Consider the following 55,336-nt stretch of genomic DNA (forward strand, 5'->3'; position numbering starts at 1 on the left):
GCGCGTGCTCGGCCGCAACTCCTGGAACGCGCGCCAGACCCGCTGGCTGCGCGCCTACTTCCGCGACGAGATCATGCCGGTGCTGTCGCCGCTGGGGCTGGATCCGGCGCACCCGTTCCCGAAGATCCTCAACAAATCGCTCAACATCGTCGTCGTGCTCAAGGGCAAGGACGCGTTCGGCCGCGCCGGCAACCTGGCCATCGTGCGCGCGCCGCGTTCGCTGCCGCGGATCATCCAGATGCCGGAGAACGTGTCCGGCGGCAAGCACGACTTCGTGTTCTTGTCCTCGGTACTGTCGACCTTCGTCGACGAACTGTTCCCGGGCATGGAGGTCAAGGGCGCCTACCAGTTCCGGGTCACCCGCAACTCCGAACTGCTGGTCGACGAGGAAGAGGTCGACAACATCGCCCTGGCCCTGCGCGACGAGCTGATCGGCCGCGGCTACCTGCGCGCGGTGCGGCTGGAGATCGCAGAGCAGTGCCCCAAGCCGATCGTGCGCACCCTGCTGGAGAACTTCGACCTGCCCGAGAACGCGGTCTACCGCATCAACGGCCCGGTCAACCTCAACCGGGTGATCCAGGTCTACGACCTGGTGCAGCGCCCGGAGCTGAAATTCCCGCCGTACCAGCAGCGCGTGCCGGCGGGCATCGATACCCTCTTCGACACCGTCGCCGACGGCGACCTGCTGCTGCACCATCCCTTCGATTCGTTCGCGCCGGTGCTGGAGCTGATCCGCCAGGCCGCCGAAGACCCGAACGTGCTGGCGATCAAGCAGACCCTGTACCGCGCCGGCAAGGACTCGCCGATCGTCGAGCAGCTGGTGCAGGCGGCGCGCAACGGCAAGGACGTCACCGTGGTGGTCGAGCTGCGCGCGCGCTTCGACGAGGAGGCCAACCTGGGCCTGGCCGACCGGCTGCAGGAAGCCGGCGTGCAGGTGGTGTACGGCGTGGTCGGCTACAAGACCCACGCCAAGATGCTGCTGATCGTGCGCCGCGAGGGCCGCAAGCTCAAACGCTACGTGCACCTGGGCACCGGCAACTACCACAGCGGTACCGCGCGCGCCTACACCGACTTCGGCCTGATCACCGCCGACCCGGACATCGGCAACGACGTGCACCTGATCTTCCAGCAACTGTCCGGCTTGGCGCCGTCGCTGAAGCTCAAGTGCCTGCTGCAATCGCCGTTCACCCTGCACGCCGGGGTGCTCAAGCGGATCGATCGCGAGACCAAGCACGCCCGCGCCGGCAAGCCGGCGCGGATCGTGGCCAAGATGAACGCCTTGAACGAGCCGCAGGTGATCCGCGCCCTGTACCAAGCCTCGCAGGCCGGGGTCCAGATCGACTTGATCGTGCGCGGCGCCTGCACCCTGCGCCCGGGCGTGGAAGGCGTGTCCGACAACATCCGGGTGCGCTCGATCGTCGGCCGCTTCCTCGAACACCACCGGGTCTACTGGTTCGCCAACGACGGCGCCCCGGACCTGTTCTGCTCCAGCGCCGACTGGCTGGAGCGCAATCTGCTGCGCCGGGTCGAGACCGGCTTTCCGATCCTGGATTCGGACCTGCGCGCGCGGGTCTACGAGGAGGCGCTGGCCAATTACTTGAACGACAACCTCAACGCCTGGCAGCTCGGCGCCGACGGGCGCTACCAGCGGGTGACGCCCGAGGACGGCGCGATGCCGCACTCGGCCCAGGCCACCCTGTTGGCCAAACTGTGCGGATAGTCGAAAATTCCGCGCCATGAATAACGTGTTCCCGACCACCCGCCTGCCGCTCCAGGACGGCGACCTGCTCGCCGCCGTCGACCTGGGGTCGAACAGCTTCCACATGGTGGTCGCGCGTTACGTGCTGGGCCAGTTGCGCACCGTCGACCGCCTGCGCGAGACCGTGCGCCTGGCCGAAGGCCTGGACCGCAAGGGCGGCCTGGCGCCGGAAGTGCGCCAGCGCGCGCTGGACTGCCTGTCGCGCTTCGGCCAGCGCATCCGCGACGTGCCGCCGCAGCGGGTGCGCGCGATCGCGACCAATACCGTGCGCCGCCTGGCCGCGCCGCAGGCCTTCCTGATGCCGGCCGAATCGGCCCTGGGCCACGCCATCGAGGTCGTTTCCGGCCGCGAAGAGGCGCGCCTGATCTACCTCGGCGTGGCCCACGCCCAGCCGTCCAAGCCCGGCGAACGCCGGCTGGTGATCGACATCGGCGGCGGCTCCACCGAATGCATCGTCGGCAGCGGCTTCGAGGCGATCGAGCGCGAGAGCCTGCAGGTCGGCTGCGTCGCCAGCACCCGCCGCTTCTTCGAAAACGGCAAGCTGTCGAAGAAGAAATGGCGCGACGCGCTGAACGAAGTCTCGGCCGAGTTCCAGCAGTTCGCCGGCACTTACCGCGCGCTGGGCTGGCACGAGGCGCTGGGCTCGTCCGGCACCAACAAGGCGATCGGCGAGATCTGCGCGGCGATGAAGCTGACCAAGGGCGCGGTCACCGCCGAAGCCCTGCCGCAGTTGCGCGAGCGCCTGCTCCAGGCCGAGCGCATCGAGGCCATCGACCTGCCCGGCCTGTCGGCCGACCGCCGGCCGATCATCGCCGGCGGCATCCTGATCCTGGAGGCCGCGTTCAACGTGCTCGGCCTGCAACGCATGGCGGTCAGCAAGGCGGCTATGCGCGAGGGCGTGCTGTACGACATGCTCGGCCGCGGCGGCGCCGACGATCCGCGCGACGCGGCGGTGGCGGCCCTGGTCAAGCGCTACGGCATCGACGAACAGCAATCCAAGCGGGTCGAGGCGACCCTGATGCGCCTGTTCGACCAGGTCGCCAAGGGCTGGGGACTGGACGCCGACGACCGGCTGATGCTGCAGCGCGCCGCGCGCCTGCACGAGCTCGGCCTGGCCATCGCCCACAGCCAGTACCACGTGCACAGCTCCTACGTGATCGAGAATTCGGACATTTCCGGCTTCTCGCGCCAGCAGCAGCAATTCCTCGCCGCGCTGGTGCGCACCCACCGCCGCGGCATTCCCAAGTCCGCCTTCGAGGCCCTGCCCGACCGCCTGCTCGCCGCGGTCCGGCGCAGCTCGGCCCTGCTGCGCCTGGCGGTGCTGCTGCACCGCGCCCACGAGTCCGATCCGATCCCGCAGCTCGACGCGCACGCCGACGGCGGCACCCTGACCCTGACCGTGTCCAGGCGCTGGCTGGAGTCGCGGCCGCTGATCCGCGCCGACCTGGAAGGCGAACCGCAGGACATGGCCGGGCTGGGGATCGCGTTGAAGCTGCTGGCGGCTTAATCGCCTAACCCGTCCTGTTTCCCGCGCGATGTTCGATGGCGCCGGCGCCATCCACAACATCGACGGATTTTGCCGAATCCGCCTGTTGCCCGTAGCAGGCGAAATCGCGCGAGTTTCCACGCCGCCGGATCAGCGCGTGAGAAAATGCAACGCTATCCTAAGACGATAGCCGGACGCATCCGCGAACACCCGCGTTCGTTCCATAACAGGATTTCTATGCACAGGAGGTGCAGTCCTTTTTTCCCATATCCGCATGCAGCCCGCACGGCTGCGCGGCTCGCTTTGGCCGAAAAACATCCGAACCCTATTTCCCGAGAGCCAATGTCTACCTCAACCCACTCCTTGCGGAACGCGCGGCTGCGTTCGCTTGCAGCTGCGACGCTGCTGGCGGCCAGCGGTTCTGTCTCCGCGCTGGGCGCACAGCCCGAAATCCGACTGGACGCGCCGCAAGATCCACATGGCGGCGACATGATCACCTTGACCGCGACCGCGCGCGGCGATGCGCTGCTGTACTGGACGCAAAACGAAGCGCCCTATTACTCAAGCAAGGGCGACGCAAGCTTGACCATCTACCAGGGCGACCTCGCCATCGCCCGGCACAAGATCGACTCGGAGACGTATCCCAAGCCGGATGTCAGCGTGGTGCGCTACATGCCCTGCCAGACGCCCGGGCAGTGCCCTAACGGCAACGTCAAGACGACCTTCTACTACAAGCGCGACGCCAGCTTCACGATCAATGTCCGCTTGCCGGAGGGACTCGGGCAAACGCCTTTCAAGTCGGCCTACTACGAATACGACAAGTGGACTCCGATCAACAACTCCTCTCCGGTGTTGACGATCGACCACTCCAAGGCTTACGACCTCACGCCGATCACGATGTATCTCCTCAACTGATCCGGCGTTCGTCGCCCCTTGCCGACCATCGAGAACAATCCCATGAAGTTCAAGACTCTGGCCGTCACTACGGCCCTCCTAGCCGCCAGCACTAGCGCCTCGGCGGAGTTCATCGAAACCACCCAACTCACTCAGATCAGCTCCTACGAGCAGGGCACGATGCACTTCGTGTGGATGTCCACCGGCGTGTCCTCCGACTGCGCCGCCAACAGCCCCGGCAACCCGACCATCGGCTTCGACGAAGCGCAGCCCGGCGGCAAGAGCCTGCTAGCCATTCTGACCGCCGCGATGCTGAACAAACGCAACGTCTCGCTGCGCATCACCGGCTGCAAGATCACCGAAGCCTACCTCAAGTAATCCGCGCCCAGACGCAACAACGCACTTAGGACATTCACATGAAGAACATCAAGACCAAGCTCATCGCCGGCTCGCTCGCCCTGCTGGCCGCCAGCACAAGCGCCTCGGCCGAATTCATCGACAACGTTCAGGTCACCCAGTTGGGCGCGTACGAAGCGATGACCCTGCATTACGTCTGGCTGTCCAGCGGCACGTCAGCCGAATGCGCCGCCTCGAGCGGCAACCCGGTGCTGTTCTTCAACGATGCGCAGCCGGGCGGCAAAGGCATGCTGACCATGCTGATCAGCGCGGTGGTCAACAAGCGCAACGTTTCGGTTCGCACCCAGGGCTGCAATATCACCGAGATTTACCTGAAGTAAGCCCTCAGGCGGCACGAGCGCTCAAGCCCGCCGCACGGCGGGCTTTTCGTCTGCCGCCCTTCGATTCCATCGCCGCTGCGGCTGCGTCAATCCAGGCCGGCGCGCCGCGCCAACAGCTCGACCATCCGCTCGCGCATCAGGTACTTCTGCGGCTTGCCGCTGATCGTCATCGGCAAGGCGTCGACGAATTCGACGTAGCGCGGAATCTTGTAGTGGGCGATGCGCCCCTGGCAGAACCCGCGCAGGGCTTCGGCATCGAGCGCGGCGCCTTCGGCCAGACGGACCCAGGCGCAGACTTCCTCGCCGAACTTCTCGTCGGGCACGCCGAACACCTGCACGTCGGCGATCGCCGGATGGGCGTGGAGGAATTCCTCGACCTCGCGCGGATACACGTTCTCGCCGCCGCGGATCAGCATGTCCTTGAGCCGGCCGACGATCCGGCAATAGCCGTCGGCGTCGATCGTGGCCTGGTCGCCGGTGTGCATCCAGCCCTCGCCGTCGACCGCCTCTGCGGTGCGGCGCGGATCGCCCCAATAGCCCTGCATCACCGAATAACCGCGGGTCAGCAGCTCGCCGACCTGGCCGCGCGGCACGGTGGCGCCGCGCTCGTCGACGATGCGCACCTCCACATGCGGGTGGACCCGGCCGACCGAATCCACGCGCCTTGGCAGCGGGTCGTCGGGCACGGTCTGGAAGCTGACCGGGCTGGTCTCGGTCATGCCGTAGGCGATGGTCACCTGCTCCATGTGCATGCGCCCGACCACCTGCTTCATCACCTCGATCGGGCAGTTGGCGCCGGCCATGATGCCGGTGCGCAGGCTGCTCAGGTCGAATTCGGCGAAGCGCGGGTGCTGCAGCTGGGCGATGAACATGGTCGGTACGCCGTGCAGGCCGGTGCAATGCTCGGCGGCGACCGTCTGCAGGGTCGCCAGCGGATCGAAGCCTTCGCCCGGAATCACCATGCAGGCGCCGTGGGTGGCGCAGGCCATATTGCCCAGGACCATGCCGAAGCAGTGGTAGAACGGCACCGGGATGCACAGCCGGTCGCGCTCGCTCAGCCGCATCGCCCGGCCGACGAAGAAGCCGTTGTTGACGATGTTGCGGTGGGTCAGGGTCGCGCCCTTGGGCGCGCCGGTGGTGCCGGAGGTGAACTGGATGTTGATCGGATCGTCCGGCGACAGCCGCTCGCTCACGCGGCGCAGCAACGCGTGCGCGGCCGGGTCGTCGCAGGCGGCGATCGCATCGAAGGCGTGCGCGCCCGGCGGCGGCTCGCCCGCGCCCATCACCAGCACGTGGCGCAAGTCCGGCAGGCGCCGCGCGCGCAGCAGGCCGGGCGGGTCGCGGCCGAGCTCGGGCGCCAGTTCGCGCAGCATGTCCAGGTAGTTCGAGCTCTTGAACGAAGGCACGATCGCCAGCGCGCGGCAGCCGACCAGGTTCAAGGCGTATTCCAGCTCGTGGCTGCGATACGCCGGATTGATGTTGACCAGGATCAGCCCGGCGCGCGCGCTGGCGAACTGCAGCAATACCCATTCGGCGCGGTTGAGCGACCACACCCCGATCCGGTCGCCGGGCGCCAGGCCGAGCCTGAGCAGGCCGGCGGCGAGCCGGGTCGTCGCGGCGTCGAACGCCCGCCAGCTCAGGCGCAGGTGCTGCGGCGGCACCACCAGCGCCTCGCGCTTGGGCCAGGCGGCGGCGATGCGGGCGAGCATCGCGCCGATGGTTTCGTCCAGCAGCGGCGGCGCGGTCGCGCCGACGACGTGGCTCAGCGCGGGATCGGGAGCATCGCGCGTCTGGTCCATGCGCCGAGCATAGCCGCTCGCCCCAGCGCACGAACGCCGCGGACGTCCCCGCCCACGGCCGATCCGTGACTCAGGCCGAGGAACGCCGGGCCGCCTCGATGCGCAACTGCCTCGCCCGCACCAGCACCGGCGGCGGGGCGATTTCCTCCGGGATGCGGAAGATCCCGAGCTTGCGCAGGAACAGCCCCGGCGCGCGGGCAGAAGTGAACGCGACCACCGGGATCGACACGATCAGGCCCAGGATCACCGGCGACATCCACGCCGCCAGCGGCGGCGAAATCACGTAGGCCATCGAGCCGATCAACAGGCCGAGCAGGCTCAGCCCGCCGTAGCTGCGGATCAGCCCCGACAAAGGCAGGCTGCCGTCGTCGCGGCGCTGCGACTCCCAGCCCGAGTCCTTGCCGGCCAGCACTTCGGCCACGCCGCGCGACTGCACGTACATGGTGATCGGCGCCATCAGCGCCGCCAGCAGGGTCTCCAGAATCATGCTGAGGAAGGCGCGGACCGCGCCGCCGCAGCCGCGCCGGGTTTCCGGATCGGTCAGCAGGGCCAGGTAGGCCATGAACTTCGGCGCCAGCAGCACCGCCATGGTCGCCACGAACACCCACAGCACCCGGTCCGGGTCCTGGTCGCGCCAGTAGGCGCTGGGCGAGAAGCCCGGCAGGCGCACGCTGTCCCAGTTGAAGAAACCGGCGTGGTCGAGCGGAATCGCCAGGCCGATCAGCATCAGCATCGCCCACATCGGCGCGGTGAAGTAATGGCCGATGCCGATCAGCAGATGCAGGCGGTTGATCCAGTGCAGGCCGCGCGCCGGCAGCACCGCGGTGTGCTGCAGATTGCCCTGGCACCAGCGCCGGTCGCGCACCAGCATGTCGGTCAGCGACGGCGGACCTTCCTCGTAGCTGCCGACCAGGCCCGGCACCATGTGCAGGGCCCAGCCGCCGCGGCGCATCAGCGCGGCTTCGACGAAATCGTGGCTGAGCACGGTGCCGCCGAACGGACGCCGGCCGCGCAGTTCGGGCAGCCCGGCGTGATCGGCGAAGGCGCGGGTGCGGATGATCGCGTTGTGGCCCCAGTAATTGCTTTCCGCGCCGTGCCACCAGGCGATGCCGTAGGCGATCACCGGGCCGTACACGCGGCCGGCGAACTGCTGCATGCGCGCGAACAGGGTCTGGCCGTTGACGATCATCGGCAGGGTCTGGATCAGGGCCACGTCCGGATGCCGCTCCATCGCCCCGGACAGCTTCACGATGACCTCGCCGGTCATCAGGCTGTCGGCGTCGAGGATCAGCATGTGCGGGTAGGCCGCGCCGAAGCGGCGCACCCACTCGGCGATGTTGCCGGCCTTGCGCTCGGCGTTGTTCTTGCGCCGGCGATAGAAGATCCGCGCCTGGCCGCCGGTGCGCTCGCGCAGCGCCTGGAACGCGCGGATCTCGGCCTGGCGGATCGGTTCCTTGGTGGTGTCGCTGAGGATGAAGAAGTCGAAGCGGTCGAGCTGGCCGGTGGCGGCGACCGACTCGTAGATCGCCTGCAGACCGGCCATCAGCCGCTCGGGGTCCTCGTTGTAGGTCGGCGCCAGCAAGGCGGTGCGTTGGCCCAGCGCGGGCAGTTCGCCGTCCTGCTTCAGGCCCAGCCGCCAACGCCGCCGCGACAGGATCAAGGCGAAACCGGCCAAGGCGCTGGTGAAGGCCAGCGCGATCCAGGCGAACAGGAACACGAACAGCAGCAACAGCACGCCTTCGAGCAGATTCAGTCCGCCGACGTAGAGCACGCGCAGGATCTGATAGGCCGCCACCAGGGTCAGCAGCGCGGCGCCGCCGATCACGTACAGGCGGCGCCAGGCCATCGCCCTGGGCATGGTCGGCAGCGGCGCCCGCGACAGCGCGCCGGCGGACAGCGTCTGCACCGGCATCGCCAACGGCGACTCCGGCGGCAGGGCCTCGAACGGCGCGGAACTGGGACGGTGCAACGCAGAGACGGTGGGATTCATGCGGTCCAACGATAAAGCCAGGTTTCGGAAACAGGACCGCGCTCGTCTTCGAGCACGGCGCGCAATTCGATCGCGCGCGCGTCCTGCGGTTGCAGTTCGAAGGCCATGCGCCAGCCGCCGGTGCCGGCGTTGGCGTGCGCGACCGCGTCGACGACGCGGCCGGCCGAGGCCCATACCGACGCGCGCAAGCGCGCGTCGCGGCCGAGCGCGGCCAGGCGGCCGCCCTCCAGGTCGATCACCACCCGGCGCGCGCCGTCGCGGCCGGCGCCGATGCGGGTGCCGGCGACGCTCGCCAGCTCCGGCTTCCAGGCGTGGCGCGCGCACCAGTGCAGGCGGTAGTCGTAACGATGCTCGCGGCCGGCCGCCAGCGCCGCGCGCGGGCGCCAGAAGGCGACGATGTTGTCGTGGTATTCGTCGCCGGTCGGAATCTCGATCAGGTGCACCGCGCCCTCGCCCCAATCGCCGAGCGGCTCCACCCACAGGCTGGGCCGGCGCTCGTAATGCGCCTCGGCATCGGCGTAGTCGGCGAAGGCGCGCTTGCGCTGCATCAGGCCGAAACCGCGCGGGCGTCGGTCCTGGAATGCGCTTTCCTGCAATGCGCGCGGATTGTGCAGCGGACGCCAGATCTGCTCGCCGGCGCCGTTGTACAACGCCAGGCCGTCGGAGTCGTGCACCGAGGGGCGGAAGTCGTCGATGCCGACCCGGTTGGCCGCGTCGAAGTGGTACATGCTGGTCAGCGGCGCGATGCCGACCCGCTGCAGGGCCACGCGCGGGTACAACCGCAACTGCGTGTCGAACACGGTCTCGGTGCCCGGGGTGATCGAAAACCGCATCGCCCCCGCCACGCTGGGGCTGTCGAGCAAGGCGTGGACCACGATGCCGCGCGCGCGCCGCGCCGGCCGTTCGATCCAGAAACCGGTGAACGCCGGGAACTCCTCGTCCTGGCCGGCGCCGGTGTTCAGCGCCAGGCCGCGCGCCGACAGGCCGTACAGCAAGTCCTTGGCGACCGCGCGGAAATAGCTGGCGCCGAGGAAGGCGGCGACTTCGTCGTAGTAGTCGGCGCGATTGATCGGGCCGTGGATGCGGAAACCGGCGAAGCCCAGGTCGTCCTGCTGCGGCTTGGGCGCGGCGCCGAAGCTGAACATCTGCGGCCGGTACGCCAGCGGCGTGGCCTGCCCGGCGTCGACCAGGTGCAGGTCGACGCGCTGCTTGAACAGGAAGCCGCGGTGGAAGCATTGCAGTTGGAACGGCAGCCGCTCGGCCTTCCACAGGGCCTGCGCCGGGTCGTAGCGGATATCGCGGTAGCGATCGTAGGGGATCGCGGCCAGCGCCGGCGGCAGCTCGCTGTCTCCGGCGCGGTAGGGTTTCGCGGCCAGCGCGCGCGCCAGCGCCGGCACCGTGTCCGGGCCGAACGGCCGCGCCGGCCCGGCCGCCGCCAGCGCCGCCCACGGCCAAGCCGCGCCCAGGCCCAGCCAAGGCAACGACAGCCCGGTTTTGAGTAGCTCGCGTCGGTGCACCGGCGGGGGATCCGGATCCAATGAATCGGGCGATTGTAGGGATCGGGTTGTTAACACTCCGGAACGTGACCCCAGTGTGCCGGCATTGACGGCCCGGGCCCGACCCGTTCCGCAGCGGGCAAATGCGCTTTGCGTCACGGTCTCGAAGTCGGCCCCGGCCCGCGTCATGCCACGGTCATGCCGGCGCCATCGCCGGGACATGCCGTGCGTCCAGGCTTGCCCAAACCGGGAGCCGCGCATGCGCTACGCGATCGTCACCGAGACCTATCCGCCGGAGATCAACGGCGTCGCCCTGACCGTCCAGGGTTTGGAACAGGGTCTGCGCGAGCGCGGTCACGCGGTCGAGCTGGTGCGGCCGCGCCAGGCCGGCGACCCGGCCCGGGGCCCGGGGCAGGAGTTGCTGGTGCGCGGCCTGCCGCTGCCGCGTTATCCGGGGCTGCGCTTCGGCCTGCCCTGCGCCGGCCGACTGCGCGCGGCCTGGACCCGGCAGCGTCCGGACGCGATCTACGTCGCCACCGAAGGCCCGCTGGGCTGGTCGGCGCTGCGCGCCGCGCGCCGGCTCGGCATCCCCGTCGCGACCGGCTTCCACACCCGCTTCGACGAGTACATGCGCGACTACGGCGCGCCCTGGCTCGGCGGCGTCGCCCTGGACTGGATGCGCCGCTTCCACAACGACGCCGACGCGACCCTGGTGCCGACCCGCGAGTTGGCCGAGTTCCTGCGCGCGCGCCGCTTCGAAGACGTGGTGCGGCTGCCGCGCGCGGTCGATACCGCGCTGTTCGCCCCGCACCGGCGCAGCGCCGCGCTGCGCCGCGACTGGGGGCTGGGCGAGGACGGCCTGGCGGCGATCTACGTCGGCCGCATCGCCCCGGAGAAGAATCTCGACCTGGCGGTGCGCGCGTTCCGCTCGCTGCAGGCGCGGCGGCCGCAGGCGCGCTTCGTCTGGGTCGGAGACGGGCCTTCGCGCGAGAAGCTGCAGCGCGACAATCCGGATTTCATCTTCTGCGGCCTGCAGCGCGGCCCCGCCCTGGCCAGCCATTTCGCCAGCGGCGACCTGTTCCTGTTCCCCAGCCACAGCGAGACCTTCGGCAACGTCACCCTGGAGGCGATGGCCAGCGGGGTGCCGACGGTGGCCTTCGACTACGGCGCCGCTCACGAACATCTGCGCGACGGCGTCGACGGCGCGGCGATCGCCGACGGCGACGACGCCGGCTTCGTCGCCGCGGCGGTGCGGATCGGCTGCGGCGACGCGCTGCGCGCGGCGATGGCGCGCGCCGGCCGCGAAGCGATCGCCGGCCTGCGCCCGGAACAGGTCGCGGCCGACTTCGATGCCCTGCTGCGCGGCCTGGCCGAACGCAACACGCCCGGGCGCCTGCGCCGCAGCGACGAGGGCGCCGAAACCGCCGCTCGGCCCGCGGCCGAAACCGTCGCTTCCCCCGCCGCTCCCGGCAAACCGCCCCAGGAGGTCGCATGAACCGCATGCCCTTGCGCAAACGCCTCAGCGACGGCGAATCCGGCTGGTGCCTGCGCGCCAACCGGCTCGGCGAACGCAACGGCTCGCGCGCCTACTTCGCCGCGATCAGCCGGCTCGGCGACGGCGTGTTCTGGTACGCGCTGATGGCCGGCCTGATCGTCGCCGACGGTTACGACGGCCTGCGCGCCTCGCTGCACCTGGCCGCGACCGGGGTGATCGCGCTGGCGCTGTACAAACTGCTCAAGCGCTGGACCCGGCGTCCGCGCCCGTTCGCTTCCGACCAGCGCATCCACGCCTGGGTCGCGCCGCTGGACGAGTTCAGCTTTCCCTCCGGCCACACCCTGCATGCGGTCGCCTTCAGCCTGGTCGCGATGGCCCACTACCCGGTCCTGGCCTGGCTGCTGATCCCGTTCACCGCCAGCGTCGCCGCCTCGCGCGTGGTGCTGGGCCTGCATTACCCCAGCGACGTGCTCGCCGCGACCGCGATCGGCAGCGCCCTGGCCGGGCTGTCGTTGTGGCTGGTACCCGGCGTGTCGTTGTGGTGAGGCCGGGACTCGGGACTCGGGACTCGGGACTCGGGACTCGGGAAGAGCAAATCCCCCCTGCCCCCCTTTTGCAAGGGGTATCAGCGAGGGCGCCTCGGCAAGCCGCCCAACCCGGGGTAGGAGCGGCGCAAGCCGCGACTGCCCTGCTCCGATCCCGCGGCGCCGTCGGCCCCTGTAGGAGCGGCGCGAGCCGCGACAACCGAAGCGACGCCATACCACGTCCGCTGCCGAAGCGATTCGAACACGGGGCTCTGGCTCGAACAGCGCTATGCATGCGGACGGCTTGCGGCCGCGCTTGCGCATGTCGTTTCGATGGGCCGCCGCTCATGACCGGAGGAAATCCCCGCGGGGCGCCGCTCCTGCAGGCGCACGGCGTCCGCGACGACCGGTGATCAGCCGCGCGGTTCCCAGGCCTGCACGCGCGCCCGCGCAATCGCCGGGGCGTGCTGGCCGGGCCAGTCGCGGTCGTTGGCGACCTGCGCCCGCTCGCGGCTGGCGTCGAGCGCGGCGAAGTCCAGGTCGGCATAGGCCCAGCGCTGTCCGCCGCGGGTCTGCGCCAGCACGCCGTCGGCCGGCAGGCCGACGTCCATCGGCGCGTACACCGCGGCTTCGCCGGTGTTCACGTCCAGCGCCGGGCTCCAGGCCGCATCGCCCGCGGTCACCGCCTGGGCGACGAAGCAGCGGTTCTCCAGCGCGCGCGCCAGGCAACCCACCCGCACCCGGGTCGCGCCGGCCTCGGTGTCGGTGCAGCTCGGCGCCAGCAGCAGCCGCGCGCCGGCTTCGCATTGCGCGCGCACCGGCAGCGGGAACTCGATGTCGTAGCAGATCGCGATGCCCGCGCGCGCCGCGCCCAGGGCGAAGGCGCTCAATTCGTTGCCGGCCTCGATCACCCCGGCGCGCTTCTCGAACCCGGTCAACTGCAGCTTGTCCTGCCACACCCGGCCGCCGTCCGGCGCGAAGGCGTAACAGCGGTTGCGATAGCGGCCGTGCCCCGGATCGAGCAGGAAACTGCCGGCCACCACGTGCAGGCGCAACTCGCGCGCGAGCAGGCCGAACAGCTCCAGCCAGGCGCCGTGATAGGCCTGGGTGGCGACCAGCGAAGCGTGCAGGTCGCCCTGGGTCGCCGCGCCGAAGGTCGCGCCCAGCTCCAGCGACAGGTACTCGGGCAACACCGCCACCTGCGCGCCGCCGGCGCGCGCCTCGGCCAGCCACTGCGCCTGCTTGTCGGCGAACTCGGCGAAATCGCGCGGCGCGCCGATCCGGTACTTGGCCACCGCCACTCTCATCGCGCTCGCTCCAACGGCCGCAGCCAGAAACTCAGGGTATGCGGCTGCTCGCCGCGGCCGATCTCGCTCCAGCTCAGGTGGGCGCGCAGTTCGGGACGATGGGTATAGCCGCGCTTGCGCCAGAAGACCTCGTTGCCGCGGTGGAACGCCGGCCGGCGCGGGTCGTCGGGGTCGCGCTCGACCGAGCAGAACGTGGTCCAGCGCAGGTCGCCGAGCGCGCGTGCGTGCGCCTCGCGCAGATCGAAGAAACGATGGCCGACGCCGAGCCCGCGATACTCCGGCAGCAACACCGATTCGCCGCAGTAGAACACGTGCTCGACCTGGACCAGGTGGCCGTCGAAGGCGGCGCGGATCTCGTCGGTCTCGTCGCTCAACGGCAACCCGGTCGAGGCGCCGACCACCCGGCCGCCGTCGAAGGCCAGCACCACCACGCTGCGCCAGGAGTCGCGATAAGTGCGCAGGTATCGCTCCTCGTACTGCGCGTCGCCGTCGTACAGATACGGCCATTCGCGGAACACCCGCATGCGCAGTTCGGCCAATGCCGGCAGATGCGGGGCGATTTCCACTCCGGCGAAACTGCGGATCACGGGCATCGGCCTTTTCATCGCTCCATCTTAGTCAGCGCCGGTGCGCTGCGCCGTCCCTGGCGCGATTTTTTCTGTATCAAGGTTTGCGCAACCGCCGCTGCGCCGCGCCCGGGACGCCCGGGCGCGGCGCGGGGGCTCAGGCCGGGCCGACCGGCGGGTCCGGCACCGGCGCGCGCCGCGGCAGGCCGCCGCCGAGCTGGTACCAGTCGACCTTGCGGGTCACCGCCATGATCGTGGCCAGGATCAAGAACAGCAGGCCGGCGCCGAGCACCAGGGCGTTGTCCTCCGACACCAGCAGCCCGTACAGGGCGCCGTACAGGGTGGTCAGCATGGCGCCGAAGCCCAGCGCGCGCAGCGCGCTGCGCAGCACCGCGCTCAGGTAGAACACCAGCAGGCCGATGCAGGCCGCGCTCGCCGCCAGATAGGCCTGGCCGAAGGCGATGTGCTCGCTGAGGCTGACCAGCAACAGGAAGAAGATCGCCAGGGCCAGGCCGACCAGGCCGTACTGGATCGGGTGGATGCGCAGTTGCTTGATCAGTTCGAACATGAAGAAGCCGACGAAGGTCAGCAGCACGAACAGCAGGCCGTACTTGGTCGCGCGGTCGGCCTGGCTGTAGACGTTGACCGGATCCTTGAGCGTCACCTGCACCGCATTGACCTCGCCGATGGGTTCGTTGGCCTCGTCGCGGGTGAGGCGCACCACCGGCAGCACGTTGCCGGCCAGGTACTGGCGCTGGGCGTTGGTCGCCACCGACGCCACCTGCCACTCGGCGCGGAAGCCATGCTCGCCGATCTCGTCCGAGCTCGGCGGGAAGCTGCCGCCGTAGTTGGGATGCGGCCACTTGGAATGCAGGGCGAAGCGGTTGTTCTTGCCCAACGGCACCAGGGCCAGCGATTCGGTGCCGCCGAGGACGAAGCTCAGCTCGGTGTCCAGGCGCAGCTGGGTACCCGGCGCGGGGGCGGCCAGGCGGGCATGGATGCCGCCGCCGTCGCGCGCGCCCAGGCCGTCCTCGATCGCCGCCTCGGCGCCGTTCAGGCGCAGCTTCGGCGTACGCAGGCCGCGCACGTCGGCGAAGGCATAGCTCAGCCACGGCCGGCCGATGCTGCGCACCCGGCCGTTGCGGTCCGGGTCGGCGGTCGCTTCGGCCGGAATCGTCGCGCTGAAATCGGCGCGCGCGCGCCCGGCCCAGTCGTACACCCGCACCTTGTGCAGGCCGAGCCGGCGCACCCGCGGCAGCAGTTCGCCGTCGACGTCGAGCTTGTTGGGGAAGAAGGTCCAGTGACCGAGCTCGCGGCGGCGTACCTGCTTGATCGCGCCGTCGAGGTCCTTCTGCTGCTCGATCCAGGTGTCCTCGTACGGCACCACCAGCACCGGCCCGGAAAACGCCTGCGCGCCGGCGTAGCTGCGCGCGATCTGGTTCACCGCCTCGGCGCGATAGCCCTGCCGCTCGTCGATGATCCCGCCGATCATCAGCAGCGGAATCAGGATCGCCAGGGTCATCCCCAGCACCAACAACATCTTCAGCCACACCCGCATGGTCTTGCTCCTGGTTACGAACTCGGAGCGCAGCTTGCGCAGCCCGTGCGTGGAGGCGATGGCCCGGCGGTGTGGCGGCAGTGAAGCAGCGGTGAAGCACGCACGCGACGCGATGCGCGGCCGGACCACAGCCCCGGCACGGACGCCAGGACCCGGCCCTGCTTTCGATACCCGTCCGGCGCCGCGGCACAGCGGTCTACCGCGTCCGACTCGCCTCCACAAACCTGAATCGGGCAACGGCGCGATCTTCGGCGTACAGGCCGTCTTCGCCCGCGTTTCTGACCGTTAACGGCCTGCGGACGTGCCGATCCTGGCCCGAAAAGACGCAAACCGACGCCGGGGGTCAGCTTTTGACTCACTTCCCCTCACGCAAAAATCACTTGAAGTTAACAATTTCAATGAGCTATCGATCACATTTTTTGGCACGAAACATGCTCTTGCTGCCCTCAGCGTCCGGAGCCCCGGCCGCCCACCTCCTTTGGACCCCGCATGATGCGCAAGCTTCCGACCTCTCTTCTGGCCGTCGCCCTGCTGGCCGGCGCGCCGCTGCTCGCCCAGGCCGAATCGCAGTACAGCACCGGCACCGCCACCCCGCTGACCGCTTCCGCCAAGCTCGACTTCCAGATCACGATTCCGAAGATCCTGTTCCTGCGCGTCGGCAGCGGCGCCGACTACACCACCACCGCCACGGTCAACCAGATCGCCTTCGCGGTCCCGGCCGCCAACGTCGGCAACGGCACCGCCGTCGCCGCGACCGCGACCTCCGGCGACCTGGGCAACGGCGAGGTCACCGCCAAGGTGGTCGGCAACAACGGCAACATCACCCTCGGCGCGACCGCGCTGGGCGCGCTCAGCAACGGCGCCGCCGGCGACACCATTTCCTACAGCCAGATCGCCACCGCCAGCGATACCGCCGCCCTGCCGGCGCCGGTGTTGACCGACGGCGCCTCGGCCCCGCTGACCATCGCCCCGTCCAGCGGCAAGGTGGTCAACCGCAGCGCGCGTTGGACCTACACCTACCTCAACAACAACGTCGTCGCCCCGGGCGTGTACGGCGGCGTCAACGCCAACAACAGCCGCGTCACCTACACCGCTTCGATGCCGTAAGCGGCGAGCCGGCGGCGCCAGGCGCCGCCCGCTACGCCACCGCCTCCCGCGGTCCGCCGCGGGAGGAGGTCTCCGCTCCGCCTCCGCACCGGAACCGCCGTCATGACGCCGTCGCTGCGCGCAATCCGCCAGATCAGCCAGATCAGCCAGATCAGCCAGATCAGCCAGATCAAGATCAGTCCGATCAAGATCAATCCGATCAAGAGCCGCACGTCCCGCTGGGCTCTGCTGCCGCTGGCCGCGCTGTGGCTCGGCGCCGCCCAGGCGTTCGTGGTCACCATCTCGCCCGGCACGCGCGCGGTCTACCTGCGCGTCGGCAACGGCGTATTCACCGGCACCTATCGTGGCGGCGGCACGCCGGGTTCCGGCGGCGCGCTCAACAAGGTCTCGGTGGCCGTGCCGGCCGCCGCGCTCGGCAACGGCAGCGACCAGTTGATGACCAGCGACGCCACCCAGACCACCAGCCATTACGATGGCTACACCTTCTGCAACGTGCCCGACGAGGTCTATATCGGCGGTTTCTACCGCCGTTCCACCACCACCGGTTCGGCCAGCCTGACCGTCTCTTCGCCGGCCAGCCTCGGCAACGGCAGCGGCGACGGCATTCCCTTCACCCAGATCGCCTGGGCCAGCAGCGGCAACGGCGACACCGACGCCCAGCCGATCCCGGCCGGCAGCTTCAACGGCGGCGTGCAGACCCTGGCCAGCTTCCCGGCCAACACCTGGCGCGAAAGCTGCCACCGTTTCCGCTACAGCAACGACGCGGTGGTCGCCGCCGGCACCTACACCGGGCGGGTGGTCTACACCCTGAGCGCGCCATGAGCCGCGCGCTTGCGTTTCTGCTGCTGTGGCTGTGCGCCGGCCTGGCCCCGGCCGCGACCTTCCGCGTCGACGACAGCGCCAGCCAGGTGCTCGACAACGACGTGCAGATGCGCTGGGACGACGCCGTGCCCGGCCGCAACGCGCGCCAGACCGTGTCCGGCGCCTTGACCGTGCTGGTGCGCCTGGACCTGTCGCCGTGGCAGGGCCGCCAGGGCCGGGTCTACATGACCCTGCCCGCTTCGCCGTCCGGTCCGATCCTGGCCGAGTGGACCACTCGCGGCCGCCTGCTGCCGGGCGCGCTGCGCGCCGGCGAGCGCGCCCTGGTCTACGCCGGTCCGCTGCCGGCCGGCCTGCTCGAGGACACCGTGCGCCTGAGTCTGCAAGCCGACGGCCAGCGCCTGGCGCGGGCCGAACAACTGCATTTCTCCTTCGAAATCGATCTGGACACCCCGTGATGCGCCTCGCCCGCCTGCGCGCCCTCGCCGCGCTGTTCGCGCTCTTGCCCGTCTGCGCCGCCGCGCAGGGTTTCTCGGCCCTGGTCTCGCCGCCGCGCTTCGAAGACTCGGCCAAGCCCGGCACCACCTACCGCAACGTGGTCGAGATCTCCAACCTGTCGCCGGCCGCCGCGCGCTACACGCTCAAGACCGCCGACTGGCGCCTGGACGCGCAGGGCGCGGCGATCTTCGACGAAGCCCTCGCGCCGGGCAGCTGCCGGCCGTGGGTCGGCCTGGAAGCGGCGCAGATCGAAGTCGGCGCGCAGGGCAAGCGCCGTTATCGCTTCGAGGTCGCCGTGCCGGCCGACGCGCCGGCCGGCGAGTGCCGCTTCGCGATCCTGCTGGAAGGCGAGCCGGAAACCGTGCGCGGCGCGGTGGCGCTGCCGGTGTCGGGGCGGATCGGCATCATCGTCTACCTGGCCGTCGGCGATGCGGCGGCGCAATTGCAGGCCCGCGCCAGCCGGGTCGAACGGATCGACGGCCGCGACCTGCCGGTGCTGGAAGTGCACAACGCCGGCAACGCCCATTCGCGCCTGGAGGGCCTGATCGACGGCACCGACGCGCAGGGCCGCAAGCTCGCCTTCGCACCGTCCAACCTGCCGATCCTGCCCGGCGAAACCCGGCTGATCGCATTGCAGCCGCAGGGCGACGACCCGGCGACGCCGGCGCCGCCGGTGGCCTACCCCTTGCGGCTCAAGGGCGCTCTGGACTGGGACAAGCAACGGCTCGAGCTCGACGCCGTGCTGGCCCGATGAGGCCAGTCCCAACCGTCGTGGATTGGCCTGGCGTGGACTTGCTTGGCATAAGCCGGCTTGGCATAAGCCGGCTTGGCATAAGCCGGCTTCGCTTAAGCCGGCTGGGCATGGGCCGCCCGGCGCTGCGCCGGCTGGCCCGGTCCATCGCCGGCGCCCTGCTCGTCGCGCCGGCCGCGATGGCGCAGACCGCGCCCGAACCGGGCGCGTACCGCGACCGCATCATCGCGCCGCAGGCGCTGGCGCCGTTGCCGCCGGACGAGGACGAAGCGCCCGCCGACGACGGCCCGCCGCGCGCGCTGCGGGTCGAGCTGCATCTGGCGCGCAGCGAACGCGGCGAGCGCAACTACGACGAACACGGCCTCTCGGCCGGCGGCTTCTGGGAAACCGCCGACCACGGCAGCCTGTCGCTGGACGCGAACCTGTTCCGCAGCGATGGCCTGCACGGCGAAGACGGCGACGGCCGCGACTGGGGCGGGCTGGCCACGCTGTGGCAGCGCAATCTCTATCTCGACGGCGGCTGGCGCCTGGACAACGGCCTGGGCGTGCTCAACACCCCCGCGCCGGAGCTGCAGCGCAGCCAGTACCGGTTCTTCCTGCCGACCGCGCCGCTGGCCGGCGCCAGCACCCAGTGGCGGCAGGACGCCAGCGGCACCACCGCCTACGCCGCGTTCGGCCGCGCCGGCGTCTACGACGGCCGGCGCATGATCGGCTTCGCCCCCGGCGACGGCCGGGTCGCCGCGGCCGGCGTGCAGTGGCGCAACGGTGCGTCCTGGAGCCAGTCGCTGGCGCTGCTCGGCAGCGGCGGCCGGATCGTCGCCGACGGCCGCGGCGACATCGGCTTCGCTTCCGGCGACAGCCAGGCCGCGCACTGGGCCGGCGCCTGGCACTCGGCCAACGACAGCGTCCAGTTCAACCTGCTCGGCAGCCGCAGCGCCGGCCGCGACGCCGCCGGCGCCTGGATCGACGCCAGCGCCAGGCGCGGCCGCTACCGCCACAACTACGGCGTGTTCTCGCTCGACCCGGGACTGGCCTGGGGCGCGCTGCCGATCAATCAGGACGTGCGCGGCGGCTACTACCGCATCGGCTACCAGTACGGACGCTGGCAGTGGAACGCCGGCATCGACGACATCCGCTCGATCGGCGACGACGGCTTCGACGGCCAGTACGCCACCGCCTACGCGCGTTACCAGGCCAGCAGCCGCATCGGCTACGGCGCCAGCCTCAGCCTGCGCCACGCCGACGGCAACGCGCATGCGGTGCAGTTGTTCGCCGACCGCGCCGGCGACTGGGGCCAGACCCGGCTGCAGTTCGACCACGCCGACGGCGCCGGCTTCGGCCGCAGTTGGCAGGCCAGCCTCGACCAGGCGCTGCCCTTGCGCGCCGGCCGGCGCCTGTCGGTGTCGCTGGGCTACGGCGAGATCGCCGACGCCGAACTCGGTTCGACCCGCACCGCCACCCTGGCCTTCTACGGCGGCCTGGCCCTGGGTTCGCGGGTCAGCCTGGACGGTAACGCGCGCTGGACCTACGGCGACGGCGCCAGCGCGCTGCGCGGCACCGACCTCAACCTCGGCCTGGACTGGCGCATCGCGCCGCGCTGGTCGCTCAACCTGGCCGTGTATCAGAGCCGCGGCCGCCAGCGCTCGCCGTTCGCGCTGGATCCGCTGGCGATCGAGTCGCCGTTCCTGGCCTTGCCGCGCGAACGCTCGGCGCTGCTCAGCCTGCGCTACGACCGCCAGCGCGGCCGCAGCCAGGCGGTGCTCGGCGGCGCGCCGGGCGCGGCCACCGGCGGCATCGCCGGCTCGCTGTTCCTGGACGACAACGACGACGGCGTGCGCGCCGCCTCCGAACAGGCCGCCGCCGCCGTCACCGTGGTCCTGGACGGCCGCTACGCGGTGCGCACCGACAGCAACGGCGAATTTTCCTTTCCGCGCGTCTCGGTCGGCGAACACACCCTGGAGGTGATCGCCGACAACCTGCCGTTGCCGTGGTCGGTGCGCGAACAGTTCGCCCGCCGCAGCATCGAGGTGACGGTGCGGCGCAACGCGCGGGTCGACATTCCGGCGGTGCGGCCGCGATGAGCGCCGTACCCCTGCCGCCGCGTCCGGCCCAGTCCGCGAGCCGGCGCTGCGCCGTTTCCGGCGCGTTCGCGATCGCCTTCCAGCCCATCGTCGATCTCGCCCGGCGCGAGGTGTTCGCCTACGAAGCGCTGGGTCGGCGGGCCGGCAGCGACGGCGCCGCGGCCTTGTTCGCCGGCCTGGAAGCGCCGGCGCGCGCCGACCTGGAACGGCGCCTGGCGCGCGCGGCCCTGCGCGCCGCCGCGCACATGCCCGGCGGGCAGCGGCTGTCGATCAACCTCGGCTCGTCGATGCTCGGCGACCCGATCGCCTTGCACGAACTGCACCGCCAGGCGCAGTCGCTGGGCCTGGACGGCCAGCGCATCGTGTTCGAGCTCCCCGAGTCCTGTCCGATCGCGCGCAACGCCTGGAGCCGGGCGCAACGATCGCTGCGCGATTGGGGCTACGCCACCGCGATCGACGACTTCGGCGCCGGCTATGCCGGCCTGGCGCTGCTCGCCGATTGCCCGCCGGACCTGCTCAAGATCGACATCGGCCTGGTCCGCGGCATCGCCGCCGACCGCCCCCGCCAGGTGATCGTCGCCGGCCTGGTCTCGATCGCCGCGCAATTGGGCATCGCCCTGATCGCCGAGGGCGTGGAAACCCAGGCCGACGCGGCCCAGCTCAAAGCGATGGGGATCGTGCTGCAGCAAGGCTATCTGTACGCCCGCGCCCAGGTCGGCCGCTGGCCGCAGCCCGCGCCCGAAGTATGGGCCGCCGTCGGCGGACGCGCGATCGATCGCCGCGCCCGGTGATCGGGCATCCCCGAAGCGGCGTAACCGCCTCTGTAGGAACGGCGCAAGCCGCGACCGCCGAAGCCGCGAGTACCACGCTGCGTTCCGGATGCACGCGCACGGCCCGCGCCGCGGCTACCCCGGGATCGACATCCCGGCGATCGCCCCGCTCTCGCCGTCGCCGCGGTTGCGCAGCTCCGCCACGCCGCCGTGCAGCGAGGCCACCTCGGCGACGAAGCACAGGCCCAGGCCGCTGCTGCGGCTGCCGCCGGCCGGCCGCGGCAGCGAATAGAAACGCTCGAACACCCGCCCCAAGGCGTAGTCCGGCACGCCCGGTCCGCGATCGCCGACTTCGATCCGCTGCGCCTCGCCGACCGCCTGCAGGCGCAACGCGATCTCCCCGCCCGGCGGCGAGAAATCGGCGGCGTTGTCGAGCAGGTTGATCAGCGCCTGGCGCAACAGGAAGGCGTCGCCGCGCACCGGCGGCAGGCTCGGATCCAGGTCCAGCAACAAGCGCGCGCCGGCGCTTTCGATCCGCTGCGCGCATTGCTCGGCGGCCTCGCGCGCGATCGCCGCCAGCGCCACCGGCTCCGGCCGCTCCAGGCGCTGGCGATGCTCGACCGCGGCCAGCGCCAACAGCTTGTCGATCATCTGCGCCAGACGCTCGGCCTGGCGGCGGATGCTGCCGGCGAAGCGGGCGCGGTCGGCGTCGGGCATCGGCGCATCGCCGGGCGGCGATTCCAGCAGTTCGGCGCTGCCGCGGATCGCCGCCAGCGGGCTTTTCATTTCGTGGGTCAGGGTGTGCACGTACTGTTCGACGTACTGCTTGCCCTCCAGGCGCGCGCGCATGGTCTCCAGGGCCTGGCCGAGTTCGCCGAACTCGCCGGCGGCGTGCGGCGGATCGGCGCGCTTGCCGGCGGTGACCGCCTGCGCGTAACGCCGCAGCAGGCCGATCTGGCGCGACAGCCACCACGACACGATCACCCCGACCGCCAGGGCCGCGCCCATCAGCACGAAACCCCAGCGCGTCACCACCGCCTGGCTGCGGGCGATGAACGGCGCGATCGCGGCGTTCGGCTTGGCCACGGTCAGCGAACCGATCACCCGCCCGCGCTCGTCGCGGATCGGCGCGGCCACGTGCATCACGGTGTCGTCCGGACGCGCCGGATCGACCGCGCTGGAACGCGCGCCGTAGCGCCCGCGCAATGTCAGGTAGACGTCGTTCCAGCGCGAATAGTCCTGGCCGACCGCGGCGCCGCTGCTGTCGAACACGACGATGCCGCGCGCATCGGTCACGTACACGCGGTAGCTGGTTTCCGGCTTGCGGAAGCCCCAGATCGCCGCGCCGACATCGCGGCCGTCGAGCGAGCGCACCCGCTTGGCGAAATCGCCGCGGTCGATGCGGCCGGCGAGGAAATCGTCGGTGGCCAGCTCGGCCAGCACGTTGGCGGTGTCGACCAGGGTGTCTTCCATCGCCTGGCGCACGCCGGGCTTGACCTCGGCCACGAACACCCGCGCCAGCAGGAAGGCCGCGACCGCAACGATCAGGAAGTAGCCGAGGAAGATCCGCAGGCCGATGCGCATCGCCGGCTCCGGCTCAACCGTTGTCGAGCGAGTAACCCAGGCCGCGATGGGTGCGGATCGGGTCGGCGTCGGCGGCGACCTCGCGCAGCTTGGCGCGCAGGGTCTTGATATGGGTGTCGACGGTGCGGTCGCCGCTGTCCAGCGCGTCGCCCCAGACCCGGTCCATCAGCTGCGCGCGCGACAGCACCGCGCCCGGCCGCTGCAACAACGCCGCCAGCAGGCCGTATTCGTAGCGGGTCAGGTCCAGCGCCTGGCCGCGGTAGCGGATCCGCTTGCCTTCGGGATCGTGGACGAAGCCGTCCTCGGCCGGCGCCGCCTCGCCGCCGCCGGGCCGCACCCGGCGCAGCACCACCCGCACCCGGGTCGCCAGCTCGCGCGGCGAGAACGGCTTGGTCACATAGTCGTCGGCGCCGATCTCCAGGCCGAGGATGCGGTCGGCCTCGGCGTTCTGCGCGGTCAGGAAGATCACCGGCAGATCCCGCTCGCGGCGCAACTCGCGGCACAAGGCGAAGCCGCCGATGTCGGGCAAGCCGACGTCCAGCACCGCCAGGTCGAACGCCACCCGCGCCGCCTCGCGCAGCGCCTCGCCCCCGGTCAGGCAATGCACCGCCTCATAGCCTTCCGCACGCAGGGCGTACAGCACGGTGTCGGCGATGGCGGATTCGTCTTCTACCAGGAGGATGCGCATCTTGGGCGGGGACTCAGGACTCAGGACTCGGGACTCGGGACTCGGGACTCGGGACTCGGAAACAGCTTACCGGCCGCATAATGATGCCGCATCGACGCACGGTTCCCGCTCTGCGAGTCCCGATTCCCGATTCCCGAGTCCCCAGAGCCCGCCCAATGAACTACCGCCACGCCTTCCACGCCGGCAACCACGCCGATGTGCTCAAACACGTCGCCCTGCTGGCCCTGTGCGACGCGCTGACCGCCAAGCCGGCGCCGGTGTTCGCGCTGGACACCCACGCCGGGCGCGGGCTGTATCCGCTGGACGGCAATTCGGCCCAGCGCACCGGCGAGGCCGAGGGCGGGATCGGCCGGCTGATCGCCGAGGCGCCGAAGCAGCCGGCGATCGCGCGGTACCTGGCCGCGGTGCGGGCCTGCCGCAGCGTGCACGGCCCGGCCGCCTATCCGGGGTCGCCCTGGCTGCTGGCCCACGCCCTGCGCGAAGACGACCGCATCGCCGCCTGCGAGCTGCAGCCGGAGGAAGCCGGCCAGCTCAAACAGCATTTCCACGCCGACCCGCGCATGGCCGTGCACGCCCGCGACGGCTATGCGGCGATGAAGGCCTTGCTGCCGCCGAAGATCGGCGCCACCCGCTACAACCGCGGCCTGGTCCTGATCGACCCGCCCTACGAAGCCCAGCTCGACGAATTCGACACCGCCCTGGCGGCGCTGCGCGAGGGCCTGGCCCGCTGGCCGCAGGGCTGCTACGCGCTGTGGTACCCGATCAAGCGCCGGCGCGCGTTGCAGCCCTTCTACCGCCGCGCCGCCGCGTTGCCGGCCAAGTCGATCCTGACCGCCGAACTGCTGGTACGCGCCGACGATTCGCCGCTGCGCATGAACGGCAGCGGCCTGCTGCTGCTCAACGCGCCCTGGCAGCTGGACGCGACCCTGGCCGCGGCGCTGCCGGTATTGGCGCGCACGCTCGGCGAAACCGCGGCCGCCGAAGGCGGCTTGAACTGGCTCAAACGGCCCGACTGAGCCGCGCAGCGGTACGCTGCAACGCAGCGGAAATCGCGTTCCAGCGCACGCTTGCGCCGCCGTGCGTGCCGTCCGGCCGGACACATCCGCATCGCTGCGCGGGAGCCACGCGGGCTTGGCCTGGCTGGCTTGCGCCGCACCCGCATGCCCGCGGCGATGCCGCTGCGCGCCAGCGCCGCACGGCGGCGGCTTGCGCGAGCGCGGCCGGCGTCGTATCACGGCGCCGCCCAATGACGGGCTGAAGAGAGGGAATTCGAATGATCAGGAAGAAGATCGGGTTTCTCGCCGTATGCGCCTTCGCCTTCGGCATGACCATCGCCAGCAGCGCCGGCGCTTTCGCCTGCAACAACACCTGCCGCCTGGGCTGCGAAACCGCGCTGACCAACTGCGAGAACAGCGGCGGCAGCCGCTGCTGGATCGAGTACTCCAACTGCTATCGCCGCTGCGGCTGCGTGCTGCCCTGATCTGAGCGGAAGCTGCGCCCGGATCGACGGCCGGAGGCGCGCCTCCGGCCGTTACCGCTCCGGCTCGGCGTGCGGCGTGGCGCGGCGCATCTCGACCAGATCGAATCCCGGGGCGAAACCGTCGCGCACTTCGCGCACTGCGACGAAACCGTAGCGGGCGTAGAAGCCGCGGCTGTGCTGGGTGGTTTCCAGCAACACCTGGGCATAGGCCGGATCGCGGTCCAGGCGTCGCAGGCGCTCGCGCAGCAGGCGCGCGCCCAGCCCGCGCCGGTGCAGGTCGCGCCGCACCATGCCCCAGCACAACGCCGCCGTGCGCGGCGCCTGCTCGACCGGCGCATAGCCGCCGCAGGCGACCACGCCCTCGCCGGGCGCCTCCAGCACCCAGTAGTCGGCGATGCCGTCGAGGGTGGCCAGGAAGTCGGCGCGTTCGAGCTCGGCGAAGTAATCGGGCACGTTGCCGGCAAACAGCGCCAGGCAGGCCGCGCGGTCGCTGGCGCGGTAACGGCGCAGACGCGCTGGCTCGGGTGCGTCTTGCCTCATCGCGGCCTCAGTAGCAGTCCCAGTGGTAGGCGACGCGGCTGAAGTCGGCGCGGGCCAGGTCGTCGGGGTCGATGAAGAAATTGGCGATGCCCGAATCGCCCCACATCAACGCCTCGTCGCTGTCGAGTTGCAACAGCAGCACGCGCCGGTCGCCGGCGGCGCGCGGGTCGGACTGGGTGAAATCCGGGTAGCCGCCGAGCTTGTGCCCGGCGCGCTCCAGGTAGGCGGCGACGTCGTCGCCGAGCTCCTCGGCGTCGGCGTCCGGATGGAGCTTGCGGTAGTCGGCGATCAGGCCGTCGACCTCGCGCCCCAGCACGCGCTGGAAACCGGCGTCGTTGCCGCCGATGGTCTCGTGGTCGGCGACGAAACGGATCCGCCGCGGCCGGGCCGGATCGAACGGCAGGCCCTCGCCGTGCAGCGCCTCGGCCGGCGGCGCGACCGCGGCGGCGTCGGTGCGCGGCCAGTACACGACGCGGAAACCGCGCGGCTCGGTCAGCGCCTGCATGCGGTCCTCGCCGTGGGCGCGGTCCAGGCCGGCGCCGTAGTAATCGTCGGCGGCGACGAAGAACTGCAACAGCCCCTGGCGCGGGTAGCCCGGCATCGCCGGCAGTTCGGCGAAATCGATCTGCGCCAGCAGGAACAGCGGCCGGCCCTGCGGATCGCGCGGATAGTCGCGCCCCGCCGCCCAGTAGGCGCGGCCGCCGACCTTGCTCAGCCGCGGCGCATCGGCTTTCAGTTCGCTCAGCTCGATCCGCGCCACCGGCCGCTGGCTGGCCTGGACCGCGGCGGCCACCGGCGCCAGCACCGCGCGGGCGCTCGCGTCCGGGTCCTGGATCGCGCAGCCGCCGCCCTTGCCGCTGTCCCCTGCCGACGGCCCGGCGGCGCTGCGCGCCTCGCCGGCGGCCTGTTCCAGCCCCGCCCGGCTGCGTTGCGCCACGTTGTCGTCGAGTTGCCGATAGGCCAGGTAGCCGACACCGCCCAGGGCCGCCGCAGCGGCCGCCACGATCGCCATCGACAGCAATACCGCTTGGCCGGTCTTCATCGTTCGGGGTCCATCCGTCGTCGTCGGGACGATTATCGCCAACAAAAAGGCCGGAAGCGCAGTGCGCTTCCGGCCCGTTCGGCCCGCCCGCGAAAGGCGGCCTCAGTCGCCGCGCGCGACGTCCGGCTCGAAGAAGCTCCAGCGCACTTCCGGGAAGGCCTGCTTCATCGCCCGCTCGACCGCGTTGATCTGCTCGGTCAGCCCGGCCACGCTGTGCTCTTCGCGCATCTGCGCCTGCACCGAGACCATCACCTCGTTGCCCAGCTGCAGGGTGATCACGCTGATCACCCGCGCCACCTCCGGGCGCGCGTCGAGGAACTCGCGGATCTGCTGCTGGCGCAGCGGGTCCACGCTCTGGCCGATCAGCATCGCCTTGACCTCGATCGCGACGAACACCGCGACGATGATCAGCAGCGCGCCGATGCTGACGGTGCCGATGGCGTCCCAGATCGGGTTGCCGGTGAGCACGGTCATGATCACCGCGGCCAGCGCCAGCACCAGGCCCAGCAGCGCGGCCAGGTCTTCGCCGAAGATCACCACCAGTTCGGCCTGGCGGCTTTCGCGGAACCATTGCCACAAGCTGCGCTGGCCGCGGGCCTTGGCCACTTCCTGCAGGCAGGCGCGCATCGAGATCGCCTCGGCGACGATGCCGAAGGTCAGCACGCCGGCCGCCCACCACCACTGCTTCAGCGGTTCGGGGTGCTGCAGTTTGTGGATGCCCTCGTACAGCGAGAACATGCCGCCGACGGTGAACAGCATCACCGCGACCAGGAACGACCAGAAGTAGATCGCCTTGCCGTAGCCCAGCGGATAGTCCGGCGACGGCGGGCGCTTGGACTGCTTCAGGCCCAGGATCAGCAGGCCCTGGTTGCCGCAGTCGGCCAGCGAGTGGACGGTCTCGGCCAGCATCGCACTGGAGCCGGTGAAGAACGCCGCCACGCCCTTGGACACCGCGATCGCGAAATTGGCGCCTAGCGCGAACAGAATCGCGCGGGTCGAATCACCACCACCTGCCATGACTGAACTGCTCCTTCGGGTTTCAAGCGGCGGAGTCTAGCATTGCCGATGCTGGCGGTTTAAGGCCGAAAGCCGGGGCTCTCGGGCATCGGCCGCGGCGGGACGCCCCGCGGCGGCCGGCATGGCCCGGCCGCCGCGCACGCCGGCTTCAGAACCGGTAGGTCACCGTCCCGGCGACGCTGCGGCCGGCGCGTAGGCGTCGATCGGCGTGGTCGCGCCGAAACCGGTGGTGGCGGTCTGGCGGAAGCGCAGGCAGTCGATGCCGGCTAGCACGGTGTGGCGCAGCGCGCCGGTGGCGAACCCGGCCTGCAGGTGGTGATCGCTGGTCAGGGTGGCGATGTCGGGATTGCCGATGTACGCCGAACGCGCCAGCACCCTCTTGGCCGGGTCGATGAAAGGATCGGCCGGATTGGAGTACTCGTCCGGATAGATCTCGGTGAAGCGCGTGCGCGAACGGGCGTGCCGCAGCGCGCTGTTGAGCCGCAGCGCGTCGGAGAAGCCGTGTTCGAACAGCAGCGCGGCGCTGGACTGGCGGCTGTCGAGAGCGAGGGCGCCAGCGACCGGCGATCGTCGGGCAGGCGATCGGTCTGCAGCTGCGCATCGCGGGCCACCCCGACGATGCGCCTGGCCAGGGTGCCGGCGGCGTCGAGCGGACCGGTGAGGCCGAACTGCAACTGGCGGCGCTGGCGGCTGCCCAGGCCCAGGCCGATTTCGCCGGCGCGCTGGAACTGCGGGCGCTTGCTGACCTGGTTGAGCACGCCGCCGGAGCCGCCGGCGCCGTACAGCATCGACGAGGGGCCGCGCAGCCGCTCCAGGGTGTACGGCTCGGGCCGCGGCACCAGGCTGGAGCCGATCTGGCGGGCCATGCCGTCGAGGAACGATACCGGCGAAAAACCGCGCACCAGCGCCACGTCGCTGCGGGTGTCCAGGCCTTAGGCCTCCGCCACCGCGCCGGCCGAGCAGCGCAGGACTTCCTGCAGGTTCTGCGCGCCGCGGTCGGCGGCCTGCTCCATGCCGATCACGCTGATCGACTGCGGCGTCTCGATCAGGCGCGTGTCGGTCTTGGTCGCGGTGCTGGCGCGGTCGGCGACCACCACCACCGCATCCAGGCCGGTGGCCTCGTCGTCGGCGCGCGCCGGCGCGGATACGGCGAGCGCGACGGCGGCGAGACCGAGGGCGAGCGGGGAAAAGCACATTTTTGCAGGCATGGACGGGTTCCGCGGACGGCCCGTCGCCCGCGCCGCGGCCGCCGCGCAGGCGCGCGCCCACCCCGCGCGACGGGCGCGCGGGCCGACGGACGGAGCGTGCGAACGGGCCGCCGGCGCGATATCCGGGCGGGGAGATGAGGGCGAGGCTGGCTCGACCTACGCACATTAGGCGCGGGCCTGGCTGGCGAACGGCAGTTGTCAGGCCGCGCTTAGCCGGCCATGATGAAACCAATTCTCATTTCAGGCATGGACTGCGTCAAGAAACCCAGGCCGCCGAAGCCCCGCACGGGACCATGCCCTTCGTCCCGCAGCCGCCTCGCCGGCACGCCGCAGCCCGCCGGTCGGGAAGCTCCGACCGGCATCGCAAAGAGGAAGGGCTAAATCCGTCACAATGTGCCACTATCGAACCCATGGCCACGCGTGAACGATTGCCGCCCTGGCACGAACGCCAGCGTCTCCCCAACGGACGCGAGGTGTTGATACGCCCGGTCCGGCCCGAAGATGCCGAGCCCTTGCGGGCCGGCTTCGCCCTGTTGCAGCCCGACGAAGTGCGTCAGCGCTTCTTGTATGCGCTGAAGGAGCTCACGCCGGAAATGGCCGAGCGCTTCACCCGCATCGATCCGCGCACCGAGTTCGCCCTGGTCGCCGCCGAACCCTTCCCGCCCGGCGAAGCCCTGGTCGGCGCGGTCGCGCGGATCGCCATCGACGAGCGCACCCGCGACGCCGAGTTCGCGATCCTGGTCAGCCGCTACATCGCCAACATGGGCCTGGGCCGCTACCTGATGACCCGGCTGGTGAAGTGGGCGCGCGGCAAGAAGGTGCATCGGCTGTACGGCGACGTGTTCGAGCACAACGCGCCGATGCTGTCGCTGGCGCAGTCGCTGGGCTTCGAACGCGAATTCCAGCAGGACTCGCCGGGATTGATCCGGGTGGTGCTGGACCTGCGCGCCAAGCCGCCGTCGCAGGCCGAAGGCCTCGGCGATGCGGAGCTGGGCGACGCGGCCGAGCCCGATCGGGACGAACCGTCGTCCGGCTGAGCGGATCGCTCCGCTGCGGATGCGCGATCGAGCGCTGCATCGAACGCCGCGGCGGCGCGGCGTTCGTCGTCGCGCGCGGGTCAGCGCGCAGCGGCTGAGGCGGCGATGACCGCCGGCGCCGCGCGGCGTGACGCGGTCCCGGGGGAAAGCTAACCTAGCGCCCCCCGCGAAAAACGCTGCCCTGTGCCCTCTCTTCTGCCCAAGACCGGCCAGCAGCGCGCCTGGTGGCGCGCGCCGGCCTCGCCGTCCGCCCTGGCCTGGGCGCTCGCCCGCGCCGCCGCCGAACACGACGCGCCGCTGCTGGCGATCGCCCGCGACAACCACGGCGCGCACCAGCTCGAATCCGACCTGCGCACCCTGCTCGGCGCCGACCCGGCTTTGCCGGTGTTGGCGTTTCCGGACTGGGAAACCCTGCCCTACGACGTCTTCAGCCCGCACCCGGACATCGTCTCGCAGCGTCTGGCGGCGCTGCACCGCCTGCCCGGCCTCAAGCGCGGCATCGTCGTGGTGCCGGTGCAGACCCTGCTGCAACGGCTGGCGCCGCGCCGCCACGTGGTCGGCGGCAGCTTCGACCTGGCCGTCGGCCAGCGCCTGGACCTGGAGGCGGAAAAGCGCCGGCTCGAATCGGCCGGCTACCGGCACGTGCCGCAGGTGCTGGACCCGGGCGACTTCGCCGTGCGCGGCGGCCTGCTCGACGTCTATCCGATGGGCGCGCAATCGCCGTTCCGGGTCGAACTGCTCGACGACGAAATCGAAACCATCCGCGCCTTCGATCCCGAGTCGCAGCGCTCGCTCGACAAGATCGAGGCGGTGCGCATGCTGCCCGGACGCGAAGTGCCGCTGGACGAGGCCTCGCTCAAGCGCGCGCTCGACGCGCTGCGCGAGCGCTTCGACCTCGACACCCGGCGCAGCGCGCTGTACCAGGACCTCAAGGCCGGGCTGGCGCCGTCCGGCATCGAGTACTACCTGCCGCTGTTCTTCGAACAGACCGCGACCCTGTTCGACTATCTCGACGAAGCCGCCCTGCCGGTGCTCGCCGACGGCGCGCTGGAAGCCGCGGACCAGTTCTGGAGCCACACCGGCGAGCGCTACGAACAGCGCCGCCACGACATCGAGCGGCCGCTGCTGCCGCCGGACCAGCTTTACCTGACCCCGGTCGGCCTGCGCGAACGGCTCAACCAGGGCCGGCGCATCGAGCTTTGCGGCGAAGGCCATGCGCAGCGCGAGCGCGCCCTCGCTCTCGGCGACCAACCGGCGCCGGCGCTGCCGGTCGCCGCGCGCGACGCCGCGCCGGCCGAAGCGCTGAAGTCCTTCCTCGGCCATTACCCCGGACGGGTGCTGATCGCCGCCGACAGCGCCGGCCGCCGCGAGGCCTTGCTGGAAGTGCTGCAGGCCGCGCAGCTGCGCCCGCAGGTGGTCGCCGACTGGCGCGCGTTCCGCGACGGCGCCGATCGCTTCGCGATCGCGGTGGCGCCGCTGGAGGACGGCTTCGCCCTCGACGATCCGCCGTTGGCGGTGTTGACCGAACGCCAGCTGTTCCCCGAACGGGCTTCGCAACCGCGCCGGCGCAAGCGCGCCGGCCGCGAGCCCGAAGCGATCATCCGCGACCTGGGCGAATTGTCCGAAGGCGCGCCGATCGTGCACGAGGACCACGGCGTCGGCCGCTACCGCGGCCTGATCGTGCTCGAGGCCGGCGGCCAGCCCGGCGAGTACCTGGAAATCGAATACGCCAAGGGCGACCGCCTGTACGTGCCGGTCGCGCAGTTGCACCTGATCAGCCGCTATTCCGGCGCCTCGGTCGAAACCGCGCCGCTGCATTCGCTGGGCGGCGAGCAGTGGACCCGCGCCAAGCGCAAGGCCGCCGAGAAGGTCCGCGACGTCGCCGCCGAGCTGCTCGAGATCCAGGCCAAGCGCCAGGCCCGCGCCGGCCTGGCGCTGGACGTCGACCGGGCCATGTACGAGCCGTTCGCGGCCGCGTTCCCGTTCGAGGAAACCCCCGACCAGCACGCCTCGATCGAGGCGGTGATCCGCGACCTGTCCAGCAGCCAGCCGATGGACCGGGTGGTTTGCGGCGACGTCGGCTTCGGCAAGACCGAAGTAGCGGTGCGCGCGGCCTTCGTCGCCGCCGCCGCCGGCAAGCAGGTCGCGGTGCTGGTGCCGACCACCCTGCTGGCCGAGCAGCACTACCGCAATTTCCGCGACCGCTTCGCCGACTGGCCGCTCAAGGTCGAAGTGCTGTCGCGCTTCAAGACCGGCAAGGAGATCAAGGCCGAACTGGAGAAGCTGACCGAGGGCAAGATCGACGTCGTGGTCGGCACCCACCGCCTGCTGCAGAGCGACGTGCGCTTCAAGGACCTGGGCCTGGTCATCGTCGACGAGGAACAGCGCTTCGGCGTGCGCCAGAAGGAAGCGCTGAAAGCGCTGCGCGCCAACGTCCACCTGCTGACCCTGACCGCCACGCCGATCCCGCGCACGCTCAACATGGCCATGGCCGGGCTGCGCGACCTCAGCATCATCGCCACCCCGCCGGCGCATCGCCTGGCGGTGCAGACCTTCGTCGTGCCCTGGGACGACATGCAGCTGCGCGAGGCCTTCCAGCGCGAACTCTCGCGCGGCGGCCAGGTGTATTTCCTGCACAACGACGTCGAAAGCATCGGCCGGATGAAGCGCCAGCTGGAAGAGCTGGTGCCGGAAGCGCGGATCGGCATCGCCCACGGCCAGATGGCCGAGCGCGAGCTGGAAAGCGTCATGCTCGATTTCCACAAGCAGCGCTTCAACGTGCTGCTGTGCACGACCATCATCGAGTCGGGCATCGACATCCCGAACGCCAACACCATCATCATGAACCGCGCCGACAAGTTCGGCCTGGCCCAGTTGCACCAGCTGCGCGGCCGGGTCGGCCGTTCGCACCACCGCGCCTACGCCTACCTGGTGATCCCGGACCAGCGCTCGATCACCGCCGACGCACAGAAACGCCTGGAAGCGATCGCCTCGATGGACGAACTCGGCGCCGGCTTCACTCTGGCCACCCACGACCTGGAGATCCGCGGCGCCGGCGAACTGCTCGGCGAGGACCAGAGCGGGCAGATGGCCGAGGTCGGCTTCAGCCTGTACACCGAACTGCTGGAGCGCGCGGTGCGCTCGATCCGCCAGGGCAAGCTGCCCGACGTGGACTCGGCCGAGGCGCGCGGCGCCGAGGTCGAACTGCATATTCCGGCGCTGATCCCGGAAGACTACCTGCCCGACGTGCATACCCGCCTGACCCTGTACAAGCGCATCAGCGGCGCGCGCAACGGCGAAGAACTGCGCGAGCTGCAGGTCGAGATGATCGACCGTTTCGGCCTGCTGCCGGACGCGGCCAAGCATCTGTTCGCGGTGGCCGAACTCAAGCTCGGCGCGACCGCGCTGGGCATCCGCAAGCTCGACCTCGGCGACAAGGGCGGCCGCCTGCAATTCGTCGAACGTCCCAACGTCGACCCGATGTCGATCATCAAGATGATCCAGGGCCAACCCAAGCTCTACCAGATGGACGGCCCGGACAAGCTCAGGATCAAGCTCGACCTGCCCGACCCGCCGGCGCGCCTGGCCGCCGCCAAGGGCCTGCTGACCTTGCTCGACACCAAGCACTGAAGCAAATCCGCCGCGCCCGCCATGCGGCCGCTCGCCCCCTTTGCCAGGGAGCAACGGCAAAAGGGCGCGCGCAGCAACGCCCCGCGTGCCGTCCCCCCTTCGGAAAGGGGGGCCATTGAGGATTTGCTTTGGCTTCGGCTCCGCTCGGAAACAACAGCAACAGCAAATCCCCCGCGCCCGCTACGCGGTCGCTCGCCCCCTTTGTCAAAGGGGGCAACGGCAAAAGCGCGCATGCAACGCCGCGCCACCTATCGCCCCTTGACGCTCGCACCTAGCGATCCCCCCTTGCCGCTCCACCTATCGCCCCCCCCTCTTGCGACCCCACCTATCGATCCCCCTTTGAAAAGGGGGCCAGGGAAGGATTTGCCCTTGCCTTTGCCGCCGCCCTCTTTGCTCTGCCCCGCAAGACCAACAGCACTGCCCTCGCGCCCGCAACGCCGCTACTCTCGCGCCATCTCCCGGTCCGAGTCCGCCATGCCGCGTCTGCCGTCCGTATTGCTCGTTGCCGCCCTCGCTTCCGCCTCCTGGCCGAGTCCGGCGGCGACGCCGCTCAAGCAGCAGCTGAGCCAGCGCACCGTGCTCAACCTCGCCGCGGCGCAGCGCATCGCCCAGGCGGCCGAGGACAAAGCGCGCGCCGACGGCCTGAACGTCGCCATCGCGATCGTCGACGAAGCCGGCCGGCTGCTGCACTTCCAGCGCATGGACGGCACGCCCAATTCCAGCGTCGAGGTCTCGATCGCCAAGGCCGTGCACGCCGCCAACTACCGCCGCGACTCGGTCTTCCACCAGAAGCTGCTCGAAGGCGGCAACGCGGTGGTGCTCGGCCTGCCTAACGCGCTGCCGATCGAAGGCGGCGTGCGCCTGCTGCTCGGCGAGCAGGTGATCGGCGCGATCGGCGTGTCCGGCGCGCAGGCGGCGCAGGACGGAGCCATCGCCCAGGCCGGCGCCGATCTGTTGCGCCCATGACCCGCCAGCGAATCGGGATGCCCCTCATGAACGTTCTGCGCCGCTTTTCGTTCGCCGCCTGCGCGGCGCTGCTGTCGGCTTGCGCCACCGCGCCCAAGCCGGACGCGCCGGCCATGGCGGACACCGCCGCCGGCGCCGCCTATCTGATCGTGCGCCACGCCGAGAAAGCCGACGACGATCCGCGCGACCCCGGCCTGGCCGAAGCCGGCCAGGCGCGCGCGCAGCGCCTGGTCGAGGCGCTCGCGCGCACGCCGCTGCGCGCCGCGTACGCGACCGGCTATCGCCGCACCCAGGACACCGCCGCACCGGCCGCGGCCGCGCACGGCCTGCAGGTCACCCGCTACGACGCCAGGCGGCCGGCCGCCGATTTCGCCGCCGCCCTGCGCCGCGACTGGCCGCAAGGCACGGTGCTGGTGGTGGCGCACAGCAATACCGCGCCCGGCATCGCCGCCGCCCTGTGCGGTTGCGCGGTCGAGCCGATGAGCGAACACGAGTACGACCGGCGCATGTGGGTGTTGGTGGATGCGCAAGGCCGCGCGCAACTGCGCGTAAGCCGCGATGCCGGGCCGGAATCCGCACCCGCCCGGTAACGCGCGCGTCGCCTCCGGAGCCGGCAGCGAGCCGGAACCGAACCGCAGGCGAACCGACTCCGCGCGCCGTGACGGCGTCGGCGCAGCGTCGCGCCGGCAAGGGCTAGACTCCTTGCCGTCCTGCCGCCCGGAGCCGCCGATGAAATCCAGATTCGCCGTCCTCGCGTTCGCCGCCGCCGCGCTGACCGCTTGCGCCCATGCCGGCCCCGGCGGCGCCGCGCCGCGCCAAGCCGTGCCCGGCCAGCCGACCGCCCTGGCGCGCGGCGACAGCCTGGCCCTGCCCGACGGCGCGCGCCTGCGCTTCGCCGCGGTCAGCGCCGACTCGCGCTGCCCGCCGAAGCTGCAATGCGTCTGGGCCGGCGATGCGGTGCTGGCGTTCGAATTCACCGCCGCCGACGGCGCGCGCACGCCGCTGTCGTTCAACACCGTCAGCGATCCGCGCCACAGCGCCGGCGCCTGGACGATCGAAGTGCAGGGCCTGGACTTCGCCGATCCACCGAACGCGACGCTCAAGATCGACGCGAAATGACCGCATCGCCGCAGCCTGACCCGCCGAGGCAGCGGCGCGGGCGCGGCCATCGACTGGCGCCGCGGCATAGCGACCGCCGGCGACGCGGCCTCACCGTCGCAACACGCAGTTGCAGCATCGGTAGCGCGATCGTCGCCGACTCGTGCCACCCTGCGGGCATCGTCCTGCAGGAATCGCGACCATGACCAAGATCATCGCCCCGCGCGTCCACGACCTCGGCGGCTTCCAGGTCCGTCGCGCCGTGCCGTCCATCCAGGCCCGCTCGGTCGGCCCGTTCGTGTTCGTCGACCATATGGGCCCGGCGCTGTTCGAACCCGGCCGCGGCATCGACGTGCGCCCGCATCCGCACATCGGCCTGGCCACGGTGACCTTCCTCTGGGCCGGTTCGATCGGCCACCGCGACAGCCTCGGCAGCGTGCAGGACATCCAGCCCGGCGACGTCAACTGGATGACCGCCGGCCGCGGCATCGCCCATTCCGAGCGCACTCCGCAGGGCCCGCGCGGCGACGGCCACGCGCTGCACGGCATGCAGACCTGGGTCGCGCTGCCGCGCTCGTTCGAGGAAACCGCGCCGGCCTTCCATCACCACCCCGCCGCGACCCTGCCGCAGCAGCGCCGCGACGGCGCCTGGTTGCGCGTCGTCGCCGGCCGCGGTTTCGGCGAGGAGTCGCCGGTGCGGGTGTTCGCCGACACCCTCTACGTCGCCATCGACCTCGATCCCGACGCCCAGCTCGACATCGAGGACAGCCATGCCGAACGCGCGCTGTACCTGCTGGAAGGCGAGGCCCAGCTCGACGGCGCCGATCTGCCGGAGAAACACCTGGTCGTGCTCGAGCCCGGCAGCCGTCCGCGGCTGCGCGCCAAGACCCCGCTCAAGGCGATGTTGCTCGGCGGCGAACCGCTCGACGGCCCGCGCCACCTGTGGTGGAACTTCGTCTCGTCCTCGCGTGAGCGGATCGAGCAGGCCAAGCTCGACTGGGCCGAGGGCCGCTTCGGCCTTATTCCCGGAGAGCATGAGTTCATTCCGTTACCTGAATAGTGCTTTAACGTTTGTCAACCGGTTCGAACTGGACTAAGGTCACAACCTGCAAAGGCTCTCAACACCGTTTGACCTATTCCAGGTTCAGGGGGACGTGTCGTGAAGTCAGGTGGGAAAGGCCAACGCGCTTGGCCATGGTTGGTATTGCTGTTTTTTGCCTGCGCCCAGGCGCAGGAGCCCGCAGGCGACAACGGCGCCTGCCCGCAATTGCCCGACGGCAGCGGCCTGCGTTGGGAATACCGCGCCGGTGCCGATTCGGACTTCTGCCGGGCGATCCGCAACAGCGACGGCAGCGAGGCCTTCGGCCTGTACATCGCCGCCAAGTCGCCGTTCGCGCCGCGCCGCGGCGACCGCGCCGAAGCCGGCTCGATCGACGGCCATTCCATGCACTGGTACCGCGGCGAACTGGCCGGCAAACCCAATGTGCAGGTGCGCGAAACCCTGATCGAGGTCGGCAGCGGCAAGCTCGCCCACATCTGGTTGCAGGCGAACTCGCCGGAACAGCTGAAGGAGGTTCTCGGCCAAGCCGAGGGCCTGCGATTTTCCGCGACCCGACTGAGCAGCAACCGCTGACCTCACCGGCTGTGCACGCGCGGCGCGGCACTCTGCGCCGCGCTTGCGGGGGGATTCGCTCTCGGCACATTTTTGTGACCGATTGCTCAATTTTACGTTATCCGCCAGCATGAGAATCGACCCGGCTGAATGGGGTCGCGACGCGTCGTTCCCCGCCTGAACGGGAACGCCGTCCGATCCCCGGCCGAGGGCACGTCCCATCACTCGGAGGAAACGACATGATCAAGCGACTCGGTGCAGAGCTCATCGGAACGTTCTGGCTGGTGCTCGGCGGTTGCGGCAGCGCCGTGCTCGCCGCGAATTTCGGCGGTCCCGGCAATCCGCTCGGCATCGGCCTGCTCGGCGTGTCGCTGGCCTTCGGCCTGACCGTGCTGACCGGCGCCTACGCGCTCGGCCACATATCCGGCGGCCACTTCAATCCCGCGGTGAGTTTCGGCCTGTGGGCCGGCGGCCGTTTCCCGGCCAAGGATCTGGCGCCCTACATCGTCGCCCAGGTCGTCGGCGCGATCCTGGCCGGCTTCGTCCTGCTGCAGATCGCCGGCGGCGCGGCCGGTTTCTCGATCGACCCGACCGCGGCCGGCACCTTCGCCAGCAACGGCTACGAGGTGATGTCGCCGGGCGGCTACTCGATGCACGCCGCGTTCCTGACCGAGGTGGTGATGACCGCGATGTTCCTGGTGATCATCCTCGGCGCCACCCACCGCAACGCGCCGGCCGGCTTCGCGCCGATCGCGATCGGCCTGGGTCTGACCCTGATCCACCTGATCAGCATCCCGGTCACCAACACCTCGGTGAACCCGGCCCGCTCCACCGGCGTGGCGCTGTTCGCCGGCCCGGCGGCGATCGGCCAGCTGTGGCTGTTCTGGGTCGCGCCGATCCTCGGCGGCCTGCTCGGCGGCGCGATCTATCGCTGGCTCGGCAAGGACTGAACCGTCCCGCGGTGCGACACGAAGAGCCGCGCGCGAGCGCGGCTTTTTCGTTTCCCTCGCCTGTGCATCGCGGTACCGCGCCGGCGCAAGCAGGAATCCATTCCGACCCGCGAACACCGTTCGCCGCATGGCTTGGCCTCTCGCGGCGCAACGGCGCCGGTGGAAAGGCGAGCGGAATGGATTCCGGCTTGCGCCGGACGGCCGCAGGCGCAGGCCGGCGGCGGCAAGCCCGCGCCGGCTCAGGCGCCGACGGCTTGCTGCGCCAGTTGCATCGCGTTGTTCTGCAAGTCGGTCTTCAGCCGGCCGGCGGCCAGGCCGTCGGCGCTTTCCAGCATCTGATACGCCGCCTGCAACTGCTTGATGCCGCGCGGCGGCACCTTCTTCAGCTTGCCGCCGACGATGACGAAGCCGCCCGCACCGGCGGCGACGCCGGCGGAGACGAAGGTGGCGACGATGGTGAACTGCTTGGGATCGAGTCGGGTAGCCATTGGCGATTGCTCCATGCGGGCGCGGCGTGCCGCGCGTCATCGCAACCGCGGCGGCCGACGCCGCCGCGCTGCGCTCCATACTCGATCAACGCGCCGGCCCGCAGCGGTCGGCCATTCGTTTCTGCAACACTCGCGCTCGCCGCTGGGGACCGCAGGCCGGAAAGCGGCGCAGGACCGCGCTCGCGCGCGGCCCTACGGCGTCCGCACTGCGGTACGGCGGCGGGCCGCCGCCGCATCGCGCCTCAGAACTTGCCTTCCTGGAAGTCGACGAAGGCCTGCATCAGTTCCTGCTTGGTGTTCATCACGAACGGGCCGTAGCGCGCCACCGGCTCGCGCAGCGGCCGGCCGGCGACCACGATCAGGCGCGTGTCCGGATGCCGCGCCTGCACCCGCAAGCGGCTGCCGCCGGCCAGCACCGCCAACTCTTGCGCCTGCACCGTGCGCGCGTCCTCGCCCTCGCCGATCGCCGCCTCGCCCTCGTAGACGTAGGCGAAAGCGTTGTGGCCTTCGGGCAGGTCGTATTCCCAATAGGCGCCGTCGTCCAAGGCGAGATCGAGGTAGACCGGGTCGGTCGCCGGCTGCGCGATCGGGCCGCGCGACTCGCCGATGCGGCCGGCGATCAGCTTGATCTGCACGCCCGGCGCCGGCGTCAGTCGGACGATGCGCTCGGGAGCGAATTCCTGGTACTTGGGCTCGCTCATCTTGTCCCGCGCGGGCAGGTTCACCCACAACTGGAAACCGCGCATGCGGCCCTGCTCCTGCTCGGGCATTTCCGAATGCACCAGGCCGCGTCCGGCGGTCATCCACTGCACGCTGCCGGGCACCAGCACGCCTTCGTTGCCGTGGTTGTCGCGATGGCGCATGCGCCCGTCGAGCATGTAGGTGACGGTCTCGAAGCCGCGGTGCGGGTGTTCGGGAAAGCCGGCCAGATAATCCTCGGGACGGTCGGTGCCGAACTCGTCCAGCAGCAGGAACGGGTCCAGGTCGGGCAACTGCGGGCCGCCGATGACCCGGGTCAGGCGCACGCCGGCGCCGTCCGAGGTCGGCTGACCGCGCAGCTTGCGGCCGACGCGGGCATAGGCAATGGGGGTGGCGGTGGCCATGGAACGCTCCAGATTCGACACGCCGGATCGGCGATGGCGGCTAGGATGTCACGGCAAATTCAGAACAATAACAACGATACTGCAATCATCAATTACATAAATGAAACAATATCGTCCGGCGACGGTCGCCGGGGGATGAAGCCTTCAAGGCCGGCTTCGGAGGGGGCGCCGGCGCGCGCCGCCGCGGCTGTCGCGGCTTGTGGCCGGAGCAACTCCCTCGACCCTGCCGGCCCCCGACGCCGCTGCGCTCAGCGCTGCGGCTTGCGGTAGACGTACACCGTCGCCGGCGGCACGTTGCGCAGCACGAATTCGCCGCGATGCACCTGCAGCCCCAGTCCGCGCGCCACCGCTTCGGCGACCGGCGCGCTCGGGCCGTAGGTGAACTGCACGAACACCCCGCCCTCGCGCAGGCAGTCGAAGGCCGCGGCGAGGATGTCGCGCTGCAGCGGATGCGGCATGGTCAGCAGGCCCAGGCCGGACACGATCGCGTCGGCCGGGCCGTCTTCCAGATAGCCCTGCTCGCGCGCCAGGCCCGGCAGCATGCGCGCGTCGCCGAGCAGCACCGGCACGCGCGGGAAGCGCAGTTGCAGGTGCGCGTGCAGTTCCTCGTTGAGCTCCAGCACCAACAGGTCGCGCTCGAGGATGCCGGCCTCCAGCAGGGCGCGGGTGATCGCGCCGGTGCCGCCGCCGAGTTCGATCACCCGCCGCACGTCGTCGGGCAGCTCGGCGATCATCGCCGCGGCCAGTTCGGCGCTGGACGGCGCCACCGCGGCGACCCGCAAGGGGTTCTTCAGCCATTGGCGGAAGAACGTCCAGGCGCCGGGCTTGCGTACGGGTTTCATCGGCCAGACTCCATCGCACCACGGCCGGCGAACGGCAAAAACGAAAACAACGGCATCAACGCGGTTCCAGGCGCCAGCACCGGTGGATCCGGGCGTCGCGGGCGAAATCCGGCGGAACGGTCGCGGCGCTGATCTCTTCGCAGCGGGCGAATTGCGCCACCGCCTCGGCATCGAAGCGGAACCGGCGGAAATTGTTGGAGAAGTACAGCACGCCGTTGTCGGCCAGGCGCGCCACCGCCGCGCGCAGCAGGCGCACGTGTTCGCGCTGGATGTCGAAATCGTCGGCTCGGGCCGAGTTGGAGAAGGTCGGCGGATCGCAGAAGATCAGGTCGTAACGGCCGCGATCGGCCTCCAGCCACTGCATCGCATCGGCCTGGACCAGGCGGTGCTGCTGCCCGGCGATGCCGTTCTCGCGCAGGTTGTCGGCGCACCATTGCAGATAGGTCGCCGACAGATCGACCGTGGTCGTCTCGCTGGCGCCGCCGACCGCGGCATGCACGGTCGCCGCGCCGGTGTAGGCGAACAGATTGAGGAAGCGGCGGCCGCGCGCCTCGGCGGCGATGCGCAGGCGCATCGGCCGGTGATCGAGGAACAGGCCGGTGTCGAGGTAGTCGAAGGGATTCACCCGCAGCCGAGCCGCGCCTTCGCGCACGGTCAGGAACTCGCCGCGGTGGTCGAACTGGCCGTACTTGCTGCCGCCCTTGCCGCGGGCGCGGGTCTTCAGCGCGATCTGCTCGCGCGGCACCGCGAACACTTCGCGCGCCGCCGCCAGCAGTTCGTTCCAGCGCCGGCGCTGGTCGGCTTCGGGAATCGTCGCCGGCGCCGCGTACTCCTGCACGTGCAGATAGGTGCGCGGCTGCGCCTCGTCGCTGGCGTAGACGTCGATCGCCGCGGCGTACTCGGGCAGGTCGGCGTCGTAGGCGCGGTAGCAGGTCACGCCTTCGCGCTCGCGCCAGGACTTGAGCTTGCGCAGGTTCTTGCGCAACCGGTTGGCGACCATCTGCGCGCCCTCGCCGAGCGGCGCCGGCGCGGCGTCCTGCGCCTGCGCGCGCTGCTCGGCGTGGCCGACCCGGGCGATCGGATCGCAGACGATCAGCGCGCATTCGATCGCGCCGTTGAACACCTGGTACTTCTTGCTCGCGCGCAAGCCGGTGGCCTGGGCCAGCTCGGCGTCGCCGCACAGCAGGCTGGCGCGCCAGGACGGCGCCAGGCGCTTGAGCGCGCTGCCGAGCGCGCGGTACAGCGCGGGATCGGCGGCGAGGCGGGCGTCGTAAGGCGGGTTGCAGACCGCCACTCCCGGCGCGGCGCCGGCGTCGATCGGCAAGCCCTGCAATTGCGCGACGTCGGCGACCTGCCAATGGATCAAACCGGTCAGGCCCGCCGCCGCCTCGTTTTCGCGTGCGGCGCGGATCGCGTGCGGGTCCAGGTCGCTGCCGGCGAACGCGGGCCGCAGCGCGGCCAGACCGGCGCTTTCGCGCGCCCTCGCCTCGTCGCACAGGGCGCGCCAGCCGGCGAAGTCGAAGCCGCGCCAGCGCGTGGGCGGCAGCAAGCCGTGGCGCTGCAGGCCCGGGGCGACGTCGGCTGCCATCAGCGCGCCTTCGATCAGCAAGGTGCCGCTGCCGCACATCGGGTCGAACAGCGCGCCGCCCTGGGCGTAGACCTTCGGCCATTGGCCGCGCAGCAGCACCGCCGCGGCCAGGTTTTCCTTCAGCGGCGCCTCGCCCTGCTTCTGCCGCCAGCCGCGCCGATGCAGCGAGCCGCCGCCCAGATCGACCGAGAGGATCGCCCGGCCCTTGCGCACCACCAGGTTCAGGCGCAAGTCCGGGCTTTCGGTATCGACGTCCGGGCGCGCACCGGTGCGCGCGCGCAAGGTGTCGACCACCGCGTCCTTGACCCGCTGCGCGGCGTAGCGCGCATGGGTGATGGCCTCGCCGGACACGTGCGCGTCCACCGCCAGGGTGTGCACGCTTTCCAGGTGTTCGGTCCAGTCGACCGCGGCGACGCCGCGGTACAACGCGTGTTCGTCGGCGCAGTCGAATTCGGCGATCGGCCACAGCACCCGGCTGGCCAGGCGCGACCACAGCACGGCGCGCTGCGCATCGGCGAGCGTGCCTTCGACGTTGACCCCGGCGGTGGCGGCGGTGGCGCGATGGCAGCCCAACGCGACCAGTTCGTCGGCCAACAGGTATTCCAGGCCCTTGCCGCAGCTGGCGTAGAACTTGTTCATGCCGCGCTCCCGCCGATCCGCTCGAGCAGGCGCGCGAAGGCCTCGGCGCTGGCCTCGACGTGCGCCGACAAACGATGGCTGTCGTCGACCAGCAGCAGCCGCGCGCGGCGCGGCTGCGCCCAGGCCACCACCTCGGCGGCCGGAATCAGTTCGTCGTCCCAACCGTGGACGATGCTCAGCGGCACCGGCGCGGCATCCAGCGCCGGCGCCGGGCCCATCGCGGTCGGCGGCGACAGCAGGAACAGACCGACCACCGGCACCTGCAGCGAAACCCGCGCCGAGATGTAGGCGCCCAGGCTCGAGCCGGCCAACAGCAGCGGCCCGCGCGCGGCGGCGGCGCGGGCCAGGTCCAGCAGGCGCTGCTGGCGCGCCATCACGTCGCCGAGCGAGCTGACTTCGCGCTTGGCGTCCAGGTCGGTGTAGTCCGGGCGCTCGTGGGTCCAGCCGCAACGCTGCGCGACTTCGGCCAGGGCGGCGACCTTGGTCGCGTCGGGGCCGCTTTCGAAGCCGTGGGAAAGAATGCAGTGTCCGCTAATGGCCATCGGTCCGATCTGAGTGAAGTAGTTTCGATTCGCCGCGCCGCGGACGCACGGGCCGCAACCGCGGTCCGCGCCGGCGTGCGATCCGCGCGCCGCGGTCAGGCGTCCGGCGCCGGCACCAGCGCGTCGCCGCGGCGGATGCGCCCGCCCTCGACCACCCGCGCGCACACGCCGCCGTGGCCGCGCATGGCGTTGAAGCCGCCCGGGCCCAGCGCCGCTTCCATCATCGAGCACGGATCGCAGGACTCGGTCCATTCCAGCAAGGCTTCGCCGAGGCGGAAGCGGCGGTCCTTCAGCGCGATCAGCGGCAGCCCGGAGACGACGATATTGCGCCGCAGTAGCGCCGGCTCGACCGCGTCGCGGCCGGCCAGGGCGGCGATCGCCGGCAGGTGTTCGGCCTGGATCAGGGTGATCCCGCGCTTGCCGCTGGCGTTCTTGTAACGGTCGCCGTCGAGGCCGGCGCCGGCGGTGGCGACGACTTCGTCCAGGGCCTGCATGATCACACCGCGCGCCGGGCGCACGCCGATCCACTCGACCCGGCCGGGCCGCGGCAGGGTGGCCATCAGTTTGGAGAGCGCGGAGTCGGCGGGCGGCAGGGTCATGGCGGGCTCCGTAGGAAGGCGAATGGTAGCATCCGGGCCCATGCCGCCCCTGAACCTGCCGCCGGACATCCTCGTCCAGCCCCTGCCCTACGAAGCCCGCCTGGAAGCGCGCGACCCCGGCGCGATCGACCTGGCGGTGATCCACTGCACCGAACTGCCGGACCTGGCGACCGCGCGCGAGTACGGCGAGCGCGAGCTGTACCCGGCCTCGGGCACCGGCAACAGCGGCCATTACTACCTCGACCGCGACGGCCGCATCCTGCGCTACGTCGCCGAGGACCGCATCGCCCACCACGTGCGCGGCTACAACCCGCGCTCGGTCGGCATCGAACTGGTCAACACCGGGCGCTATCCGCATTGGCTGGACTCGCGCCATCAGGCGATGGACGAGGACTACCCTGCGGCGCAGATCCAGGCCCTGATCGCCCTGCTCGCCGACCTGCGCGCGCGCCTGCCCGGCCTGCGCTACATCGCCGGCCACGAAGACCTGGACACGGCCCGGGTCGCGGCCAGCGACGACGCTTCGGTCGAAGTCGCGCGCAAACGCGATCCGGGTCCGCGTTTCCCTTGGCCGCAGGTGCTGGCCGCCTGCGGGCTGCAACGCCTGCCCTGAGCGACCGCGCGGCCGGCCTTGCGACCGGACCCCGCTTTGACGCGACGAAACCGCGGTCTCGTTCTCGCTCTGCGATCCGGCCCCGCTCGATACTGGGCCCACGCCGGCAGGAGTGCGCCGGCGCCAGCGCCAGCCTCGGCGGCGCGCATTCTCCGCGCAGGATCAAGGACGCCCTCACCATGACCCGTATTTCCGCTCTCGCCGCCGCGCTCGCGCTGGCGGCCGCTCCGCTCGCCGCGCAACCGCGCCTGCAATTGATCAGCCACGCCTACGACAACCCCAACGCGGCGATCAACGCCTACTACCCCGAACTCAGCGCCGACGGCCAATGGGTGTCGTTCAGCTCCACCGCATCGGGCTTCGTCGCGCCCGGCGTCGACGGCTTTTTCGGCGCCGACGTGTTCGTCTACGACGTGTTCTGCCGCCGCACCGAAATCGCCAGCCTCACCTGGGACGGCAAGCCGCCGAACAACTCCTCCGGCGGCTCGGTCGGCCGCTCGTCGATCAGCGGCGACGGCCGCTACGTCGCCTTCGCCTCGCGCGCCAACAACCTGGTCTACGGCGACAACGACAGCAACGGCCACACCGACGTATTCCTGCTCGACCGCCACCGCCCGGTCGGCGATTCCAAGCGCATCCGCCGGGTCAGCGCCGCGCGCGCCGCCGGCAGCGACGGCCCCAGCGACGAGCCCTCGATCAGCGCCGACGGCCGCTATCTGGCCTTCCAATCGGCCGCCAACAACCTGGTGCCGAACGACACCTCCGGCACCAACGTGTTCGTCTACGACCTGCAGGCCGACAGCATCGCCCTGGTCAGCCGCGACCGCGACGGCAAGCCGGCCGAAGGCCAGTACCCGCGCATCGACGCGCTGGGCCGGCGCCTGGCCTTCCGCAGCGGCGCGCTCAACCTGATCGCCGAAGACATCGTCTGGTCCACCACCCCGCACGTCTATCTGCGCGACCTGGACGCCGGCCGCAACCAGCTCGTCGACCGCCGCAGCGACGGCCTGATCCCCAGCCAGGGCGCCACCGACGTCGACGCGATCAGCGGCGACGGCCGTTACGTGTCGTTCCGCAGCTCCGCGTCCGACCTCACCGGCAGCACGTCGCCGCTGACGCCGCAGATCTTCGTCCGCGACACCGTCGCCGGCACGCTGGAAATGATCACGATCAATCCGGGCAACGCACCGACGCCGTACCAGAGCCGCTGGTCGGCGCTGGACCACGACGGCCGGCATGTGGCGTTCAGCTCGCCGTCGCAAGGACAGTGGAGCCCGGCCGGGCTGTATCGCCGCGACCGCAGCGACGGCGCGACCGTGCTGCTTTCGCCCGGCTACCAGGACGGCTCGCCGCAGGACAGCAGCTACGCCAGCATCAGCGCCGACGGCCTGCGTACCGCCTTCGTCTCCGGCTACGGCCGGCTGATCGCGGGCGTCAACGCCCCGGCGATCTTCCTCGCCGATCTGCGCGCCAGCGTGCCGCCGCGCTACTGCCCGCGCTGAACCGCGCCGCGACGGGCCGGCCCGCCGGCCGGCCCGTCCTTGCCCCTTCGCTATACTGCCGGCCTCGCCCCCTGGCCCCGGCCGCATGACCACCTCGCCCGTCTCCGAACTGATCGAACTGCTGTCGCTGGAGCGGCTGGAAGACAACCTGTTCCGCGGCCAGAGCCGCGACATCGGCACCAAGTACGTGTTCGGCGGCCAGGTCCTCGGCCAGGCCCTGTCGGCGGCGCAGGCGACCCTGCAGACCGCGCGCACCGCGCATTCGCTGCACGCCTATTTCCTCAAGGCCGGCGACATCGAGGCGCCGATCGTCTACCAGGCCGACCGCACCCGCGACGGCGGCAGCTTCTCGGTGCGCCGGGTCACCGCGATCCAGCACGGCCAGCCGATCTTCTTCCTCGCCGCCTCGTTCCAGGAGAACCAGGACGGCGGCGAACACCAGTTATCGATGCCGGAAGTCCCCAAGCCCGAGGACATCGAACCGGCCCCGGCGGTGCCGCCGGAGGTGATGGCCTCGCTGCCGAACAAGGTCCAGCGCTGGCTGTCGCGGCAGGGGCCGTTCGAGTTCCGCCACGTCTATCCGCGCGACGAACTCAATCCGCCCAAGCGCCCGCCGTACCAGCAGGTCTGGTTCCGCCTCAGCGAGCGGGTCGGCGACGCGCCCGAGCTGCACCGCGCCCTGCTCGCCTACGCCTCGGATTTCCACCTGCTCGGCACCGCGACCTTTCCGCACGGGATCAGCTACTACCAGCCGAACGTGCAGATGGCCTCGCTCGATCACGCGTTGTGGTTCCATCGCCCGTTCCGCGCCGACGAATGGCTGCTGTACTCGATCGACAGCCCCAGCGCGCAGGGCGCGCGCGGCCTGGCGCGCGGGCAGATCTACGACCGCGACGGCCGCCTGGTCGCCAGCAGCGCGCAGGAAGGCCTGATCCGCGTGGTCAAGGATGCCGCCAGCGCGAGCCACGTGCCGGCGAAGGAATGACATGAGGCAGGTATTCAGCAGTTCGCGACTGGAAAACGTCGAAGGCGTGGCGCAGTTGCTGCGCGAGGCCGGGATCGAGGTGCGGGTCACCAACGACCGTTCCTACAAGGGCAACCGCCGCTCCAATTTCAGCTACCGCGAGCAGGCGCCCGAGCGGCCGGCGGTGTGGGTGATCCGTTCCGAAGACCAGCTGCGCGCGCGCGATCTGCTGCGCGAAGCCGGACTGATCGACAGCACCCGCGCCGAGGAACCCAGCCACGCGCCGTTCCGCTTCCAGTCGCGGATCGACCAGGCCCGCACCCCGGGGCAGAAGCGCGCGCTGCGGATCAAAGTCGGTTTGCTGGTCTGCATCGCCGTGGTGCTGGGCCTGGCGATGTTCCACAACCTGCGCAACCGGCCGGCGCCGACTCCGGCGAAGGACCCGGCCGAGGTCGCCCTGGCCGCGCATGCCTTCGACGGCAAGACCGCGGCGACGCCGGCGGCGCTGGCGCAGGCGGTGTTCGCTCACCAACTCGCCGAGGCCGACCAGACCACCCAATGCCTGCGCGTCGACCGGCGCGATGCGCCGCGCAAGCTGCTGACCGCCCTGGCCCGGCCGGGCCTGCGCCTGCTGCCGGCCAGCCAGTGCGTCGAAGTCGCCGACGAGGAACGCGGCAGCCGCGCCCTCGACGGCAAGCCGGCCGAGCTGATCGAAGTGCATGCGTTCCGGCCGAGCTCGGCCGATGCCGGCACGATCGAATACAGCGCCTACCACCACCGCCTGGCCGCGGCCTACAAGACCCTGGAGGTCAAGCGGGTCGGCGGGCGCTGGACGGTGGTGCGGGTGGCCAAGACCGTGCGCGCGATGGGCTGAGCCGGCGGCGCCGGCTCGGTTTGCGCCGCCGGGTCCGATCGTTCGATCGGCGGCGCCGGCGATCGGCCGGGTGATCGGCCGCATGGACAGCCGTGCGGCCGGCGTGGTCACATTTCCGCAGGGGCGACGTCTGGGGAGACAGGCATCGCGCGATGCCGCCGCCCGGAGACCGACCCGATGTCCTGCCCGCACCCGTTCCGCCCCTTGCTCGCACCGGCCCTGCCGGCGTCCCCGGCCGTCGCCGCGGAGGCCGCGCGATGAACGCCGAGGCGCTCAACTCGCTGATCGGCGGCGACCTGCCGGCGGCATCCAACGGCGACGCCGCCGCCTACTCGCGCATCGTCTCCGCCTGCCAGAACTCGATCACCGCGATCGCCCTGGCGATGGTCCGCGACGTATCCGCCAGCGAGGACATCGCCCAGGAGGCCTTCCTCAGCGGTTGGCAGAACATCCGCAAGCTGCACAACCCGAGCAGCTTCCTGCCCTGGCTGCGGCAGATCACCCGCAACCTCGCCCACGACCATCTGCGCGCACGCTCGCGCCAGCCGCGCGAGGCCGACGATTTCGAAGCGGCGATCGCCGCCGCGGCCGATCCGGAGCCCAGCACGGTCGAGCGCCTGATCCAGCTCGAGCGCGCGCAGGCCGCCGCCGAGCTGATCTCGGCCCTGCCCGACGAGAGCCGCGAAGTGCTGTTGCTGTATTACCGCGAAGGCCAGAGCTCGCAACAGGTCGCGGCCCTGCTCGGGCTCAGCGACGCGGCGGTGCGCAAGCGCCTGTCGCGCGCGCGCAGCACGGTGCGCGCCGAACTGCTGGAACGCTTCGCCGCGTTCGCCCAGGCCAGCGCGCCCTCGGTGGGCTTCACTACCCTGGTCGCCAGCGCGCTCGGCGTAATCGGCCCGGGCGGCACGACCACGGCGGCGGTCGCGGCCGGTACGCTGGGTTCGGGGCTGGCGAGCAAGTTCGGCGCCAGCGGCGCCGTCGGCGCCATGGGCGGCGTCAGCGGCAGCGTGCTCATGTTCGTACTCGAACGGGTGGTTTCCCCGGTGACCGAGGCGGTGACCGGCGCCCCGCTCGACGCGGCCGCGCTGTCGTTGCGCTACGCCGTATGGATCGAAGCGTCGATGGGTCCGCTGATCGGCGGCTTCATCGGCGGCGCGACCATGACGGTGCTGATCTCCCGTTACCTGCTCTCGTTCGCCGGCACCCCGCAGGAGCGCCGGCTGATCGTGCGCCTGATCTGGGAGATCTCGGTAGTGGGCACTGCCGCAGCGCTGATGGTGCTGGCGGCGTTGGAATTCAGCCGTGGCTGGGTCGTGCCGATCGCGCTGTTGGCTGTGGCGCAGGCGATTTCCTTGTGGCAATACCTGTACTCGATGCCGCGCCTGATGGCGCCGAGCATGGCGCGCATCCAACGCGAAACCGGGCGCGATCCGCGCCAGGATCGCATGTACCGCTGGGTGCTCGGGCCGAAGGCGATCGCTTGGAGTTCGTTGTTGCTGACCGGCATCGTGGTGTACGTGCTCTATCACACCGGCCGCTTCGGCTGAGCCGGATCGGCGCGCCGGCAACGGCGCGCTCCGCACGCGCCGCCCAAAAAGGGCGTAGTACGCACGCTACATCCCCCAAAAACGGGCGCGCTCCGCACGCGACATCCCCCCAAAAAAACGGGCGTGCTCCGCACGCGACATCCCCCTAAAAAACGGGCGTGCTCCGCACGCGACATCCCCCTAAAAAAACGGGCGTGCTCCGCACGCGACATCCCCCTAAAAAAACGGGCGTGCTCCGCACGCCCAAGGGGAAGCATGCCCGGTCGTCCTGGGCATGCCGGCGTCGCGGCGGTCGGCCGCGACGGATCCGGGCCGTCGCCGGGGTTCAGCGATGCGGCGTCGGCTTCAGGTCGGCCTTGGTCAGGAAACCGTCGCGGTCTTCGTCGTAGAAGGCGAAGCTGCGCGCCAACCGCGGCATCTTTTCCTCGACCTCGATCTTGCTCAGCTTGCCGTCGCGGTTGAGGTCGGCGGCGGCGAAGTGCTCGTCGAAACGCTTGGCGCGCTCGGCGTCGCGCTTGGGACGCTCGGCCTCGTGGTGGGCGCGCAGTTCGCTGCGCACCAGATAGCCGTCGCGGTTGCGGTCGATGCGTTCGAAGGACTCGCCCAGGCGCGGCGACTTGCCCGCCTCGGCGCGGCTGATCCGGCCGTCGCCGTCGGCGTCGAGCGCGCCGATGCCGCCGTGGCCGCCAGGACCGCCATGGCGGCCGCCGTGCTCGCGTCCGCCGCGGCGCTGCGGTCGCTCGCTCGCATCCAGCTTGCCGTCGCGATTCTTGTCCAGGCTGTCGAACTTCTCCGCCAGGCGCGGCATCTTGGCCGCTTCCTCACGGCTGATCACGCCGTCCTGGTTGGCGTCGAGCTGGATCCGCGGGCGCTGCGCGGCGCCGTCGGCGGGAGGCACGGCCGCGGCCGCACCGGCGAACACCAGCGCCGCCAGGGCGGCGACGTAAAGGGGGGAACGGTTCATGCGTTGACTCCTCGACGGGCGCCACCGCGGCGCCGATAGACGGTCAACGCCCGCGCCGCGAGCCGGTTGACATCGGTCCGGCCGGGTTCAGTCGCAAGACAGCGACGCAGGCCATGCGCGGCGCGCGCGGGCGGCGCTATGCTGCCCGCATGGGCACGCAACCGCAGCCGGACAGCGACGACCTCCGCCTGTTCCACACCGGCGAGCACGCCTGCGGCTACTGGCCCGAGCGCACCGCCCGCGACCTGGTGCTGGACCCGCGCGACCCGCGCCTGCGCGACTGGTACCCGCATGCGCTGGGCTGGGGTTTCCGCCGCTCCGGCGACATCGTCTACCGCCCCCACTGCGCCGCCTGCCGCGCCTGCGTCGCGGTGCGCATCCCGGTCGAGCGCTTCGTCCCCGACCGCAGCCAGCGCCGCTGCCTGGCCCGCAACGCCGCGGTCGAGATGCGCGTGCACGCCGCCGAGCGCACCGCCGAGCAACTGAACCTGTACAAGCGCTACCTGGCCTCGCGCCACGCCGGCGGCGGCATGGACGGTCACGGCGCGGTCGAGTTCGACCAGTTCCTGATCGGCAGCTGGAGCGAGAACCGCTTCCTGGAACTGCGCGAGCCCGGCCACGGCCGCCTGCTCGCGGTCGCGGTCACCGACGTGGTCGAGCACGCCCTATCGGCGGTCTACACCTTCTACGACCCCGAGTACGCCGACCGCGGCCTGGGCACGCTGGCGATCCTGCGCCAGATCGAATGGGCCCGGCGCGAGCGCCGCAGCCACCTGTACCTCGGCTATTGGATCGCCGGCCATCCGAAAATGGACTACAAGCGCCGCTTCCGTCCGCTCGAGGCCTTCGACGGACGAGATTGGCGCGTTTTTACACATTTGTAACACTCATCTCGTTCAGGTCGTGTATCACGTTGCCCGGTCGTGACCTTAGTCCCACGACACGCGGGAAGGCGCCGCCCAGGCATGGCAATGGAGCCGCCACCCGATTCAATCACCGCCACATGGAGTCCGCGATGAAGTTCAACACCCTGTTCCTGGCCGCTGCCATCACTCTGGCGCTGGCCGCCTGCAACAAGCCGGCCGACAAGCCGGCCGACGCCGCCCCGGCCGCCGACGCCGCTGCGGCTCCGGCCGCCGATGCCGCCGCCGCTCCGGCCGCCGACGCCTCGGCTCCGGCCGCTACCCCGGCCGCGACCGATCCGGCCGCCGCCGCCGCCCCGGCCGCCGACAGCGTCGGCGTCGCCGAGTGCGACGACTACCTCAACAAGATCGCCTCCTGCCTGGCCGACAAGGTGCCGGAAGCCCAGCGCGCCGCGTTCCAGACCGGCATCGACTCCAGCCGCAACGCCTGGAAGCAGGCCGCTTCGACGCCGGAAGGCAAGGCCGGCCTGGCCCAGGCCTGCAAGATGGCCCTGGACCAGAGCAAGGCCCAGTACGCCGCGTTCGGCTGCACCCTGTAATCCGGCGGCGACGGTTCCGACCGTTGCCACCCGCGACGCCCCGGCCCGCCGGGGCGTCGTCGTTTGCGGCGCCGCGCGGCGCCGAGCCGCCCGGCCCTGACATCAACCGCGCCGAAGGACCGTGCCATCATGCGCGCATGTCACGACTCCCCCTTTTCTGCGCCGCCCTCGCCGCGGCAATGCTCGGCGCCTGCACCCAAGTGAACATCCACGGCGATCCGCAAGGCTGGCTGCGTTCGCAGACCGATGCCGCCACGACGCTGCGGGTGGCGACCTATAACACCTCGCTGTACGACGAGACCGCCGGCGGCCTGATCCGCCGCCTCGAAGCCGGCGACGGCAATGCGCGCAAGATCGCCGCGGTGCTGCAGCGCGTGCGCCCCGACCTGGTGCTGCTCAACGAGTTCGATTACGACCCGCAGCAGCGCGCCGCCGACCTGTTCCAGCGCGATTACCTCGAAGTCGCCCAGCCCGGCGGCGGCGAAGCGCTGCATTACCCTTACCGCTACCTGGCCCCGGTCAACACCGGCGTGCCCAGCGGCCTGGACCTGGACGGCGACGGCCAGTCCGGCACCGCCGCGCGCAGCGACCGCGCGCGCGGCAACGACGCCTGGGGCTACGGCCTGCACCCGGGCCAGTACGGCATGCTGGTGCTGTCGAAGTACCCGATCGACGCCGCCGCGGTGCGCAGCTTTCAGACCTTCAAGTGGGCGAACCTGCCGAACGCGCGCCAGCCGCGCGACCCGGCCAGCGGCAAGTCCTGGTACGCGCCGGCGGTGTGGCCGCAGATGCGGCTGTCGTCGAAATCGCACTGGGACGTGCCGGTGAAGACCCCGCTGGGCGTGCTGCACTTCCTCGCCGCGCACCCGACCCCGCCGGTGTTCGACGGCCCCGAGGACCGCAACGGCGCGCGCAACTACGACGAGATCGGCCTATGGGCGCGCTACCTCGACGGCGGCGCGCCGGCCTGGCTGTGCGACGACCAGGGCCGCTGCGGCGGGCTCGCCGACGATGCGCGCTTCGTCATCGTCGGCGATATGAACGCCGACCCGTCCGACGGCGACGGCATGCCCGGCGCGATCAAGCAATTGCTCGACCACCCGCGCGTCGCCGCCGGTCCGGCGCCGCGCAGCGAAGGCGCGGCCGAACGCGCCGCCGCCTACGGCTTCGCCCGCAAAGGCGACACCGCCGAACACACCGGCGACTTCGGCCCCAAGGCCGGCACCCTGCGCCTGGACTACGTCCTGCCCTCGCGCGGCTGGAGCGTGCGCGAGCGCGGCGTGTTCTGGCCCAAGGCCGACAGCGAAGCGGCGAAGATCGCCGACGCCAGCGATCATCATCTGGTGTGGGTGGATCTGGCGGATTGAGTTCGACAATGCGCGTACGCAGACAAGCCGCGGTCTGGTTACGCGATTGGAACCGCTAACGCAGCAGCCCAGTGTCGCGCAGCGCCTTGAGCAGCGTCTGCGGCGGTCCCGAGCGGCTCCAGCCAACGCTTTTGTCTACCAATCGCCCATTCTTGAAGAAGAAGAACGCCGGCTGCCTGGAAAAATCCACTTCCTTCCACGCAACATGATTGAAAGCAATCCGGATGGGGCTATCGGGAAACTCCGAGTTCCATTGCCTGATTTCGGCAGGATCGAACGACCTGTCTGCCGGCGTCAACCACAATGCATCCCCCCGCCGGAATGCCTGGCGCAGAGAATCATCGCCCGCAATGCCACGCGCAGCGTCCCGAGCGGCATGGCAGCCTGAAACGACGACGATGCGCACATCGCTGCCCAACGGATCGGCATTGCGCAGCACGAACCGTCCACTGGCGCCTGAAAGGTCGAAGTAGCCTGGCCGTACAGGCCTGAACCCTTCGGCCACATCGAACGCCAATGGAGCCAGAGGCTGCAGACTCGCACTCGTTCGCGCGAGTTCGTTAGCCTCATCGAATCGCCGCGCCGCGATCAAGGCGCCATACAGGTCCCGATCGTTCCGCGCGGAATCGCTGCCGAGATCCACGAGCGATTCACGCGCATGAATCATGCCGCGAACGTATTTTGAGTTCTCGCCGACTCTGAAGTACATCGTGTAGCTGGCCAACATGTTCGATGCATCGAACAGCGCTTGAAGATCGTCGGGCGGCACCCCTTTCCGCCGGCTCACCCCATCAAAATGCAAGGCATATGCCCGGCTCAATTTGTCGGTCTTATCGGCGATCGACAGCTTCGAATTCCGACTGAGCGCCAACATGACGGACTGATAGTCTTCGCGCGGCCCAGCCGATGTATGGACGGCGATGGCCATCAGCGCCATCGCCATACCCGCAATCCTTACCCACGGCATCAATCGCCCCCCGATCAAACAGCGCCAGATCGAATGTCTGGCGCCTACCGAAGTCGACGGGAAGTCACTTTCCGCAACTGCTCGCACAGATATCGCCGAAGCTGAAGTTGCAGCTGTACTCGGTACCCCAGTCAATGGAGCAAACATAGTCCGTCTTGGCCTTGCCGCCGTTGACCTGGCACATCGGCGAGTTGGGGTCTTCGCAGACGTCGCTCATCGGGTGGACCAGCAAGGCTTCGGCTGGAGAAGCAATCCTCAGGGTCGGAATGCTCGCGATGGTGTGCTGGGCGCCGACAAGAGAGAGCACCTGGTAAATCTCTGCCGCACTAAGATACGAAGAAAGTCCCAGATACGAATAGGAGCCGACGCCCTTGGGCGTGAACACGAGGCTGTCAACGAAATTCTGCAGCACAATGGGCGGAAGCTTGCGCAACGGAGAATCGCTGTCGTTGGACATGTACTGGATCAGTGCAACTTTCGACCTGATCGGCGCCGTAGCGGCATAGAGGCTGGCATGAGCGCCTCCTCGCCGGAGCGCCCTGGAATCCGTGTGAGCAGCCGACGCCGAGGAGGTCGACGCCATCAGAAAAAAACAAGCAGATGCGAGCAGCCCCGTTCTCATGATCAGTCCTTGAACAAGTTCGCGAGCGGTCAGTGTTGACTTGCTGCTTCAGCGAAGCGGCAACTCAAGCTTCGACCGTTACGACAGAACCTGTAAAGCCCCCGAGCATCTTTTCGCCAACTTGATCCCGCGGTAAGCACATTCAATTACTGCGGCAGCAGCGC

At 70.6% G+C, this 55,336-nt stretch carries 53 protein-coding genes and 1 pseudogene (1 of these 54 only partly in view); 31 read left to right on the plus strand and 23 right to left on the minus strand.

Annotated features, from left to right (window positions below):
* The 5 genes from ppk1 to AC3A57_RS10635 all read left to right on the plus strand — a co-directional run.
* Window positions 1–1,720 carry the 3' portion of a polyphosphate kinase 1 gene (gene ppk1 / locus AC3A57_RS10615; RefSeq protein ID WP_487578890.1) on the plus strand. Its footprint begins 365 nt before the window's first position, so the window shows 1,720 of its 2,085 coding nt (coding positions 366–2,085); its start codon lies off the left edge, out of view; its stop codon occupies window positions 1,718–1,720.
* A 16-nt stretch (window positions 1,721–1,736) separates the two neighbouring features.
* A complete protein-coding gene (gene ppx, locus AC3A57_RS10620) occupies window positions 1,737–3,266 on the plus strand; it encodes an exopolyphosphatase (RefSeq protein WP_487578891.1) in 1,530 nt (509 codons plus the stop codon).
* A 321-nt stretch (window positions 3,267–3,587) separates the two neighbouring features.
* Complete coding sequence (locus AC3A57_RS10625; RefSeq protein WP_487578892.1) at window positions 3,588–4,160, plus strand: hypothetical protein; 573 nt, start codon at window positions 3,588–3,590, stop codon at window positions 4,158–4,160.
* A 42-nt stretch (window positions 4,161–4,202) separates the two neighbouring features.
* Window positions 4,203–4,517 carry a hypothetical protein gene (locus AC3A57_RS10630; RefSeq protein ID WP_487578893.1) on the plus strand — a complete coding sequence of 105 codons (315 nt, stop codon included), beginning with the start codon at window positions 4,203–4,205 and terminating at the stop codon, window positions 4,515–4,517.
* A gap of 38 nt (window positions 4,518–4,555) precedes the next feature.
* On the plus strand, window positions 4,556–4,876 hold the full coding sequence (locus AC3A57_RS10635; protein ID WP_487578894.1) for a hypothetical protein: 321 nt from the start codon (window positions 4,556–4,558) through the stop codon (window positions 4,874–4,876).
* A gap of 86 nt (window positions 4,877–4,962) precedes the next feature.
* On the opposite strand, the gene AC3A57_RS10640 is transcribed toward AC3A57_RS10635, so the two are convergent.
* From AC3A57_RS10640 to AC3A57_RS10650, 3 genes are all read right to left on the minus strand, one after another.
* Window positions 4,963–6,675 carry an AMP-binding protein gene (locus AC3A57_RS10640; RefSeq protein WP_487578895.1) on the minus strand — a complete coding sequence of 571 codons (1,713 nt, stop codon included), beginning with the start codon at window positions 6,673–6,675 and terminating at the stop codon, window positions 4,963–4,965.
* Between the two features lie 70 nt (window positions 6,676–6,745).
* Window positions 6,746–8,665 carry a glucans biosynthesis glucosyltransferase MdoH gene (gene mdoH / locus AC3A57_RS10645; protein WP_487578896.1) on the minus strand — a complete coding sequence of 640 codons (1,920 nt, stop codon included), beginning with the start codon at window positions 8,663–8,665 and terminating at the stop codon, window positions 6,746–6,748.
* On the minus strand, window positions 8,662–10,182 hold the full coding sequence (locus AC3A57_RS10650) for an OpgD/OpgG family glucan biosynthesis protein (RefSeq protein WP_487578897.1): 1,521 nt from the start codon (window positions 10,180–10,182) through the stop codon (window positions 8,662–8,664). Before AC3A57_RS10650 ends, mdoH begins: the two co-directional genes overlap by 4 nt.
* A 238-nt stretch (window positions 10,183–10,420) precedes the next feature.
* Here AC3A57_RS10650 and AC3A57_RS10655 point away from each other — a divergent pair.
* A pseudogene (locus AC3A57_RS10655) lies at window positions 10,421–11,533 on the plus strand (glycosyltransferase family 4 protein); the annotation flags it as partial.
* A 128-nt stretch (window positions 11,534–11,661) separates the two neighbouring features.
* Window positions 11,662–12,201, plus strand: coding sequence for a phosphatase PAP2 family protein (locus AC3A57_RS10660; RefSeq protein ID WP_487579234.1), 540 nt, complete (start codon window positions 11,662–11,664; stop codon window positions 12,199–12,201).
* 392 nt (window positions 12,202–12,593) lie between these two features.
* On the opposite strand, the gene AC3A57_RS10665 is transcribed toward AC3A57_RS10660, so the two are convergent.
* The 3 genes from AC3A57_RS10665 to creD all read right to left on the minus strand — a co-directional run bounded on the left by AC3A57_RS10665 (window position 12,594) and on the right by creD (window position 15,611).
* A complete protein-coding gene (locus tag AC3A57_RS10665; RefSeq protein ID WP_487578898.1) occupies window positions 12,594–13,487 on the minus strand; it encodes a carbon-nitrogen hydrolase family protein in 894 nt (297 codons plus the stop codon).
* Window positions 13,484–14,080 carry a GNAT family N-acetyltransferase gene (locus tag AC3A57_RS10670; protein WP_487578899.1) on the minus strand — a complete coding sequence of 199 codons (597 nt, stop codon included), beginning with the start codon at window positions 14,078–14,080 and terminating at the stop codon, window positions 13,484–13,486. The genes AC3A57_RS10665 and AC3A57_RS10670 overlap by 4 nt, the downstream gene beginning before the upstream one ends.
* A 130-nt stretch (window positions 14,081–14,210) precedes the next feature.
* Window positions 14,211–15,611 (minus strand): cell envelope integrity protein CreD, encoded by a 1,401-nt coding sequence (creD, locus tag AC3A57_RS10675; protein ID WP_487578900.1) that lies wholly within the window; start codon window positions 15,609–15,611, stop codon window positions 14,211–14,213.
* Between the two features lie 489 nt (window positions 15,612–16,100).
* Between creD and AC3A57_RS10680 the strand changes: the two genes are divergently transcribed.
* The 6 genes from AC3A57_RS10680 (at window position 16,101) to AC3A57_RS10705 (ending at window position 21,658) form a co-directional block, all read left to right on the plus strand.
* Window positions 16,101–16,718 carry a hypothetical protein gene (locus AC3A57_RS10680; protein ID WP_487578901.1) on the plus strand — a complete coding sequence of 206 codons (618 nt, stop codon included), beginning with the start codon at window positions 16,101–16,103 and terminating at the stop codon, window positions 16,716–16,718.
* 102 nt (window positions 16,719–16,820) lie between these two features.
* Window positions 16,821–17,540, plus strand: coding sequence for a hypothetical protein (locus AC3A57_RS10685; protein ID WP_487578902.1), 720 nt, complete (start codon window positions 16,821–16,823; stop codon window positions 17,538–17,540).
* On the plus strand, window positions 17,537–17,995 hold the full coding sequence (locus AC3A57_RS10690; protein ID WP_487578903.1) for a hypothetical protein: 459 nt from the start codon (window positions 17,537–17,539) through the stop codon (window positions 17,993–17,995). Before AC3A57_RS10685 ends, AC3A57_RS10690 begins: the two co-directional genes overlap by 4 nt.
* Complete coding sequence (locus tag AC3A57_RS10695; RefSeq protein WP_487578904.1) at window positions 17,995–18,789, plus strand: COG1470 family protein; 795 nt, start codon at window positions 17,995–17,997, stop codon at window positions 18,787–18,789. The genes AC3A57_RS10690 and AC3A57_RS10695 overlap by 1 nt, the downstream gene beginning before the upstream one ends.
* A gap of 107 nt (window positions 18,790–18,896) precedes the next feature.
* Window positions 18,897–20,867 carry a hypothetical protein gene (locus AC3A57_RS10700; protein ID WP_487578905.1) on the plus strand — a complete coding sequence of 657 codons (1,971 nt, stop codon included), beginning with the start codon at window positions 18,897–18,899 and terminating at the stop codon, window positions 20,865–20,867.
* The gene (locus AC3A57_RS10705; RefSeq protein WP_487578906.1) at window positions 20,864–21,658 is read left to right on the plus strand and encodes an EAL domain-containing protein; all 795 of its coding nucleotides are present in this window, start codon (window positions 20,864–20,866) and stop codon (window positions 21,656–21,658) included. The genes AC3A57_RS10700 and AC3A57_RS10705 overlap by 4 nt, the downstream gene beginning before the upstream one ends.
* 114 nt (window positions 21,659–21,772) lie before the next feature.
* Here AC3A57_RS10705 and creC read toward each other — a convergent pair whose 3' ends face one another.
* A complete protein-coding gene (gene creC, locus AC3A57_RS10710) occupies window positions 21,773–23,221 on the minus strand; it encodes a two-component system sensor histidine kinase CreC (protein WP_221671923.1) in 1,449 nt (482 codons plus the stop codon).
* A 13-nt stretch (window positions 23,222–23,234) separates the two neighbouring features.
* The gene (gene creB, locus AC3A57_RS10715; protein ID WP_221671922.1) at window positions 23,235–23,909 is read right to left on the minus strand and encodes a two-component system response regulator CreB; all 675 of its coding nucleotides are present in this window, start codon (window positions 23,907–23,909) and stop codon (window positions 23,235–23,237) included.
* A 155-nt stretch (window positions 23,910–24,064) separates the two neighbouring features.
* Here creB and AC3A57_RS10720 point away from each other — a divergent pair, with 155 nt between their 5' ends.
* Window positions 24,065–24,925, plus strand: coding sequence for a 23S rRNA (adenine(2030)-N(6))-methyltransferase RlmJ (locus tag AC3A57_RS10720; RefSeq protein WP_487578907.1), 861 nt, complete (start codon window positions 24,065–24,067; stop codon window positions 24,923–24,925).
* 257 nt (window positions 24,926–25,182) lie between these two features.
* Complete coding sequence (locus AC3A57_RS10725; protein WP_064746256.1) at window positions 25,183–25,389, plus strand: hypothetical protein; 207 nt, start codon at window positions 25,183–25,185, stop codon at window positions 25,387–25,389.
* 51 nt (window positions 25,390–25,440) lie between these two features.
* On the opposite strand, the gene AC3A57_RS10730 is transcribed toward AC3A57_RS10725, so the two are convergent.
* The 6 genes from AC3A57_RS10730 to AC3A57_RS10755 form a co-directional block, all read right to left on the minus strand.
* Complete coding sequence (locus AC3A57_RS10730) at window positions 25,441–25,929, minus strand: GNAT family N-acetyltransferase (protein ID WP_487578908.1); 489 nt, start codon at window positions 25,927–25,929, stop codon at window positions 25,441–25,443.
* A 7-nt stretch (window positions 25,930–25,936) separates the two neighbouring features.
* Complete coding sequence (locus AC3A57_RS10735; protein WP_487578909.1) at window positions 25,937–26,971, minus strand: YwqG family protein; 1,035 nt, start codon at window positions 26,969–26,971, stop codon at window positions 25,937–25,939.
* Window positions 26,972–27,073: 102 nt separating this feature from the next.
* Window positions 27,074–27,988, minus strand: coding sequence for a cation diffusion facilitator family transporter (locus AC3A57_RS10740; RefSeq protein ID WP_487578910.1), 915 nt, complete (start codon window positions 27,986–27,988; stop codon window positions 27,074–27,076).
* A gap of 162 nt (window positions 27,989–28,150) precedes the next feature.
* Window positions 28,151–28,363: a hypothetical protein gene (locus AC3A57_RS10745; protein WP_487578911.1), complete on the minus strand. Its 213-nt coding sequence runs from the start codon at window positions 28,361–28,363 to the stop codon at window positions 28,151–28,153.
* Window positions 28,315–28,899: a hypothetical protein gene (locus tag AC3A57_RS10750; RefSeq protein WP_487578912.1), complete on the minus strand. Its 585-nt coding sequence runs from the start codon at window positions 28,897–28,899 to the stop codon at window positions 28,315–28,317. The genes AC3A57_RS10745 and AC3A57_RS10750 overlap by 49 nt, the downstream gene beginning before the upstream one ends.
* Before the next feature lie 21 nt (window positions 28,900–28,920).
* A complete protein-coding gene (locus AC3A57_RS10755; RefSeq protein WP_487578913.1) occupies window positions 28,921–29,196 on the minus strand; it encodes a hypothetical protein in 276 nt (91 codons plus the stop codon).
* A 410-nt stretch (window positions 29,197–29,606) separates the two neighbouring features.
* Between AC3A57_RS10755 and AC3A57_RS10760 the strand changes: the two genes are divergently transcribed.
* The 8 genes from AC3A57_RS10760 (at window position 29,607) to aqpZ (ending at window position 38,489) form a co-directional block, all read left to right on the plus strand.
* Window positions 29,607–30,233, plus strand: a complete 627-nt coding sequence (locus AC3A57_RS10760; RefSeq protein ID WP_487578914.1) for an N-acetyltransferase family protein — start codon at window positions 29,607–29,609, stop codon at window positions 30,231–30,233.
* Window positions 30,234–30,416: 183 nt separating this feature from the next.
* On the plus strand, window positions 30,417–33,863 hold the full coding sequence (gene mfd / locus AC3A57_RS10765; RefSeq protein ID WP_487578915.1) for a transcription-repair coupling factor: 3,447 nt from the start codon (window positions 30,417–30,419) through the stop codon (window positions 33,861–33,863).
* A gap of 474 nt (window positions 33,864–34,337) precedes the next feature.
* Entirely contained in the window at window positions 34,338–34,829 is a 492-nt protein-coding gene (locus tag AC3A57_RS10770) for a GlcG/HbpS family heme-binding protein (protein ID WP_487578916.1), read from the plus strand.
* Window positions 34,830–34,855: 26 nt separating this feature from the next.
* Window positions 34,856–35,419, plus strand: a complete 564-nt coding sequence (locus AC3A57_RS10775; protein ID WP_487578917.1) for a phosphoglycerate mutase family protein — start codon at window positions 34,856–34,858, stop codon at window positions 35,417–35,419.
* Between the two features lie 139 nt (window positions 35,420–35,558).
* A complete protein-coding gene (locus tag AC3A57_RS10780) occupies window positions 35,559–35,948 on the plus strand; it encodes a hypothetical protein (RefSeq protein WP_487578918.1) in 390 nt (129 codons plus the stop codon).
* A 181-nt stretch (window positions 35,949–36,129) separates the two neighbouring features.
* The gene (locus AC3A57_RS10785) at window positions 36,130–36,987 is read left to right on the plus strand and encodes a pirin family protein (RefSeq protein ID WP_487578919.1); all 858 of its coding nucleotides are present in this window, start codon (window positions 36,130–36,132) and stop codon (window positions 36,985–36,987) included.
* Between the two features lie 144 nt (window positions 36,988–37,131).
* Window positions 37,132–37,560 (plus strand): hypothetical protein, encoded by a 429-nt coding sequence (locus AC3A57_RS10790; protein WP_487578920.1) that lies wholly within the window; start codon window positions 37,132–37,134, stop codon window positions 37,558–37,560.
* 218 nt (window positions 37,561–37,778) lie between these two features.
* A complete protein-coding gene (aqpZ, locus tag AC3A57_RS10795; RefSeq protein ID WP_487578921.1) occupies window positions 37,779–38,489 on the plus strand; it encodes an aquaporin Z in 711 nt (236 codons plus the stop codon).
* Between the two features lie 239 nt (window positions 38,490–38,728).
* On the opposite strand, the gene AC3A57_RS10800 is transcribed toward aqpZ, so the two are convergent.
* From AC3A57_RS10800 to AC3A57_RS10825, 6 genes are all read right to left on the minus strand, one after another.
* Entirely contained in the window at window positions 38,729–38,977 is a 249-nt protein-coding gene (locus AC3A57_RS10800) for a hypothetical protein (protein WP_487578922.1), read from the minus strand.
* Window positions 38,978–39,219: 242 nt separating this feature from the next.
* Window positions 39,220–40,080 (minus strand): pirin family protein, encoded by an 861-nt coding sequence (locus tag AC3A57_RS10805; RefSeq protein ID WP_487578923.1) that lies wholly within the window; start codon window positions 40,078–40,080, stop codon window positions 39,220–39,222.
* 248 nt (window positions 40,081–40,328) lie between these two features.
* Window positions 40,329–40,922, minus strand: coding sequence for a class I SAM-dependent methyltransferase (locus tag AC3A57_RS10810; protein WP_487578924.1), 594 nt, complete (start codon window positions 40,920–40,922; stop codon window positions 40,329–40,331).
* A gap of 55 nt (window positions 40,923–40,977) precedes the next feature.
* Entirely contained in the window at window positions 40,978–43,149 is a 2,172-nt protein-coding gene (gene rlmKL, locus AC3A57_RS10815) for a bifunctional 23S rRNA (guanine(2069)-N(7))-methyltransferase RlmK/23S rRNA (guanine(2445)-N(2))-methyltransferase RlmL (RefSeq protein ID WP_487578925.1), read from the minus strand.
* A complete protein-coding gene (locus AC3A57_RS10820) occupies window positions 43,146–43,691 on the minus strand; it encodes a hypothetical protein (protein ID WP_487578926.1) in 546 nt (181 codons plus the stop codon). Before AC3A57_RS10820 ends, rlmKL begins: the two co-directional genes overlap by 4 nt.
* A 95-nt stretch (window positions 43,692–43,786) precedes the next feature.
* Window positions 43,787–44,290 (minus strand): MOSC domain-containing protein, encoded by a 504-nt coding sequence (locus tag AC3A57_RS10825; RefSeq protein WP_487578927.1) that lies wholly within the window; start codon window positions 44,288–44,290, stop codon window positions 43,787–43,789.
* A 40-nt stretch (window positions 44,291–44,330) separates the two neighbouring features.
* Here AC3A57_RS10825 and AC3A57_RS10830 point away from each other — a divergent pair, with 40 nt between their 5' ends.
* The 5 genes from AC3A57_RS10830 (at window position 44,331) to AC3A57_RS10850 (ending at window position 49,790) form a co-directional block, all read left to right on the plus strand.
* Window positions 44,331–44,903: an N-acetylmuramoyl-L-alanine amidase gene (locus AC3A57_RS10830; protein WP_487578928.1), complete on the plus strand. Its 573-nt coding sequence runs from the start codon at window positions 44,331–44,333 to the stop codon at window positions 44,901–44,903.
* 179 nt (window positions 44,904–45,082) lie between these two features.
* Window positions 45,083–46,405, plus strand: coding sequence for a TolB family protein (locus tag AC3A57_RS10835; protein WP_487578929.1), 1,323 nt, complete (start codon window positions 45,083–45,085; stop codon window positions 46,403–46,405).
* Window positions 46,406–46,490: 85 nt separating this feature from the next.
* The gene (gene tesB, locus AC3A57_RS10840) at window positions 46,491–47,390 is read left to right on the plus strand and encodes an acyl-CoA thioesterase II (RefSeq protein ID WP_487578930.1); all 900 of its coding nucleotides are present in this window, start codon (window positions 46,491–46,493) and stop codon (window positions 47,388–47,390) included.
* Between the two features lies 1 nt (window position 47,391).
* A complete protein-coding gene (locus AC3A57_RS10845; protein WP_487578931.1) occupies window positions 47,392–48,243 on the plus strand; it encodes a hypothetical protein in 852 nt (283 codons plus the stop codon).
* A gap of 257 nt (window positions 48,244–48,500) precedes the next feature.
* Window positions 48,501–49,790 (plus strand): RNA polymerase sigma factor, encoded by a 1,290-nt coding sequence (locus tag AC3A57_RS10850; protein WP_487578932.1) that lies wholly within the window; start codon window positions 48,501–48,503, stop codon window positions 49,788–49,790.
* Between the two features lie 325 nt (window positions 49,791–50,115).
* On the opposite strand, the gene AC3A57_RS10855 is transcribed toward AC3A57_RS10850, so the two are convergent.
* The gene (locus AC3A57_RS10855) at window positions 50,116–50,754 is read right to left on the minus strand and encodes an EF-hand domain-containing protein (RefSeq protein WP_487578933.1); all 639 of its coding nucleotides are present in this window, start codon (window positions 50,752–50,754) and stop codon (window positions 50,116–50,118) included.
* A 149-nt stretch (window positions 50,755–50,903) separates the two neighbouring features.
* Between AC3A57_RS10855 and AC3A57_RS10860 the strand changes: the two genes are divergently transcribed.
* From AC3A57_RS10860 to AC3A57_RS10870, 3 genes are all read left to right on the plus strand, one after another.
* Window positions 50,904–51,638 (plus strand): arginyltransferase, encoded by a 735-nt coding sequence (locus AC3A57_RS10860; RefSeq protein WP_487578934.1) that lies wholly within the window; start codon window positions 50,904–50,906, stop codon window positions 51,636–51,638.
* A 131-nt stretch (window positions 51,639–51,769) separates the two neighbouring features.
* Complete coding sequence (locus AC3A57_RS10865) at window positions 51,770–52,216, plus strand: hypothetical protein (RefSeq protein ID WP_487578935.1); 447 nt, start codon at window positions 51,770–51,772, stop codon at window positions 52,214–52,216.
* Window positions 52,217–52,353: 137 nt separating this feature from the next.
* Window positions 52,354–53,583, plus strand: coding sequence for an endonuclease/exonuclease/phosphatase family protein (locus tag AC3A57_RS10870; RefSeq protein ID WP_487578936.1), 1,230 nt, complete (start codon window positions 52,354–52,356; stop codon window positions 53,581–53,583).
* Between the two features lie 55 nt (window positions 53,584–53,638).
* Here AC3A57_RS10870 and AC3A57_RS10875 read toward each other — a convergent pair whose 3' ends face one another.
* Both AC3A57_RS10875 and AC3A57_RS10880 read right to left on the minus strand, forming a co-directional pair.
* The gene (locus AC3A57_RS10875; protein ID WP_487578937.1) at window positions 53,639–54,526 is read right to left on the minus strand and encodes a hypothetical protein; all 888 of its coding nucleotides are present in this window, start codon (window positions 54,524–54,526) and stop codon (window positions 53,639–53,641) included.
* Between the two features lie 88 nt (window positions 54,527–54,614).
* Entirely contained in the window at window positions 54,615–55,007 is a 393-nt protein-coding gene (locus AC3A57_RS10880; protein ID WP_487578938.1) for a hypothetical protein, read from the minus strand.
* Between the last annotated feature and the right edge of the window lie 329 nt (window positions 55,008–55,336).

This window comes from Lysobacter sp. Soil_C_15, assembly GCF_057657315.1.

What these genes read in the sequence shown, in the direction of transcription:
- AC3A57_RS10690 (WP_487578903.1), top strand. Translation starts at nt 17,537, where the DNA reads ATGAGCCGCGCGCTTGCGTTTCTGCTGCTGTGGCTGTGCGCCGGCCTG.
- AC3A57_RS10810 (WP_487578924.1), bottom strand. Translation starts at nt 40,922, where the DNA reads ATGAAACCCGTACGCAAGCCCGGCGCCTGGACGTTCTTCCGCCAATGG.
- aqpZ (WP_487578921.1), top strand. Translation starts at nt 37,779, where the DNA reads ATGATCAAGCGACTCGGTGCAGAGCTCATCGGAACGTTCTGGCTGGTG.
- AC3A57_RS10760 (WP_487578914.1), top strand. Translation starts at nt 29,607, where the DNA reads ATGGCCACGCGTGAACGATTGCCGCCCTGGCACGAACGCCAGCGTCTC.
- rlmKL (WP_487578925.1), bottom strand. Translation starts at nt 43,149, where the DNA reads ATGAACAAGTTCTACGCCAGCTGCGGCAAGGGCCTGGAATACCTGTTG.
- AC3A57_RS10835 (WP_487578929.1), top strand. Translation starts at nt 45,083, where the DNA reads ATGACCCGTATTTCCGCTCTCGCCGCCGCGCTCGCGCTGGCGGCCGCT.
- AC3A57_RS10825 (WP_487578927.1), bottom strand. Translation starts at nt 44,290, where the DNA reads ATGACCCTGCCGCCCGCCGACTCCGCGCTCTCCAAACTGATGGCCACC.
- AC3A57_RS10680 (WP_487578901.1), top strand. Translation starts at nt 16,101, where the DNA reads ATGATGCGCAAGCTTCCGACCTCTCTTCTGGCCGTCGCCCTGCTGGCC.
- AC3A57_RS10860 (WP_487578934.1), top strand. Translation starts at nt 50,904, where the DNA reads ATGGGCACGCAACCGCAGCCGGACAGCGACGACCTCCGCCTGTTCCAC.
- AC3A57_RS10685 (WP_487578902.1), top strand. Translation starts at nt 16,821, where the DNA reads ATGACGCCGTCGCTGCGCGCAATCCGCCAGATCAGCCAGATCAGCCAG.
- AC3A57_RS10845 (WP_487578931.1), top strand. Translation starts at nt 47,392, where the DNA reads ATGAGGCAGGTATTCAGCAGTTCGCGACTGGAAAACGTCGAAGGCGTG.
- AC3A57_RS10730 (WP_487578908.1), bottom strand. Translation starts at nt 25,929, where the DNA reads ATGAGGCAAGACGCACCCGAGCCAGCGCGTCTGCGCCGTTACCGCGCC.
- AC3A57_RS10735 (WP_487578909.1), bottom strand. Translation starts at nt 26,971, where the DNA reads ATGAAGACCGGCCAAGCGGTATTGCTGTCGATGGCGATCGTGGCGGCC.
- AC3A57_RS10865 (WP_487578935.1), top strand. Translation starts at nt 51,770, where the DNA reads ATGAAGTTCAACACCCTGTTCCTGGCCGCTGCCATCACTCTGGCGCTG.
- AC3A57_RS10805 (WP_487578923.1), bottom strand. Translation starts at nt 40,080, where the DNA reads ATGGCCACCGCCACCCCCATTGCCTATGCCCGCGTCGGCCGCAAGCTG.
- creB (WP_221671922.1), bottom strand. Translation starts at nt 23,909, where the DNA reads ATGCGCATCCTCCTGGTAGAAGACGAATCCGCCATCGCCGACACCGTG.
- mdoH (WP_487578896.1), bottom strand. Translation starts at nt 8,665, where the DNA reads ATGAATCCCACCGTCTCTGCGTTGCACCGTCCCAGTTCCGCGCCGTTC.
- AC3A57_RS10755 (WP_487578913.1), bottom strand. Translation starts at nt 29,196, where the DNA reads ATGCCTGCAAAAATGTGCTTTTCCCCGCTCGCCCTCGGTCTCGCCGCC.
- ppx (WP_487578891.1), top strand. Translation starts at nt 1,737, where the DNA reads ATGAATAACGTGTTCCCGACCACCCGCCTGCCGCTCCAGGACGGCGAC.
- AC3A57_RS10850 (WP_487578932.1), top strand. Translation starts at nt 48,501, where the DNA reads ATGAACGCCGAGGCGCTCAACTCGCTGATCGGCGGCGACCTGCCGGCG.
- AC3A57_RS10725 (WP_064746256.1), top strand. Translation starts at nt 25,183, where the DNA reads ATGATCAGGAAGAAGATCGGGTTTCTCGCCGTATGCGCCTTCGCCTTC.
- AC3A57_RS10770 (WP_487578916.1), top strand. Translation starts at nt 34,338, where the DNA reads ATGCCGCGTCTGCCGTCCGTATTGCTCGTTGCCGCCCTCGCTTCCGCC.
- AC3A57_RS10800 (WP_487578922.1), bottom strand. Translation starts at nt 38,977, where the DNA reads ATGGCTACCCGACTCGATCCCAAGCAGTTCACCATCGTCGCCACCTTC.
- AC3A57_RS10785 (WP_487578919.1), top strand. Translation starts at nt 36,130, where the DNA reads ATGACCAAGATCATCGCCCCGCGCGTCCACGACCTCGGCGGCTTCCAG.
- AC3A57_RS10640 (WP_487578895.1), bottom strand. Translation starts at nt 6,675, where the DNA reads ATGGACCAGACGCGCGATGCTCCCGATCCCGCGCTGAGCCACGTCGTC.
- AC3A57_RS10720 (WP_487578907.1), top strand. Translation starts at nt 24,065, where the DNA reads ATGAACTACCGCCACGCCTTCCACGCCGGCAACCACGCCGATGTGCTC.
- AC3A57_RS10670 (WP_487578899.1), bottom strand. Translation starts at nt 14,080, where the DNA reads ATGCCCGTGATCCGCAGTTTCGCCGGAGTGGAAATCGCCCCGCATCTG.
- AC3A57_RS10635 (WP_487578894.1), top strand. Translation starts at nt 4,556, where the DNA reads ATGAAGAACATCAAGACCAAGCTCATCGCCGGCTCGCTCGCCCTGCTG.
- AC3A57_RS10705 (WP_487578906.1), top strand. Translation starts at nt 20,864, where the DNA reads ATGAGCGCCGTACCCCTGCCGCCGCGTCCGGCCCAGTCCGCGAGCCGG.
- AC3A57_RS10625 (WP_487578892.1), top strand. Translation starts at nt 3,588, where the DNA reads ATGTCTACCTCAACCCACTCCTTGCGGAACGCGCGGCTGCGTTCGCTT.
- AC3A57_RS10740 (WP_487578910.1), bottom strand. Translation starts at nt 27,988, where the DNA reads ATGGCAGGTGGTGGTGATTCGACCCGCGCGATTCTGTTCGCGCTAGGC.
- AC3A57_RS10660 (WP_487579234.1), top strand. Translation starts at nt 11,662, where the DNA reads ATGCCCTTGCGCAAACGCCTCAGCGACGGCGAATCCGGCTGGTGCCTG.
- AC3A57_RS10775 (WP_487578917.1), top strand. Translation starts at nt 34,856, where the DNA reads ATGAACGTTCTGCGCCGCTTTTCGTTCGCCGCCTGCGCGGCGCTGCTG.
- AC3A57_RS10820 (WP_487578926.1), bottom strand. Translation starts at nt 43,691, where the DNA reads ATGGCCATTAGCGGACACTGCATTCTTTCCCACGGCTTCGAAAGCGGC.
- AC3A57_RS10870 (WP_487578936.1), top strand. Translation starts at nt 52,354, where the DNA reads ATGTCACGACTCCCCCTTTTCTGCGCCGCCCTCGCCGCGGCAATGCTC.
- AC3A57_RS10875 (WP_487578937.1), bottom strand. Translation starts at nt 54,526, where the DNA reads ATGGCGATGGCGCTGATGGCCATCGCCGTCCATACATCGGCTGGGCCG.
- AC3A57_RS10630 (WP_487578893.1), top strand. Translation starts at nt 4,203, where the DNA reads ATGAAGTTCAAGACTCTGGCCGTCACTACGGCCCTCCTAGCCGCCAGC.
- AC3A57_RS10780 (WP_487578918.1), top strand. Translation starts at nt 35,559, where the DNA reads ATGAAATCCAGATTCGCCGTCCTCGCGTTCGCCGCCGCCGCGCTGACC.
- creD (WP_487578900.1), bottom strand. Translation starts at nt 15,611, where the DNA reads ATGCGGGTGTGGCTGAAGATGTTGTTGGTGCTGGGGATGACCCTGGCG.
- AC3A57_RS10695 (WP_487578904.1), top strand. Translation starts at nt 17,995, where the DNA reads ATGCGCCTCGCCCGCCTGCGCGCCCTCGCCGCGCTGTTCGCGCTCTTG.
- AC3A57_RS10830 (WP_487578928.1), top strand. Translation starts at nt 44,331, where the DNA reads ATGCCGCCCCTGAACCTGCCGCCGGACATCCTCGTCCAGCCCCTGCCC.
- tesB (WP_487578930.1), top strand. Translation starts at nt 46,491, where the DNA reads ATGACCACCTCGCCCGTCTCCGAACTGATCGAACTGCTGTCGCTGGAG.
- AC3A57_RS10700 (WP_487578905.1), top strand. Translation starts at nt 18,897, where the DNA reads ATGGGCCGCCCGGCGCTGCGCCGGCTGGCCCGGTCCATCGCCGGCGCC.
- AC3A57_RS10880 (WP_487578938.1), bottom strand. Translation starts at nt 55,007, where the DNA reads ATGTCCAACGACAGCGATTCTCCGTTGCGCAAGCTTCCGCCCATTGTG.
- AC3A57_RS10855 (WP_487578933.1), bottom strand. Translation starts at nt 50,754, where the DNA reads ATGAACCGTTCCCCCCTTTACGTCGCCGCCCTGGCGGCGCTGGTGTTC.
- AC3A57_RS10665 (WP_487578898.1), bottom strand. Translation starts at nt 13,487, where the DNA reads ATGAGAGTGGCGGTGGCCAAGTACCGGATCGGCGCGCCGCGCGATTTC.
- creC (WP_221671923.1), bottom strand. Translation starts at nt 23,221, where the DNA reads ATGCGCATCGGCCTGCGGATCTTCCTCGGCTACTTCCTGATCGTTGCG.